36 protein-coding genes, 1 tRNA gene, 2 rRNA genes, 1 other RNA gene and 1 pseudogene (2 of these 41 running past the window's edge) are annotated in these 57,671 nt (G+C 70.9%); 29 read left to right on the top strand and 12 right to left on the bottom strand.

The window, feature by feature from the left end:
* Positions 1 to 2,743 carry the 5' portion of a pyruvate dehydrogenase (acetyl-transferring), homodimeric type gene (gene aceE, locus UA74_RS25500; RefSeq protein WP_075742499.1) on the bottom strand. It extends 50 nt beyond the left edge of the window, so 2,743 of the gene's 2,793 nt are visible here — the first part of the coding sequence; it begins with the start codon at positions 2,741 to 2,743; its stop codon lies beyond the left edge, outside the window.
* 305 nt (positions 2,744 to 3,048) lie between these two features.
* Here aceE and UA74_RS25495 point away from each other — a divergent pair, with 305 nt between their 5' ends.
* The 3 genes from UA74_RS25495 to UA74_RS25485 all read left to right on the top strand — a co-directional run bounded on the left by UA74_RS25495 (position 3,049) and on the right by UA74_RS25485 (position 4,151).
* Positions 3,049 to 3,480, top strand: coding sequence for a DUF3052 domain-containing protein (locus UA74_RS25495; RefSeq protein WP_075742498.1), 432 nt, complete (start codon positions 3,049 to 3,051; stop codon positions 3,478 to 3,480).
* Positions 3,481 to 3,569: 89 nt separating this feature from the next.
* Positions 3,570 to 4,034, top strand: a complete 465-nt coding sequence (locus UA74_RS25490) for a peroxiredoxin (protein WP_075742497.1) — start codon at positions 3,570 to 3,572, stop codon at positions 4,032 to 4,034.
* Positions 4,035 to 4,076: 42 nt separating this feature from the next.
* A tRNA-Val gene (locus UA74_RS25485) sits at positions 4,077 to 4,151 on the top strand.
* A gap of 287 nt (positions 4,152 to 4,438) precedes the next feature.
* On the opposite strand, the gene UA74_RS25480 is transcribed toward UA74_RS25485, so the two are convergent.
* The 7 genes from UA74_RS25480 to UA74_RS25450 form a co-directional block, all read right to left on the bottom strand.
* Positions 4,439 to 5,359, bottom strand: coding sequence for a helix-turn-helix transcriptional regulator (locus UA74_RS25480; RefSeq protein WP_075744225.1), 921 nt, complete (start codon positions 5,357 to 5,359; stop codon positions 4,439 to 4,441).
* 163 nt (positions 5,360 to 5,522) lie between these two features.
* On the bottom strand, positions 5,523 to 6,569 hold the full coding sequence (locus UA74_RS25475; RefSeq protein ID WP_075742496.1) for an NAD(P)-dependent alcohol dehydrogenase: 1,047 nt from the start codon (positions 6,567 to 6,569) through the stop codon (positions 5,523 to 5,525).
* 419 nt (positions 6,570 to 6,988) lie between these two features.
* Positions 6,989 to 7,798, bottom strand: a complete 810-nt coding sequence (locus UA74_RS25470) for a GNAT family N-acetyltransferase (RefSeq protein WP_075765624.1) — start codon at positions 7,796 to 7,798, stop codon at positions 6,989 to 6,991.
* A 98-nt stretch (positions 7,799 to 7,896) separates the two neighbouring features.
* The gene (locus UA74_RS31180; protein WP_083683628.1) at positions 7,897 to 8,769 is read right to left on the bottom strand and encodes a DUF3152 domain-containing protein; all 873 of its coding nucleotides are present in this window, start codon (positions 8,767 to 8,769) and stop codon (positions 7,897 to 7,899) included.
* Between the two features lie 712 nt (positions 8,770 to 9,481).
* Positions 9,482 to 13,687 carry a TIGR02680 family protein gene (locus UA74_RS25460; RefSeq protein ID WP_075765622.1) on the bottom strand — a complete coding sequence of 1,402 codons (4,206 nt, stop codon included), beginning with the start codon at positions 13,685 to 13,687 and terminating at the stop codon, positions 9,482 to 9,484.
* Positions 13,684 to 14,940, bottom strand: coding sequence for a TIGR02678 family protein (locus UA74_RS25455; protein ID WP_075765620.1), 1,257 nt, complete (start codon positions 14,938 to 14,940; stop codon positions 13,684 to 13,686). The genes UA74_RS25460 and UA74_RS25455 overlap by 4 nt, the downstream gene beginning before the upstream one ends.
* On the bottom strand, positions 14,937 to 17,126 hold the full coding sequence (locus tag UA74_RS25450) for a DUF2397 domain-containing protein (protein ID WP_232237452.1): 2,190 nt from the start codon (positions 17,124 to 17,126) through the stop codon (positions 14,937 to 14,939). The genes UA74_RS25455 and UA74_RS25450 overlap by 4 nt, the downstream gene beginning before the upstream one ends.
* 1,183 nt (positions 17,127 to 18,309) lie before the next feature.
* Here UA74_RS25450 and UA74_RS25440 point away from each other — a divergent pair.
* Complete coding sequence (locus UA74_RS25440) at positions 18,310 to 19,302, top strand: cobalamin biosynthesis protein (protein ID WP_075766336.1); 993 nt, start codon at positions 18,310 to 18,312, stop codon at positions 19,300 to 19,302.
* On the opposite strand, the gene UA74_RS25435 is transcribed toward UA74_RS25440, so the two are convergent.
* Positions 19,213 to 20,097: an SURF1 family cytochrome oxidase biogenesis protein gene (locus UA74_RS25435; RefSeq protein ID WP_083684156.1), complete on the bottom strand. Its 885-nt coding sequence runs from the start codon at positions 20,095 to 20,097 to the stop codon at positions 19,213 to 19,215. The genes UA74_RS25440 and UA74_RS25435 overlap by 90 nt on opposite strands.
* Before the next feature lie 161 nt (positions 20,098 to 20,258).
* Here UA74_RS25435 and UA74_RS25430 point away from each other — a divergent pair, with 161 nt between their 5' ends.
* The 16 genes from UA74_RS25430 (at position 20,259) to UA74_RS25355 (ending at position 36,350) form a co-directional block, all read left to right on the top strand.
* The gene (locus tag UA74_RS25430; RefSeq protein ID WP_075742491.1) at positions 20,259 to 20,840 is read left to right on the top strand and encodes an NADAR family protein; all 582 of its coding nucleotides are present in this window, start codon (positions 20,259 to 20,261) and stop codon (positions 20,838 to 20,840) included.
* A gap of 358 nt (positions 20,841 to 21,198) precedes the next feature.
* A complete protein-coding gene (gene cobC, locus UA74_RS25425; protein ID WP_083683627.1) occupies positions 21,199 to 22,425 on the top strand; it encodes an Rv2231c family pyridoxal phosphate-dependent protein CobC in 1,227 nt (408 codons plus the stop codon).
* Positions 22,426 to 22,438: 13 nt separating this feature from the next.
* Positions 22,439 to 23,296 (top strand): Nif3-like dinuclear metal center hexameric protein, encoded by an 858-nt coding sequence (locus UA74_RS25420; protein WP_075765616.1) that lies wholly within the window; start codon positions 22,439 to 22,441, stop codon positions 23,294 to 23,296.
* Positions 23,297 to 23,332: 36 nt separating this feature from the next.
* Complete coding sequence (locus UA74_RS25415; protein ID WP_075742489.1) at positions 23,333 to 24,070, top strand: zinc ribbon domain-containing protein; 738 nt, start codon at positions 23,333 to 23,335, stop codon at positions 24,068 to 24,070.
* A complete protein-coding gene (locus tag UA74_RS25410) occupies positions 24,067 to 25,260 on the top strand; it encodes a bifunctional RNase H/acid phosphatase (RefSeq protein WP_075742488.1) in 1,194 nt (397 codons plus the stop codon). The genes UA74_RS25415 and UA74_RS25410 overlap by 4 nt, the downstream gene beginning before the upstream one ends.
* 78 nt (positions 25,261 to 25,338) lie before the next feature.
* An RNA gene (rnpB, locus tag UA74_RS25405) (RNase P RNA component class A) lies at positions 25,339 to 25,743 on the top strand.
* Between the two features lie 541 nt (positions 25,744 to 26,284).
* Entirely contained in the window at positions 26,285 to 26,581 is a 297-nt protein-coding gene (locus UA74_RS25400; RefSeq protein WP_075742487.1) for a hypothetical protein, read from the top strand.
* 621 nt (positions 26,582 to 27,202) lie between these two features.
* Complete coding sequence (locus tag UA74_RS25395) at positions 27,203 to 27,448, top strand: DUF2630 family protein (RefSeq protein WP_075742486.1); 246 nt, start codon at positions 27,203 to 27,205, stop codon at positions 27,446 to 27,448.
* A gap of 540 nt (positions 27,449 to 27,988) precedes the next feature.
* On the top strand, positions 27,989 to 28,252 hold the full coding sequence (locus tag UA74_RS25390) for a hypothetical protein (protein ID WP_075742485.1): 264 nt from the start codon (positions 27,989 to 27,991) through the stop codon (positions 28,250 to 28,252).
* A gap of 6 nt (positions 28,253 to 28,258) precedes the next feature.
* Positions 28,259 to 28,732, top strand: coding sequence for a hypothetical protein (locus UA74_RS25385; RefSeq protein ID WP_075742484.1), 474 nt, complete (start codon positions 28,259 to 28,261; stop codon positions 28,730 to 28,732).
* Entirely contained in the window at positions 28,710 to 31,685 is a 2,976-nt protein-coding gene (locus UA74_RS25380; protein WP_083683624.1) for an ATP-binding protein, read from the top strand. Before UA74_RS25385 ends, UA74_RS25380 begins: the two co-directional genes overlap by 23 nt.
* Positions 31,682 to 33,703, top strand: a complete 2,022-nt coding sequence (locus UA74_RS25375; protein ID WP_083683622.1) for a hypothetical protein — start codon at positions 31,682 to 31,684, stop codon at positions 33,701 to 33,703. Before UA74_RS25380 ends, UA74_RS25375 begins: the two co-directional genes overlap by 4 nt.
* Positions 33,704 to 33,720: 17 nt before the next feature.
* Complete coding sequence (locus UA74_RS25370) at positions 33,721 to 34,365, top strand: hypothetical protein (protein WP_075742483.1); 645 nt, start codon at positions 33,721 to 33,723, stop codon at positions 34,363 to 34,365.
* Entirely contained in the window at positions 34,365 to 35,354 is a 990-nt protein-coding gene (locus tag UA74_RS25365) for a C40 family peptidase (protein WP_075742482.1), read from the top strand. The genes UA74_RS25370 and UA74_RS25365 overlap by 1 nt, the downstream gene beginning before the upstream one ends.
* A 25-nt stretch (positions 35,355 to 35,379) precedes the next feature.
* On the top strand, positions 35,380 to 35,826 hold the full coding sequence (locus UA74_RS25360) for a hypothetical protein (RefSeq protein ID WP_075742481.1): 447 nt from the start codon (positions 35,380 to 35,382) through the stop codon (positions 35,824 to 35,826).
* Positions 35,827 to 36,149: 323 nt separating this feature from the next.
* Entirely contained in the window at positions 36,150 to 36,350 is a 201-nt protein-coding gene (locus UA74_RS25355; protein WP_075742480.1) for a hypothetical protein, read from the top strand.
* A gap of 124 nt (positions 36,351 to 36,474) precedes the next feature.
* Here UA74_RS25355 and UA74_RS31175 read toward each other — a convergent pair whose 3' ends face one another.
* Positions 36,475 to 38,379 (bottom strand): M48 family metalloprotease, encoded by a 1,905-nt coding sequence (locus UA74_RS31175; protein WP_083683619.1) that lies wholly within the window; start codon positions 38,377 to 38,379, stop codon positions 36,475 to 36,477.
* Positions 38,380 to 38,521: 142 nt separating this feature from the next.
* On the opposite strand from UA74_RS31175, the pseudogene UA74_RS25345 reads away from it, so the two are divergent.
* The 3 genes and pseudogenes from UA74_RS25345 to UA74_RS25335 form a co-directional block, all read left to right on the top strand.
* Positions 38,522 to 39,925: pseudogene (locus UA74_RS25345) on the top strand (RNB domain-containing ribonuclease); the annotation flags it as partial.
* A 260-nt stretch (positions 39,926 to 40,185) separates the two neighbouring features.
* Positions 40,186 to 41,070: a helical backbone metal receptor gene (locus UA74_RS25340; protein WP_075765614.1), complete on the top strand. Its 885-nt coding sequence runs from the start codon at positions 40,186 to 40,188 to the stop codon at positions 41,068 to 41,070.
* 10 nt (positions 41,071 to 41,080) lie between these two features.
* Complete coding sequence (locus UA74_RS25335; RefSeq protein ID WP_075742477.1) at positions 41,081 to 42,064, top strand: glutathione S-transferase family protein; 984 nt, start codon at positions 41,081 to 41,083, stop codon at positions 42,062 to 42,064.
* Between the two features lie 939 nt (positions 42,065 to 43,003).
* Here UA74_RS25335 and panB read toward each other — a convergent pair.
* Complete coding sequence (panB, locus tag UA74_RS25325) at positions 43,004 to 43,867, bottom strand: 3-methyl-2-oxobutanoate hydroxymethyltransferase (RefSeq protein ID WP_075742475.1); 864 nt, start codon at positions 43,865 to 43,867, stop codon at positions 43,004 to 43,006.
* A 294-nt stretch (positions 43,868 to 44,161) separates the two neighbouring features.
* On the opposite strand from panB, the gene UA74_RS25320 reads away from it, so the two are divergent.
* Positions 44,162 to 44,680 (top strand): DinB family protein, encoded by a 519-nt coding sequence (locus tag UA74_RS25320; RefSeq protein WP_075742474.1) that lies wholly within the window; start codon positions 44,162 to 44,164, stop codon positions 44,678 to 44,680.
* Positions 44,681 to 44,965: 285 nt separating this feature from the next.
* Here the strand turns inward: UA74_RS25320 and UA74_RS25315 are convergent, their stop codons facing one another.
* A complete protein-coding gene (locus UA74_RS25315; RefSeq protein WP_075742473.1) occupies positions 44,966 to 46,723 on the bottom strand; it encodes an NAD+ synthase in 1,758 nt (585 codons plus the stop codon).
* Positions 46,724 to 46,801: 78 nt separating this feature from the next.
* On the opposite strand from UA74_RS25315, the gene UA74_RS25310 reads away from it, so the two are divergent.
* The 5 genes from UA74_RS25310 to UA74_RS25290 all read left to right on the top strand — a co-directional run.
* Positions 46,802 to 48,391: an alpha/beta hydrolase gene (locus UA74_RS25310; RefSeq protein ID WP_232237450.1), complete on the top strand. Its 1,590-nt coding sequence runs from the start codon at positions 46,802 to 46,804 to the stop codon at positions 48,389 to 48,391.
* Between the two features lie 129 nt (positions 48,392 to 48,520).
* Positions 48,521 to 49,864, top strand: a complete 1,344-nt coding sequence (locus tag UA74_RS25305; protein ID WP_075742472.1) for a glutamine synthetase family protein — start codon at positions 48,521 to 48,523, stop codon at positions 49,862 to 49,864.
* Positions 49,865 to 49,952: 88 nt separating this feature from the next.
* Positions 49,953 to 53,906 (top strand): FkbM family methyltransferase, encoded by a 3,954-nt coding sequence (locus UA74_RS25300; protein ID WP_083690909.1) that lies wholly within the window; start codon positions 49,953 to 49,955, stop codon positions 53,904 to 53,906.
* Positions 53,907 to 54,937: 1,031 nt separating this feature from the next.
* A 16S ribosomal RNA gene (locus tag UA74_RS25295) occupies positions 54,938 to 56,453 on the top strand.
* A 405-nt stretch (positions 56,454 to 56,858) separates the two neighbouring features.
* A 23S ribosomal RNA gene (locus UA74_RS25290) occupies positions 56,859 to 57,671 on the top strand (it continues 2,299 nt past the right edge of the window).
* The 16S and 23S rRNA genes sit together here, the layout of an rRNA operon.

Here is a 57,671-nt window from a genome sequence, read left to right as displayed (position 1 = left end):
CGATCCGGTAGGTCCGCGCCGCCTGCTCGGCCACCGAGTGGTCGATGTCGCCGCGTCGGGCCAACGCCAGCAGCGTGCCCACCACGATCGACTCCGCGTCGACGAGGAACTTCCGCCGGGCCGCAGGCCTGGTGTCCGAGAAGCCGAAGCCGTCCGTGCCGAGGGTGAGCATGTCGGTGGGCACCCACGGCCGGATGAGGTCCGGCACCGCGCGCATCCAGTCCGACACCGCCACGACCGGGCCGCCGGTGCCCTCCAACGCACGGGTCACGTGCGGCACCTCACGCCTCGACCCCGGCCGGAGCAGGTTGTCCTGCTCGGTCCGCACCGCCTCGCGGCGCAGCTCCGCCCAGGACGTCGCCGACCAGACCGCCGCCTGCACGCCGTGGTGCTCGGCCAGCAGCTCCTGCGCCCGCAACGCCCAGGGCATCGACACCCCGGAGGCGAGGATCTGTGCCGTCGGGCCGTCGCCCGCAGGAGCCTTCGCGTACCGGTACAGCCCGCGCAGCAGCCCGTCGACGTCGAGATCATCGGGCTCGGCAGGCTGCCGGTAGGGGTCGTTGTAGACGGTGAGGTAGAACATGACGTCCTCGCCGTGCGGGAACTCCTCGGACTCCCCGTACATGCGGCGCAGACCGTCTTTGACGATGTGCGCGACCTCGAAGGACCACGCCGGGTCGTAGGAGACGACCGCGGGGTTGGTCGCCGCCAGCAGCAGTGAGTGTCCGTCGTTGTGCTGGAGGCCCTCGCCGGTGAGCGTGGTCCGGCCCGCCGTGGCGCCGAGGACGAATCCGCGCGCCATCTGGTCGGCCGCCGCCCACAGGCCGTCGCCGGTGCGCTGGAACCCGAACATCGAATAGAAGATGTAGACCGGGATCATGTGCTCGCCGTGCGTGGCGTAGGAGGTCGCCGCCGCCGTGAACGAGGCGGTTGAGCCGCCCTCGTTGATGCCCTCGTGCAGGATCTGACCCTGCTCGCTCTCCTTGTAGGCGAGCATGAGCTGGGCGTCCACCGACGTGTAGAGCTGGCCGCTGGGGTTGTAGATCTTCTGCGTCGGGAACATCGAGTCCATCCCGAACGTGCGTGCCTCGTCCGGGATGATCGGCACCAGCCTCGGCCCGATCTCGGGGTCCTTGGCCAGGTCGCGGATCAGCCGCACGAAGGCCATCGTCGTGGCGACGTCCTGCTTGCCGGAGCCGCGTTTGACGACGTCGTAGACCTTGTCACCCGGCAGCACCAGCGGCTTGGCCTTCACCCGGCGCTCCGGCACGAAACCGCCGAGCCTGCGGCGTCGATCCAGCAGGTACTGGATCTCCGGGGCGTCGTTCCCGGGGTGGTAGTACGGCGGCAGGTACGGGTCGGCCTCCAACTGCGCGTCCGTGATCGGCACCCGCGTGCTGTCTCGGAACAGCTTGAGGTCGTTGAGGGTCATCTTCTTCATCTGGTGCGTGGCGTTGCGACCGGCGAACGTCGGACCGAGGCCGTAGCCCTTGATGGTCTTGGCGAGGATCACCGTGGGCTGGCCGTGGTGCGAGGTCGCCGCCTGGTACGCGGCGTAGACCTTGCGGTAGTCGTGGCCGCCGCGCTTGAGGTTCCAGATCTGCTGGTCGGTGTACTCGGTGACCAGTTCCTTGGTACGCGGGTCGCGGCCGAAGAAGTGCTCACGCACGTAGGCGCCGTCGTTGGCCTTGTACGTCTGGTAGTCGCCGTCCGGCGTGGTGTTCATCAGGTTGATCAGCGCGCCGTCGCGGTCGCCGTGCAGCAGCGAGTCCCACTCGCGGCCCCAGACGACCTTGATGACGTTCCAGCCCGCGCCCCGGAAGTAGGACTCCAGCTCCTGGATGATCTTCCCGTTGCCTCGGACCGGCCCGTCGAGCCGCTGGAGGTTGCAGTTGATCACGAAGGTGAGGTTGTCCAGGCCCTCGTTCGCGGCGACGTGGATCAGACCGCGTGACTCCGGCTCGTCCATCTCGCCGTCGCCGAGGAACGCCCACACGTGCTGATCCGAGGTGTCCTTGATACCCCGGTTGTGCAGATAGCGGTTGAACCGTGCCTGGTAGATGGCGTTCATCGGGCCGAGGCCCATCGACACCGTCGGGAACTCCCAGAAATGCGGCATCAGCCGGGGGTGCGGGTACGAGGGCAGCCCACCGCCCGGTCCCGCGTGGGAGTACTCCTGCCGGAAGCCGTCGAGCTGCGACTCGGTGAGCCTGCCTTCCAGGAAGGCCCTGGCGTAGATGCCGGGGGAGCCGTGTCCCTGAATGAAGACCTGGTCGCCGCCGCCGGGGTGGTCCTTGCCTCGGAAGAACCAGTTGAAGCCGACCTCGTAGAGCGTCGCGGACGAGGCGTAGGTGGAGATGTGGCCGCCGACCCCGATGCCCGGCCGCTGCGCGCGGTGCACGGTCATGGCGGCGTTCCAGCGGATCCACGCCCGGTAGCGGCGTTCGGTCTCCTCGTCACCGGGGAACCAGGGCTCCACATCGGTGGGGATCGAGTTGACGTAGTCGGTGGAGGTCAGGGAGGGCAGGCCGACGCCGCTCTCCCTGGCGCGCTCGAGAAGTCGGAGCATCACGTATCGGGCGCGCTGCCTGCCGGTGGCGGACAGGATCGAGTCGAAGCTCTCCAGCCACTCGGCTGTCTCCTCCGGGTCGATGTCCGGAAGGTGCGCGGCAAGGCCGTCCCGGATCACACGCACCCGCTGCGGGGCGTTGTCGGCGGCGTTGCCGTTGTTCTGCGGGGCCAAGGGATCTCCTCGCCAACGTCGAGGTGTCGTCAAGCTGGGCTTCGCCCAACGCTGCCATCCTTCACCATCGTCGTCTCGGACCGCTGGTGCCGTCATCTGTACCGGTCAGTAACTTTTCGCAGGCACGAGTACCCTGACCGGTGGTGATTGGATCTCCTGCGGCGTGTCCACCTGCCAGCGGTTGCGCTGGGGGGTGCGATCGGTGTTCGCTAGCCGGAATCGGTCGCAGTAGATCGGACAGAGCAACTGTGTGCGAGGGCCGTTCGAGGCCCTGGCACCTCCACTGTAGGAGGAGTGAGTAAGCCGTGGTCGCCGCGGGAGACGCCGGAAAGGTCGGCGTCGCCGACAGGCTCGGGATCGAGCCGGATATGGTGGTCCAGGAGATCGGCTGGGACGAGGACGTCGATGACGAACTTCGTGCAGCGGTCCAGGAGCGTTGCGGCAGTGAGCTGCGCGACGAGGAAGTCGACGAAGTCGTGGACGTCGTCCTGCTGTGGTGGCGGGATGACGACGGTGATCTGGTGGACACGCTCGTCGACGCGATCTCTCCGCTGGCCGACAACGGCGTGATCTGGGTCTTCACGCCGAAGACCGGCAGAGACGGCTACGTCGAGCCCAGCGAGATCGCCGAGGCCGCGCCGACAGCCGGACTGTCTCGGACATCCAGCGTCAGCGTCGCGGAGGACTGGTCCGCGACGCGGCTGGTCTCGCCGAAGGCGGCCAAGTCGAAACGCTGACCCACCAGCTCCCGAACACGCTGTCCCGGCCTGCGCTGACGCGGTCGGGACGGCGCCTATCAGAGCTTCCAGCAGAAGGGTTCGCGGTAATGACACTTGAGGTCGGTACTCAGGCCCCGGACTTCACGCTCAACGACTACGACAAGCAGTCGGTGACGCTCTCGTCGTTCCAGGGGAAGAGCAACGTGCTGCTCGTCTTCTACCCCTTCGCCTTCAGCGGGACCTGCACCGGTGAGCTGTGCCAGGTTCGCGACGAGCTCGCCGACTACCAGGGTGCCGACGTGACCGTGCTCGGCGTGTCGGTCGACACGACGTTCAGCCTGAAGAAGTGGGCGGGCCAGGAGGGATACACCTTCCCGCTGCTGTCCGACTTCTGGCCGCACGGTGCCGTCGCGCAGACCTACGGCGTGTTCAACGAGGCAGCCGGGTTCGCGAATCGCGGCACCTTCCTGATCGACAAGCAGGGTGTCATCCGCTTCGCCGAGCGCAACGGGGCAGGCGAGGCGCGCGACCAGTCGGCCTGGAAGAAGGCGATCGCCGAACTGGCGGCCTGACTCGACCGTGTCGGGGAGCCGGGTAGGCTTCCCGACACGATCGGGCGCATAGCTCAGCGGGAGAGCACTCGGTTTACACCCGAGCGGTCGCAGGTTCGAATCCTGCTGCGCCCACCATGTCCGTCGACGTGCCCGCCGCGAGGTCCGGTGCAGGCGGAGCGTCATCACGGGCAGGCTGCCTCGCCCAGTCGGCGAGTGCGGCGCCCGGTGCGGCGCCTCGCGATGCAGGCCGCCGGTCGTCACGGTGTGACGCGCTGCCGTCGCGAGCCCACGCAGGCTCCTTCGGCACGGTTCGGCAGGACGGGCTTCCATCCCCTCGGGACGCGCCCGGGTCGGGGGCGTGTCCGGGGTCGGCCTGCGACGCACGGTGTGTGGGCCGGACGGCTGCGACGTGGGTCTGTCGATCAGTCGTTCCCGGCCCTCGGCGGCATCGCCTCCTCATCGTCCTGCGCCGTCGCGGACTTCGCCCGACGGTGTGCCTCGGGCAGGCGGGTCGCGGCCCAGGCCGTCAAGCGGGCGAACTTGTCTGCGGAGTCGCTGCCGGGCGGGGCACTGTAGGTGACGATCTGCAGACCCGACTCGCCCACCTGCTCGAACACGTCGAAGGCGACCTCGATCAGGCCGACCTCCGGATGGCGGAACGACTTGACGCCCGTGCGATGCGAGTGCACGTCGTGGCCTGCCCAATCCTGCCGGAAGTGCGGGCTGCGGGCGGACAGCTCGCCGATGAGCGCGGTCAGGTCCCTGTTCAGCGGATCGCGGCCTGCTTCCAGCCGCATCACCGCCGCCGCCGTCCGGCGGGCCTGCGGCCAGTAGAGGTAGTAGTCCCGAGCGCGGGGGTCGAGGAAGATGAACCGAGCGATGTTCGGCACGCCCTCGGTGTCGAAATGCGGTGCATAGAGCGCCCGGCCGGGGAGGTTGGCCGCGATGAGGTCCTGACTCGCGTTGTGCACGATCGCGGGGACCGTCAGGTTGTCCAGCACACGCTGCACCGACGTCCGCACCGACCGGACGACGGGCCGGGTGCGGACTGCGGCTGCCGACGGCGCAGCGCGGGCGAGATCGAACAGGTACTCCCGTTCGGCCTCGTCGAGCTGCAAGGCGCGGGCGATCGCGTTGAGCACGCTGTCCGAGGCCCGCCGGATGTCTCCGCGTTCCAGCCTCGTGTAGTAGTCCAGGCTGACGCCTGCCAGCATCGCGACCTCTTCACGCCGCAGGCCGGGCACGCGCCGCCCGCCGCCGAAGTCGGGAATGCCTGCCTGCTCGGGGGTGACGTTCGCGCGACGGGAGACGACGAACTCCCGAACCTCGTCCCTGGTGCTCATGAATCCGATGGTAGAGCGGCCACGAGCAGCGGAGAGCGGTCGGATCGACCCCCGCCGCTGCTCGACGCCGACGCTGTCGTCTGCGACGTCCGAGCCCGCCGGGGCGCGCGAAAGAGCAGCCACGCTCTCGTCTGACGCCGCCGCCCCGGCGATCCCGGCCTGCTCAGGAGGCCAGGGTGGAGATGTCGATGACGAATCGGTAGCGGACGTCCGAGGCCAGGACGCGCTCCCAGGCGGTGTTGATCTGGTCGGCGCGAATGATCTCGACCTCCGGGGCGATGCCGTGCTCGGCGCAGAAGTCGAGCATCTCCTGGGTCTCGGCGATCCCGCCGATCTTCGACCCGGCGAAGGACCGCTGGTTCTCGAAGAGCGTGAACAGGGTCACCGGGACCGGCTCCGGCGGGGCGCCGACGTTCACGAGCGTGCCGTGCAGCGTGAGCAGTCCCAGATAGGCGTCCAGATTCAGCGGGGCGCTGACGGTGTTCACGATCAGGTCGAAGGTGTTCGCCAGCTCCTCGAACGTCGCCGGGTCGCTGGTCGCGTGATAGTGGTCCGCGCCGAGGCGCAGACCGTCGTCCTTCTTGCGGAGGCTCTGCGAGAGGACGGTGACCTCGGCGCCGAGGGCATGGGCGAGCTGGACGGCCATGTGTCCGAGGCCGCCGAGGCCGACGACGGCGACCTTCTTGCCGGGGCCCGCGTTCCAGCGTCGCAGCGGCGAGTAGGTGGTGATCCCCGCGCACAGCAGCGGGGCGGCCTTCTCGAACGGGATCGCCTCGGGGATGCGCAGCGTGAAGTGCTCGTCGACGACGATGTGCGAGGAGTAACCGCCCTGGGTGATGGAGCCGTCGGGTTCGGTGCCGTTATAGGTGTCGGTGAACCCGGCGAGGCAGTACTGCTCCTGGCCTGCCAGGCAGTTCGTGCATTCTCGGCACGATTCGACCATGCAGCCGACGCCGACGCGGTCGCCGATCTGGTGGCGGGTGACCTCGGCGCCGACCTGGGTGACGGTCCCGGCGATCTCGTGCCCGACGGTGAGCGGGTAGGGCACGTCGCCCCAGTCGCCCCGGACGGTGTGGATGTCGGAGTGACACACGCCTGCCCAGGCGATCTCGATCAGCACGTCCCGAGGACCGACCTCCCGGCGGGAGATCATCCCGGGCGTGAGCGGGTCGGTGGCCGAGACGGCGGTGTAGGCGGGTACGAGGGTCATCGAAGTCCTTCGTGATGTTCGGGGGTGCGACAAGGCGCGTCCGTGCTCGTCCGGCGGGGTCGGGCCGCAGGCGGCTCGAGCGCCGCAGCGGACGTGGGACGCCTTCACCACGGAACCATCGCGCCGCCCCGGGCGGGAGGTTCTCTCAGAACCCCTCTCCGCCGGGGGCGGCGGTGACGTGCGTCGCAGGGGCTCGGCCTGGCGGGTGAGCGCCTTCGGAGCGATCTCGACGCTGGCGCAGGCCCGGTTTGGCGATCGCTCGGGTCCTGGTCGCTCGACCTGAGCAGGAGCGACGGGCCTGCGCTGGGCGCAGGCGGACCGGCCGGACGTCGTCCGTCGGCTTCGCCGCCGATCGTGCTGTGTCGGTGCTGCCCTGGTCGACGCGGACCGGACGCCCCGCCGAGGCACCTCCCGGTCGGTCAGGACTCGGTCTGTGGTGCAGGCCGACTGTAGGACCAGGTCACGAGGGTCGGGCGGAATCCCAGCCTGGCGTAGAGGTGTTTGGGATGGTCGTCCGGATCGGCGGCGATCAGCAGCTCGCGTGCGCCTCGTCGCCTGGCCTGTGCCACGGCCGCGACGATCAGGGCGGTCGCGATGCCCTGGCGGCGGTGGTCGGATCGGACGAAGACGTCCTCGACGATCCCGAGACCGCCTTCCCCCGCCGCGGAGACCACGAAACCGACGACCGTCTCGCCTGCGGCGGCCACCTGGAAGTCCGCGTGGCGGCTCAGCTCCCGCCGCAGCCCGACGGCGGCGTCCGTCACCTCGTGGGGGCGCGTCTGCACGCCCGCCGCCCGGTCCTCTTCCTCGTGGTCGAGCCGGAACAGCCGGGCCACGGCAGGCCAGTCGGCCTCGCGCAGTGGTCGGACCTCGAGGCCGGGGACGTCGACCTCAGACGCGGCGCCGTCGGGAACGGTGAGCGGTCCGTCGCACACGAGTTGGAGTTCCGAGTCTCCCTGCCAGCCCTCGATGATCAGCCGAGGCTCGACGTCGAGCCGCCCGGCGGGGTGCAGCCGAACCGTCGAACAGACCCGGCCGGTCCGGCGTTCGGCGGCCGCCAGCACCTCGGGCAGCCGATCGGCGCCGGTCTCGGCCGAGAGCTGGAGGAAGTCGCCCAGTGGGTGGGGCGCGATCCCCGGATGGGAGACCACCGTGCCGCCGTCGACCGCGGATCGGCTGCCCCCGAGAGCCCAGTAGGCCGTGATCGTGTCGACGACTCGCTGCGCCATGCCGTGACGTTACCGCGACCCGATCAGTCGTCCGCGAGCGCTGATCACTCAGGCGACCGCAGGCTCGTCGATCAACCGGCCCGGCTAGGGCCCGGTTCTCACGGGAACGGCCAGCCGTTGCGCTCGCAGCCCTGCAGGCCGTAGGTCTGCTGCTGCATCACCGGGGCGAGGGCACCGGGGGCGGGGCAGTTGACGTGTCCGAAGCCCAGGGCGTGCCCGACCTCGTGATTGATCACGTAGATCCGGTAGCTCTCCAGATCGCCGTCGAAGTGCGGAACACCGCTGACCCAGCGGTTCTGATTGATCACCGATCGGGTGCCGTTGAAGCAGGAGACCTCGCCGTTCGTACTCAGCGGCGCGCACAGCTCGTCGGTGAACTCCGGAGAGGCCAGCGTCACGCGGAAGTCGACCGGTTCGGCATCGACCCGTTGGAAGGACATGGCGCCCTCGTTGCTCCAGCTCCGTTCGTCGCCCAGGGTGCGCTCGACGTCCTCGGCGAACGCCCTCGGATAGCCGGGCAGTCCGTCCTCCACCTCCACGAGATAGCGGCGCAGCGGGCCGTCGCCGTACACCCGGCCCTCGCCGGGGACGACCGTCAGCGTCCGATCCGCGCTCCACACCTCCGTCTCGCGAGCGAAACCCACCTCGGGAGGGGGTGCCGAGACGCCCGGCGACGCGCCAGGACGCGCCGAACGTGCCTCCGGCGCGCCGGGAACGTCGGCCGGGGTCGTGAGCGGCTCGCTCACCTCCTCCTGAGCCGTGTCCGTCGGCGGCGTCTCCCGCTCGCGCAGGCCGCCCGCCGTGTCCACGGCCCACAGCAACGCCACCGGAATGGTGATCAACAAGATCAGTCTCCTGACCCGGCGAACGGTCTCCCGCCTGCCTGCCTTCCGGCTGGTCTTCGCAGGTGAAGGACCCTCCGCAGACTCTGCCGGAGTGTCGTCCCGTCGCTTGCCCTCGCCCGTGCTCATCGAGGGGAGAGCGTAGTCCGCCCGCGTGGACGCGGCGCGACGTCGGTCCCCGTCCGGGGGGATGCTCGGCTCGGCTCGGCCTGCGGACCGCCCGAGCGCGCCACGGGGCCGACGCGCCTACGGGGCTGTCCGACACGCCGAGCGGGGCGGCCGACACGCCGGGCGGCTCCCGGGGGCGTCGAGCGGGCGGGCCGGCTGTTCGGCGAAGGGTGCGCGGCAGACTTGCTCCACGCCCCGGACTCGGATGGCGTGTTCGGGCCGCCGAGCACGGGACCGGCGGTCTCCGGGCGGTGAAGTCGGCCGGTCGGCCTGCCTGGTGTGCCCGGGACGGGCAGGCAGGACGGCTCGATCGGACAGCGGTTCGGGGCAGCAGCCCGGCGAGGCACTCGCCCGATCACAGCTGCCTCATCCGAATGCGCACGCGGTGACCGGTTCGTCCCGTGGTCGACGAGGTGATCACACCGCTCTCGGGAGCGGGCGGCGGCGACGCGACGCGGGTCGCGAAACGGGCCCCGTGCTCGGCCTGCCTGCCCGCCCCCGGCGGTAGACCCGACGACAATGTCGTCACCCACCGGGTCCGACGACGCGGCGGAGACCCCCATCACCACCGTGCCGAGGGTCAGCTTGCCGTACGTCGCTAAACGTTTCCTACATTCGCGTGATTCTCAAGCGAATGGTTGACCTTTCGCGATTGGAGGCGTACTCAGCGTGATCATCTGTCCTGTCCGGTCAGGTCTCGGCCGTCCCAGGTGGTGTGCGTGCAGGCCAGTCCGCCGCCGCTCTTCGGCCGCAGCACGTCGTAGATGTGCATCCGGGGAATCTTCGGAGACACCCCCCAGCCGCTCGGCCAGGTGATCAGCCAGTCCATGTCGACGTCGACCAGCAGCCCCAGCATCCGGGCGATGGTCGGATCGTCCAGCCGTTCGAAGGCCTCGTCCAGCAGTACCAGCCGCAGCGGCTCCACCGTCGTCTCCTCGGTGCCCGCCGCCCCGACCGCGTCGTAGAACGAGGCCGCCGCCGCGAACAACGTCACGTAGGACACCAGCCGGGTCTCGCCGGAGGACAGCTGACGCAGCCTGCGCACCCGGGGCCTGCCGTCCGGTCCGTCGTCGCGGACCCGCACGGTGAAGGCGTGCCAGCCTCGATAGTCCAAGGCCCTGGTGAGGATCTCCGCATAGCCGCCGGTCCTGGTGTCGCGCTCGGCCTCAATCCGCTCGGTCAACGCTCGCCGCAGCGCCTCGTCCTGCCCGCCGTCGCGGTCGGCGAAGGGCGTGCGGACGAGTTCCAGGGCCTGCCTCGTCGGCTCGTCCAGCGCGGCGGACGGGCGCCACTCCAGCTGGACGTGCACCCCTTGACTCGATCGGGCCCGATCCAGCACGTCGTTCATCCGTCGGCACAGGTCCTCGGCCACCGCGATCTGACCCCGCAGGCGCTCCGCGAGGTCCCTGATCAGGTAGTCGGAGAAGATCGTCTGGTATCGCTCGCCGAGGAAGCCGCGCTGCCTGCCGAGCTGCTCCGCGACGCGACTCGCCGCCTCGGCCACCGGCCGGGGCCCGTCGGCACTGCTCACCGTCACGCACAGCACGCCTGCCTGCTCGGTGGCCTGGATGTCGTGGGTGCCTGCCAGCGCGGCCTGGAGCGCTTGGAGCCTGCCGATCACCGACGCCTCCGAGACGGCCGCGCCCGCCCGGCCTTCGCCGAGCAGCCGCAGCGCCTCGGCCGGGTCGGCGGGCGGAGTTCGCGGGACGTCCTGCCCGGCCTCGGCCACCGCAGCAGCCCACAGGCCGGGGGTGCGCAGCGACTCGCGGAACGCCGCCGTCGCCCGCTCTTCCTGCGCCGCCCGACCGTCGAGCTGCGCCTGCCGGGTCTCGGTCAGCGTCGCGACCTTCGCGGCCCGCTCCCGCAGCGCGGCGACCCGCTCCCTGGCGGCGGGCAGCTCCGCGCGGCAGTCGACGCGCCGCTGCTCCAATGCGGCCAGCAGGTCCGCCACCTCGCCTGCCTCGCGGCCGACCGCGTCGGTCAGCTCCGCCAGTGCCGCGGCCTGCTCGGCATGGGAGGAACAGGCCTGCTCGGCCTGTCGTTCCGCCTCGACACGATCCTGTTCGGCGGCGTGCAGATGACGCAGGCCCTCGGCCAGGTCTGCCACGGTGCGCACCGCCCGCTGGCTGAGCGACTCGGCGAGCCGCTCGATGGTCTCCCTGGCCTGCTCGGCGGCCTGCCGGGCGGCGGCCAGCTCGGCGCTGTCCGAGGACAGCCCCGCCGAGGCGCCCGCCCTGGCCAGCTCCGCCGCCACCGCCTGTTCGCGCTGCTCCGTGAGCCGATGGCGGGCCCGCAGCGACTCGGCTCGGGTCGCAGCCTCGTCCGCGACGCCCCGCGCGCTGCTTGCCGAGGCGTGCGCCGCGATCAACTCCCCGTCGTCCGGGAAGGACTCCACCCGCGCCACCAGCTCGGCCTCGGCGTCGACCGCCTCGGTGAGGGCCCGCTCTGCGGCGGCCTGTTCACCGCGCAGGCCGTCCAGCTCGTCCTCCAGCTCGACGATCCGCCGCATCCGCGCGGCCTTGCGGGCGCCCGCGCCGACGTACTCGGCGGCGTCCTTGTGCCAGGCGCCCCGCAGCACCCCCGCCGACCAGCGGCCCGAGGTCGAGACGGTGAGGCTCGTCGACGGCTCCGCACCCGAACCAGGCGTGTCGACGCTCACCGTCCGCAGCAGCGCCTCGACCACCTCGGCCGCCACGGGCGAATCGCCGTCGTCGGCCGGGATCAGCAGCTCCGCCAGGGTCCGGCCGGGCGGGAGCGTGGTTCCGTCGGAGACCGCCAGCAGCTCGGCCGAGGCGGGCAGGCGGGCGGCGCCCGCGGCGTCGACCCACGCCGTGAGCAGACCCGATGCGGTCAAGGCCGCCTCGAGCCCTGCCTGGTCCGCAGGCTCGACCTCGGGCCGGAAGTCCACCAGTCGGTAGAACGGGGCGCCCCGCGTCGCATCCTGGTCGTGCTCGACCCAGCCCGCCGTCGGCGGGCGGTGCCGCTCACCGGACCGCGTGCCCGCCAGCTCTCGGTCCCGCTGCTCGATCGCCCCGCGCACCCTGGACAGCTCGCCCCGCGCCGCCGCCGTCCGCGCAGCGGCCGAGGCGACGCCAGGCGCGCACCAGGCACGGGCGGCGTCGCGCACGGCACGCGGCGCGGCGAGATCCCGTTGCAGGTCGGCCGCCGAGGGCAGCTCCGGCACGGTGTGCAGTGCATCGAACCGCTCGCCCGCAGGCGCGTGCGACGCCGACTCGAACCACGCCCTGGCCCGGTCCCGCCAGCGTTCGGCGGCGTCGCCGAGCCGTTGATCGGCCTCATGACGGCGCCCGGCGGCCTCGGTGGCCGCGACCTGCGCCGCCCGCACGTCCCGATGGGACTGGGCCAGGGCGACACCGGCCCGGTCCGCCTCGGCGGCCTGCTGATGCAGGCTGGAGATCAACGCCACCCGCCGACGGGTCTCCGCCGTCGCCCGCTCTGCGACACCTGCCGCCGCCTGGAGCTGGTCGGTCAGCATCTCCGGGGACAACGCGGGCAGGTGCCTGCGCTCCACCGGCAGCGGCTCCGAACCGGGGTCGGGCTTGGCCAGCACCGGCTCGTGCCGCACCTCGACGTCGACGCTCGGAGCGGGCGGCACGGTCGGACACAGGCTCGGGTCCAGCCCCGCCGCCGCCAGTCGAGCGGCTGCGGCGTCGGCCAGTTCCCGGGCCGCCGAGGCGTCCTGATGCAGCCGTCGCAGCACGCCGAGGACGGCGTCGACGGCGCGATCCTCCTGGCCGCGTTGCCTGCCCGCCGTCTCCAACGCCGTCTGCGCGGAGGCCCGGCCCGCCGCCACCAACGCCTCGCGGTCCTCCAGATCCCGGAGTCCCTGATAGGCGGGCATCGACTTCATGCCGTCGATGCGCACCTCCAGCTCGCTCTCCTCGGTCTCCAGCCGCCGCACCGTGCCCGCCGCCGCCTCGCGTTCGGCGAAGGCCTTGTCACCGCGCCGTTCCAGGTCGGCCAGCTCGGCGCGCAGCGCGGCCAGCTCCTCGGCGGCGGCGCTCATCTGCCTGCCAAGCTTGCGCAGCGAGCCCGCCGCGTACCCCGAGTAGCCCGCCACGAAGGTGCTCAGCGCTCGGTCGGCGGTGCTCAGGCCGATGATGTTCTCCCGAATCGCCTCCAGGTCGTCGAACGAGCCCGCCAGCGACTCGACCAGCGTCGTGTCCAACGGCGGGAGCGCGTCGGAGAGGATCTGTTCGAGCTGGCCCTCCAACACCTTCAGGCCCACGTCCGGGTTGCGCAGCGTCCGCTGCAGATGCAGGAGGTCGCCATAGCGGGCGGCAGGAAGTCGATAGACCAGCTCCGCCACCCTGGCCCGGAAGGTGCTCTCGTCGAGCACGCAGTCCGGCCCGAGCACGTCGCGCAGCCCGGCCGCGCTCAACGGCACTTCGTCGACGCCGACCAGCCGTAGATCGACGCCGATCCGCCGCGTGGTGATGAAGCGCCACGAGTCGGTGATCTGCTGGGAGGTCTTGGAGGCCTTGACCCCGATTCCGCAGGTCAGATACTCGAGTGCGTCCGGGGCGGCGCCGTCCTGGTCCGCTGGGTCCTTCTCGGGCCCGGCGGGTGCGGTCCTGGCCAGCTCGACCCAGGCGTAGCCGATCCGGTTCGGACCACCGGTGTAGTCGTCGAGCATCAGCCTGCGGATGCTCACCGTGTCGAAGCCCTTGGAGCCGAGCTGCCGCAGATCCCCGTCCAGGCACAGCGGAAGCAGCAGCTCCAGCGTGCGGGACTTCCCCGACCCGTTGGTGCCTTGGAAGATGGCCCGGCCGCCGGAGAGATCGAAGGTCTGCTCGGCGTACTGCCAGATGTTGACGATGCCGCCGCGATGCAGCCGCCACCGACCGGACTCGCTCACATCAGACCTTCCGTCTCGTCGAACAGGGACCAGTCGGCCTGCGGGGCCGGACTCGGTTCAGGTGCCTCGGTCGGGCGCCCCGGCGCGTCGTCCGGCTGCGGCAGCCAACGGTGCGCGGCGGGGGAGAGCAGCCAGCCCGCCGGATCGTCCTCGTCCCGTCGGGCCAGCCGCAGCCTGATCAACAAGCGCAGGACCTCGGTGGTCAGGCCGTCGAGATCCTCCGTCGCGCCCCGCGACCAGGCGGCGGGGAACGCCGTGACCAGCTCGTCGCAGGCCTGGCGCACCTCCGCCGTCGTCACCGGACGGCTCCCGTCGGCGCGTGCCTCGTGCAGGTCCGTCAGCACCGGCAGCGCCAGCAGCGCGATGCGCGACACCGTGCTCGCACCGGGAAACGCCACGTCGGTGAGGTACTCCTCGGGGTCGGTGACGGCCACGCCCTCCAGCCGGATCTCGCTGAGCAGCCCGAAGCCGCGGTCCAGCAGCAGCGACTCGCGCCGTTGGTTGCGGCGCAGCCAGGCGGACTCCTCATCGGACAGCTCCGAGTGCAGCACCACCGGGTCCTCGACCAGCCTGCGCCGCACCGAGTGCTCCACGCCGCGCGCGCCGGGACGGGCCGCCAGCCGGATCAGGTCGGCCGGGGTCTCCGCCTCGCCGAGCGGCCCGCTGACCAGCAGCCCGAGCAGATCGGTGTCGATGGTGATCAATGCCTCGGCGGGCCCGTCCTGCTGCCAGGGCGCGACGGTGCCCTCCGTCTCGCTGATCACGCCGAGACTCAGCAGCAGCCGTAGGGCGGCGGTCAGCGCGCGACGATCAGCGATGTCGTCGGTCACCTTGATGCCCGCCTCGGCCGCCGCCCCTCGGAGATCGTCGACCAGTCGCGACAGCAGGACCTGCCGTCCCGCGCCCGTGAGACAGGCCAGCGCGAGCGCGACGTAGGCATGGCCTCGCGGCGAGAGCGTGGGTTCGTCCCGCGTCGCGTCCTGGCCGGGCCCGGTCTTGTAGAGCCGGGCGAAGCGGCGCTCCACCACCAGTCGGTACCCCAGCAGCGTCGTGAACAGATCCACCAGCAGCGTCCGATGCCGGTGGATCAGCGGCAGCAGGTCGCCGTCCGGGCCGCTCGCCCGCAGCAGGGGCCTGCGCAGCAGCACTCTGGCGCACCGGGCGACGTCGGCGGCGTCGATGTCGGACAGTCCGTCCAGCAGGGCGAGCCCGGCCGCGCCGCTGCCCCGACTCCGCGTCGCGCGCCCGCTCATCGCTGTGCCTCGCTGGTCGGCCGGTCCGTCGCGGAACTCGGCGGGTGGGGGCCGTCGACCGTGGAGCGGTACTCGACGGCCGTCGTCGCTGCGGTCGGCCGCTCGGCTGCGGGGTGCGCCTGCTCCGGGGCGGCCGTCGCGGGAGCCGCCGAGGACTCGGCCGGGGTCGTCTCGCCGGGTGCCGCACTGTCGAGCCCGGCCGCCGCAGGACTCGGCTCGTCGGCGGCTGCCGGGTGGTGCCCTGCTTTGTCGAACGCTGCTTTGTCGACCGCTGCTTCGTCAGCCCCCGCCTCGCTGACCCCTGCCGCAGCCTGCGCCGCCGACGGGACGGCCGGCCTGGTCGGTGCGCCGACCGTCGAGACGGGTCGCGCCGATCGCGGCCGCCCGCCGGTACCCGCTCGGCCTGCCGCGTCTCGATTCCCGTCCTCGCCTGCGGCCAGCGTGACGATCGTGTCGTGCAGGGTCAGCCTGCCGCTCGTGCCGGTCAGCGTGGTGTGTCGCCCCGGCTGCGGTGTCACGGTCAACCGCAGTCCGTGCACCGGATCGGCCACCGAACTCGCGTCCTGTCTGCTGTCCCGGCTCGCCATCGCGAGCGTCAGCAGATCGCAGACCACCCGCAGCGCCTGCGGCGAGAGCGTCGCGTCGGCCAGGTTCGGTGCGGCGGCGGCCAGTTCGTCCACCGCCGCCTGATGCGCTCGCGCGTCCTGGCGGGCCTGAGCGAGCAGGGTCTGCTCGGTGATCGGATCGAACACGACCCGCGAGGTGCGGCCTCGGGCGCCTCGGTCCGCACGGGATCGGACGCTGACCGAGACGTCGATCACCGGGCCGTCTCGCCAGGCGGTGTGCTCGTCGTCGCCGTCGTGCTCCGGCGGCGGGAGCAGATTGCGCGCGGAGTACAGGCCGAACGCCGCCGCGTAGAGCCGCGCCGACTGCTCGCGGTCGCTCGCGTCGAACCAGGAGGCCAGCCGGAGCAGCTCGGCTCGCCTGCCGGGCAGCGTGCCCGCGCCCGCAGTGGCTCGCTTGACGCCCGCCAGCAGCGTGCCGATCGCGCGGGCCGTGGCCTCCCGCAAGGCCGTCACCTGGCTCGGCCGACCGGCGCGGTCGACGAACCAGTCGGTCAGCTCCCGCCAGTCCGAGGCCGACCGGCCCCTGGACCGCTCCAGCCCGGCGTCCCAGCCCTCGGTCGGTCCGAGCAGCCGCAGCAGCTCGCCGCGCGAGCGGGCCAGCCTGGCCAGCAGCCCGCCGATGTTCGGGGTGTGCCGGAGCACGTCCTCCACGACCATCTGGATGTAGTCGACGAGCAGGTCGCGGAAGCCCGACAGCTCCTCGGAGTCGAGCTGATGGCGGGTGACCACCTGCCCGAGGTAGGCATAGAAGTCGCGGACGGTGGCCGCCAGCTCGGCATGCTGGAGGAACAGCGTGGTCACCTGCTCGGCGAGCAGCTCGCGCCTGCTCAGCAGGCGTCGCGATCCGGCGTCGCCGTGCTCGGCGGTCAGCGCCTCGCTCAGGGTGGCACCCAGACCGCGCAGCCCCCGTTCGATCGCGGGCAGCAGCTCGCGGGAGACCTCGCGGGCGCCCTCCGGGACGGCGAGCAGCTCGTCGACGTCCCGCTGCACCCGGACCGCGAGCTTGCTCACCTGGTATCGGACGCTGCCGTGTTGGAACTCCGCGATGCTCGCGGCGACGGTCTCCCGCCTGCCGTGCACGAGATTCCCCCACTCCACGAGCTGGCGGAGGCGCGAGATCACGGTGTCCACGTGATGCTCGCCGGGGTCGATCAGGCCCGCCCGCTCCACACCGGCCAGGGCGCCTGCGACCTCGCCTGCGGACAGGTCGGCGAGCAGGGTGCCCGCGAACAGCCGCATGATCGCCAGATAGGTACGTCGATAGTCACGTGCACCGAGGTAGGCGAAGAGCTGGAGTCGACCGGCGGGATCGACGTCCGAGGTCTCGGCCTGCCGCTCGCTCGGCAGGCCCGCCCTCGTCGATCCGGGGTCCGCCGGGCCCGTGCTCGGCCCGTCCGTCGCCGCGCCGTTCCGAGGACGCTCGTCTGCTGTGCGGCCGGACCCCGGCCTGCCGTCGCGATGCGCGCCGGTGGGGCTCGTCGTGTCCCGCGGGGTCGCCTCGGATTCCGTCGAGCCACCGGGGATCGGGGCTCGCGACGGCGGCGGCTCGACTTCGGTCACGGCAGGTCACGATAGAGGCAGCTCACCCCGCACAATCGGGTCGGGTCGGCAGGCCGCCACCCCCTACCGCGAGTGAGCGGACCCGGCATGGTGCCGAACGCGCCAGGCCCCTCGCCTGCCCTTCTTCGCCGCGCCGATCGGTGCGGGGAGGCGCGAAGAATGCAGGCGCAGGCGCCTGCCGCCGGTGATCCGCGTGCGGCGGATCACACGTCGTCGGGCCCCGACCGCGACGACGGCGACCCTCGCGGCTCCCGGGGCCTGCGGTGCGTGGCGGGACGTCCCCGCCGAGTCGGCAGGCAGCGGCGTGGCGTCCGTCGGGGCGCCGTGGTGGGCGGGATGGTCGCCGTCCCCTGTGGACGAGGGTCTGTCTGCCGGGCCTCGCCTGCGTCGTGGGCGTCCCGCGTGGACGTCCGGGCCGCAGTACGGGGCGGGGCGTCGACCTGCGGACCTCGCTCGGTGGTCGGCGGGCGGCGCGGCGGCGACTCGCCGACGGCCGGGTCGGCCGACCAGGGCTCGCCGGCGCCGGGAATGATCGACCCGGCTGCCCGCGTTGTGACCGGTCGCGGCTTCGGCGCGACGGGGCGACCACGGCGGGCCGTGCAGTGGAGTGAGTGGCGGGCCGTGCAGTGGAGTGAGTGGCGGGCCGTGCAGTGGAGTGAGTGGCGGGCCGTGCAGTGGAGTGAGTGGCGGGCCGTGCAGTGGAGTGAGTGGCGGGCCGCGCAGTGGAGTGAGTGGCGGGCCGCGCGGACGAACGGCGGTCCGCTCGAGAAGAACCGGTCTGCCTGCGGGGCTGCGGTGCATGGCGACCCCGCCGAGGAGACGTCGGTGCGCCGTGTCGGAGACTCTGGACGGGAGTCGCCGGGACAGGTCGGCGTCGACTGTTTCGCCCGATCGATGACGGGGCCACCGGCCGGTCTGGGACCCTGTACGGGCGAGGTCGAGCAGTCGCGCCGACCGGGCTGGACCCCGCAGACGGGTGGCACCGTCGACCGCCGCCCGAGGGGGCACGATGATCATCGTTGATCCGGGCGGACGGCCGCACGGAGGTCGACCGCTCGATCACAAGAACGGGCGTCCCCGATTCGGGGGCTTCCGGACTGGCGGCGGCACAGCGTGATCAGCGATCGAGCGGAGTCGTCGACGGCATGACGAGGCAGTGGACGAGACGAACGAGGGGGCAACAGTGAACGCGGGTCGCGCGGTCGGTCTGCTGTTGGGCGTGGCTGCGGACGCGGCCTTCGGTGACCCACGACGAGGACATCCGGTGGCGGGCTTCGGCCGGGTCGCAGGCGCGCTGGAGCGTCGGATCTATCGCGATCGACGGTCGTCCGGCGTGGTCTTCACCGGCGTGCTCGTCGGCGGGGGCGTGGCCGTCGGCCTGGCCGCCCGACGGCTGGGCAGGCTGAGTCCGGTGGCCGAGGCCGCCACCACCGCGCTGGCCACCTGGGCGGTCCTCGGCGGCGCCTCGCTCGCGGAGGAGGGCACCACGATGGCACGCGCGCTGGACTCCGGTGAGCTGGCCGAGGCCCGTGAGTCGCTGCCGAGGCTCTGCGGCAGGCATCCCGGTTCGCTGGACGGCCCCGGCCTGGCCAGGGCCTCGGTGGAGTCCATCGCGGAGAACACCTCCGACGCCGTGGTGGCCCCGCTGTTCTGGGGTGCCGTCGCGGGAGTGCCCGGCCTGCTGGGCTACCGCGCGATCAACACCCTCGACGCCATGGTGGGCCACCGATCACCGCGCTACCGCCAGTTCGGCTGGGCCTCGGCGCGGCTCGACGACCTGGCCAACCTGGTGCCCTCCCGGGCCACCGCGATGCTGACCAGCCTCTGCGCTCCGGTCGTCGGGGGTTCGGCGCAGGGCGCGTGGCGCACCTGGCGTCGGGACGCGACCGCGCATCCCAGCCCCAACGCGGGCCAGGTGGAGGCCGCCTTCGCCGGGGCACTCGAAGTACGGCTGGGCGGTCGGACCGTCTATCACCACGGCGCCGAGGAACGTCCCATGCTCGGCGACGGCCGGACGCCCGACGCGGGCGACGTCACGCGGGGCGTGGAGCTGTCCCGGGTGATCGGCGCCGTCGCGGGCGTGCTGTCAGCGGCGACCGCCGTAGCGGTCGGCCAGGGTCTCCGTCGTCGTCCGCGTCGCCGAGGGGCGCTCCGACGCGGCGGCACGCAGCGCTGACCGGGTCGATGTCCGGCTTCCCTCGGGCGGCTCCGCCGTCTCGTCGGTGGTCGCCGATCCCGCCTCCGGCTTGGGATGGGCCTCCCGCCAGATGAAGAAGATCAGCGCGCCGAGGGCCATCGCACCGAACGCGACCCACTGAAGTCCGTAGGCGAGGTTGAGCCCGGAGTTCAGCCTCGGCAGCGGCAGCGCGCCGAGGCCGCCGGGCTGGTCGGCGGTCAGCTGGAGGTAACCGGCCCGCAGCGGGATGTCGACCGCCTCGGAGACGGTGCCGGAGTTGACCGCGTAGACGTGCAGCCTGCCGTCCTCCTCGAAGGCCGCCCGCCTGCGAGTGTCGTTCTCGTCCAGCCGCACGCGGGCGGTCAGGCTGGTGGACTCGGTGGGCGCCCCGGGGACGTCGGGCACTCGGCCTTCGTCATCGGGACGGACGAAGCCTCGGTTGATCAGGACCGTGGTGCCGTCGGTCAGCGCGAACGGCGTCAACACCTCGTAGGCGGGCTCGCCGTGCACCGAGCGGAGCCGGGCCACCGTCTCCCCTTCGGGGAGATACCGGCCCTCGACGGCGACCTGCTGCCACACCGCGTCCTCGCCGGGCGCGGCGTCGGGCGGCACGATCGTGTCGAGCGGCACGGCCTCGCTGCTCTGGGATCGCTCGATCGCCTCGTTCTGGGCCAGCTTGTCGTCGTGACGACCGAGTTGCCATGGCGAGAGCATGAAGACGGAGATGGCTGCGAACACCAGGACGGCGACGGTCATGGTGATCCATCCCGGCTGCAGCAGGAACCGGTAGCGCACGGACTCACGGTACGTCACGGCGTTGCTGGCACCGCGAGGCTCCCGGCGCCCGCCACGTCGCCCGGCGGTGGTCGCGGCGGGTGCGGGCCGCAACCGCCCCCGGCGGAGGCCGGTCGAAATCGCTCGCGGCCGATGCCCCGCGTGTCCTAGCGTCGTCGATCATGACCGAGGCACGACCCGCGCGAGTGGACCCGAGGATCGCCGAGCTGCGTCGGCGGGAGTCGGCAGACGAGAATCTGCGGTTCGTCTTCTTTTGGAACGGCCTCCGACGGGCGGACGGCGACGTGCGAGCGGAGTGCCTCAGCCAGTGGTGGTTCGGCGACTTCGCCGCCGACGGGCGCCGCTATCCGACGGCCGAGCACTACATGATGGAACGTAAGGCACGGCTGTTCGGCGATGACGTCGTCGCCGAGCAGATCATGGCCGCGGGTCATCCCGGCGAGGCCAAACGGCTCGGACGCCAGGTCCGGGCCTTCGACGCCGAGCAGTGGGACGCCCACCGCGAGCAGATCGTCGTCGCAGGCAACCTCGCGAAGTTCACCGCCCAGCAGCAGGCCGCCGTGTTCCTGCGCTCCACCGGCAGCCGGATTCTCGTGGAGGCGAGCCCGCTCGACGCCGTGTGGGGCATCGGCCTGGCCGCGCAGGACGACGCGGCCACCCGGCCGTCGCGGTGGCCGGGGCTCAATCTGCTCGGCTTCGCGCTGATGGAGGTACGAGCCCGTCTCGTGGCGGATCGGCGGTGAGCCCGTGTCCGCCCCGATCACCGTGAGCGCGTTCCCGGTTCTCGGGCGCGGGCAGGCGACTCGGTCCCGCGCTGCCCATCGCCGTCGATCCATCGCTGTTCCGCACGGGTGCCTGCACTGCACAGGCAGCGCCGGGCCGTCCCGCCGCAAGACCGCACAGCGGCGGCGTCGGACCGCCCCTCGAGACGGCCTGAACGGCTCGCGGCATCGGGCCGCTCCTCCGGTCTGCGCGGGCGACGTGCCGAGCCGCGCCGTCGAGCCCCCGGCTCTCCTGCGCCGCGCCACCCCGGCGTTCTGTCGTGCGCACCACAGCTTCGATGGCGGCACCTCCGGGCGGCGAGTGCCTAGACTCCCGCCGATGAGCAGCGGCGATCGGCACCACGGTCCGGCGGTCGGGCACGGCTTGCCGTCCCCGGCGGCCGCCGCCCGCCCACCGGCGGCCGCCCCGGCCCGCGAGCGCGATCGGGCCGACCACGGCAGCGGGGCGCCATCGGTCGACAGGCCCCTCCCCGTCGGGCACCGGTCCGACCCCGAGCCCGGCCTCGCCGCGCTGCGCCATCACGGCGACGTCGAGGCGACGGCGGGCCTGCTGGACTTCGCCGTCAACGTCCGGCTCGACGCGCCGCCGCGCTGGTTACGGGACCGACTCGCCGCGGGCCTTGCCGACCTCGGCCGCTACCCCTCGCCCGCCGAGGACGCCGCCACCCGGTCCGCCGTCGCCGCGCGACACGGCAGGCCGCCGGAAGAGGTGCTGGTGCTGAACGGCGCCGCCGAGTGCTTCGCACTGCTCCCTGAACTGCGGCCCCGGCACGCCGCCGTCGTGCACCCCTCCTTCACCGAGCCCGAGCTGGCGCTTCGTCAGGCGGGGGTGCCGATCAGCAGGGTCGTGCTCTCCGCCGCCGACGGCTACCGCCTCCGGCCGGAACTCGTCCCGGCCGACGCCGATCTCGTCGTGCTGGGGAATCCGACGAACCCCACCTCGGTGCTGCATCCGGCGGAGGTCGTCCGCTCGCTGGCCCGTCCTGGGCGGACCCTGGTGGTGGACGAGGCCTTCATCGACGTCGTGCCCGGCGAGGCCGAGTCACTCGCAGGCGACGGCGAGGTCCCCGGGCTCGTGGTGGTGCGCAGCCTCACGAAGACCTGGGCGCTGGCCGGGCTGCGGGCGGGCTACGCCCTGGCCGCGCCGGCACTGGTGGCCAGGCTGGCCGCGCGTCGACCGCACTGGCCGGTCGGGAGCCTGGTCCACGTCGCGGTCCAGGCCTGCTGTTCGCCTGCGGCGGTCGCCGAGGCCGAGGCCGCCGCAGGCGATCTCGCCGCCCGTCGCCGGGAGATGATCGAGGAGCTGACCGTCTTCGCCGCGTTACGCGTCCACCAGCCTGCCTCGGCCCCGTTCCTGCTTCTGACGGTGCCCGACGGAGCCGGGGTGCGCCGGGGCCTGCGTCAGCGGGGAGTCGCGGTCCGTCGGTGCGATACCTTTCCCGGACTGACCGAGGATCATCTTCGCGTCGCGGTGCGGTCTGCCGAGCGGACCCGCCTGCTGTGCGCGGCCCTGTCCGATCTGCTGCGCGACACGCGAATGTCGTGAAGGGGGACCGTCCGTGAGCGCCACCGTCGCCGACGTCATCACCGCGCTGGAGCGGGCGTACCCGCCCGAGTACGCCGAGGACTGGGACGCGATCGGCCTGGTCTGCGGTGATCCGACCTCCGCCGTGGACCGGGTGCTGCTCTGCGTCGACCCCACCGAGGACACCGTCTCCGAAGCGCTGGAACGCGGTGTCGGGCTCATCGTCGCCCACCACCCGCTGCTGCTGCGCGGCGTTCACGGAGTGCCTGCCGACCAGCCGAAGGGGCGGTTGATCCATCGGATGCTCCTCGGCGGCGTGGCACTGTACTGCGCCCACACCAACGCCGACACCGCCGTGCCCGGAGTGTCCGACGCCCTCGCCGAGGCGATCGGCCTGCCCGTCACGGCGGCGCTGCGCCCGCACCGGAGCGCGACCGCCGAGACACCGCTGCTCGGCCTCGGCCGGGTCGGCGAGCTGGCGGAGCCCGAGCCCTTCGCCCGCTTCGTCCGCCGGGTCGCCGACGCGCTGCCGACCACGTCCTGGGGAGTGCGTGCCTCGGGGGACCCCGATCGTCCGATCCGCCGCGTGGCGGTGTCCGGCGGCGCGGGCGACGGGTTCTTGAGCACCGCCGCCGCTCTGGGCGTCGACGCCTACGTGACCAGCGATCTCCGACACCATCCGGCCGGGGAGCACGCCGCCATGGCGACGGTTCCCGGTGGGGCGGCTCCCGCTCTGGTGGACGTGGCGCACTGGGCGGGGGAGTGGCCATGGTGCGCGCAGGCGGCCCGGGTCATCCGCGCGGCGACGCAGAGTACCGTCGAAGTCCACGTCTCGCAGCGTCGAACCGACCCGTGGAATCTCCACGAGCCCGGCGATCGCTCGCGACCCTGAACCGTCAGCGCGCCCGCACACCTGGAGGACGCCCGCGTGAAAGCCGATCCCGCCACGCAGCGCAGGCTGCTCGACCTGGCCGATGTCGATACCGAATTGAACAGGGTCGCCTACAGCCGCACCAACCTGCCTGAGCACGCCGAGATCGATGAGTCCGAGGACACGGTGCGGACCAGGCAGGACGCTCAGGTGGTTGCCGAGACGGCGCTGAGCGACCTTCGGCGGGAGCTGGCCAGGCAGGAGAAGGAGATCGACCAGGTCCGGGCCAGGGGCAAACGGGACCGGGAGCTGCTGGACGCCGGGACGGTGGGCGCTCGGCAGGTCGTCGACCTCCAGCACGAACTCGACACGCTGACCCGCCGCCAGGGCGTGCTGGAGGACGAACTCCTCGAGGTGATGGAGCGGGCCGAGGCCGCCGAGACCGACGTGCGCTTCGCCGAGGACCGGCTCGCCGAGAGCCGGGAGGCGTTGGCGGTGGTGACCCGCCGCCGTGACGAGCTCCTCGCTGACCTCGGCACCCAGGAGAGCAGGCACGCCGAGCGCCGGGCGACGTTGACCAACGGCCTGCCTGCCGATCTGCTCGCCCTGTACGAGCGGATTCGTGCGCAGAAGGGCAACGGCGCCGCGCTGCTGCGGGCTCGGCGCTGCGGCGCGTGCAGGCTGGAGCTGGACCGGGTGGCCGTCAGCAAGTTGAAGGCCGCGGATCCCAGCGAGGTCGTGCGGTGCGACGAGTGCGGCGTGATCCTGGTCCGTACGGTGGAGTCCGGCCTGTGAGCAGTGCCGACGTCATCGTCGAGGCCGACGGCGGCTCACGCGGCAACCCCGGCCCGGCGGGCTTCGGCGCGGTCGTCAAGGATCGCGTCAGCGGCGAGGTCCTCGCCGAGCGCGCAGGCGGCCTCGGCATCGCCACCAACAACGTGGCCGAGTACCGGGGGCTGATCGAGGGCCTGCGGGCGGCGTCGGAACTGGGCGTGTCGACCGTCGCGGTGCGGATGGACTCGAAGCTCGTGGTGGAGCAGATGTCGGGGCGATGGAAGATCAAGCACCCGCAGCTCGCGCCGTTGGCGCGTGAGGCCCGGGATCTCGCGGGTGCCTTCTCCACGGTGCGGTACGAGTGGATTCCTCGGGCGAGCAATGCCCACGCCGACCGCCTGGCCAACCGGGCGATGGACGAGCAGGCCAACGGTGCGGGCCGGGGACGCGGCGGTGCACCTGCCGACGGCGCGGGTGCGGCGACCCCGGCGGCGCGTTCCGTCTCGGCAGGCGCGGGCAGCGCCGCAGGGACGACGGCGACCGGCGCGGCCAGGTCGCGGCCCTCGGGGTGGAACGGCGCGAGCGGCACGCCGACCAAGCTGCTGCTGGTCCGGCACGGGCAGACCAGCCTCTCGGTGGACCGGCGCTACTCTGGTCGAGGCGACGTCGACCTCACCGAGTTCGGTGCGAGCCAGGCGGCGGCGGTGGCGCGGCGGCTCGCGGGGCTGGACGGCGTGGACGCGAACACGGCGGTGGTGACGTCGCCGCTGGCGAGGACTCGGCAGACCGCATCGGCGATCGCCGCAGCCCTGGGGACGGCCGAGCCGGTGACGCATCCCGGCCTGATCGAGACCGACTTCGGCGACTGGGAGCGGCTGACCTTCACCGAGGCGGCCGAGCGTGATCCCGAGGAGCACGCCCGCTGGCTGCGCGATCCCTCGGTGCGGCCGCCCGGCGGCGAGAGCTTCGACGTCGTCCATCGCAGGGTGCGGCGGGCCAGGGACGAGCTGATCAGCACGCACGGCGCGGCGACGGTGATCGTGGTCAGCCATGTGACGCCGATCAAGGCGCTGCTGCGGATGGCTCTGGACGCGGGCCCGTCGCTGCTCTATCGGCTGCACCTCGATCTGGCCTCGCTCTCGATCGCCGAGTTCTACCCGGACGGCAACGCCTCGGTCCGACTCGTCAACGACATCTCCCATCTGAGCTGATCCGACGCTCCGGCGGCGGCGTGATCTCCACTCCCTTGTCGGACAGCCGGGATCGGGGGACTAGAATCGGCCGTTGGACGAGCCGGTCGGGCGGCCGCGACGGGGGTGACCTCGTCGAGGAAAGTCCGGACTCCGCAGGGCAGGGTGGTTGCTAACGGCAACCCGGGGCGATCCGCGGGACAGTGCCACAGAAAACAGACCGCCGGGCCGTGCCTGCAGGCGCGGTCGGGTAAGGGTGAAACGGTGGTGTAAGAGACCACCAGCACCCCGGGTGACCGGGGTGGCTAGGTAAACCCCACCCGGAGCAAGGCCAAGAGGACGTCGGTGACGGCGTCTGCGCGAGCGTTCGAGGGCGGCCCGCCCGATGCTCGCGGGTAGGCTGCTGGAGCCCGTCGGCGACGGCGGGCCTAGATGGATGGTCGCCGGTCGAGTCGCCGCGAGGCGGTTCGACGACAGAATCCGGCTTAGAGACCGGCTCGTCCCCCGCCCGCCCCTCCCGCGCCGTGGGCGGGCGGTTCGCATTCTCTCGACTCGACGTCCCCGCGACGCCCTCGCGGCGCGGTGCGGTGTGGTCCGGCACGGTGCGGTTCGGTCGGGGCCGCCGTGGCGACGACCAGCGACCGCCACGGACCTGATGCATCGGTGGCGCGGCGGCTCCCCCCGACGGGACGCCTGCCTGCTCGGCTCGTCCTCGGACGGTCGCCCGGCGCGTCGACCTGCGGGAGTCTGCCTGGTCGCGCCGACCGGCCGACATCAGGCTCGTCGGGTCCGTGTCCGAGTCCCGCCCCGCTGCGCTCGGGGCAGGATCGAGATTCGCGGATCGCAGGCAACGGAGAGTCCCGCGCCTCGGACCACGGTCGTGCGCAGCCTGCCTGAACTCACGCCCCGTCACACGTTGGGGTGAGACATGCGCATGTGACTATATAGCCAGCTAGCGTTAGGTGTGAGGGACGTCATCGGGTCGACTCCTGCCCGGCCCGACGGCGGCCGCCGCGAACACGAGGACAAGTGAGGTGCGTTCATCATGACTACCGCCCACGTCGAGCACCCCGGCCACCAGCACGAGCACGGGACGGGCTGCGGGCACGTCGCCGTGCCCCACGGCGACCACGTCGACTATGCGCACGACGGACACCTGCACCGGACGCACGACGGGCACTTCGACGAGTGCGATCCCGCGATGCACATCGAGCACTCCGCACACAGCCACCAGCACGGCGAGGGCTGTGGACACGTCTCGGTGCCACACGGTGATCACGTCGACTACGTCCACGACGGGCATCGGCACGCCGTCCACGACGGGCATGTCGACGATCACTGACCTCGACTCCGTTCCGGCGTTTCGGCGCGGTCACGACCGCTCGCCCGGCGCCGGGGCGGGGCAGGCCCGCTCCCTCGTGGGCGCCGCTCGCAGCGCGCCTGCGAGCGGCCGCGCGGACGGCTGCCCCGTTCGCCTTCGATCCGGCGCGAACGGCGGAATGCCGATTCGGCCGTTCACTTCGATCCGTCTCGGTGACCTTCGCCGCCGAATCCCGGCACTCGGTGTGACGAGCACGCCACGAATCCGGATCGATTCATCGAGCTGCGCCGCCGGAGAGGCCGAGCCTGCCGCCGCCCGGCCGCGTCCGGTTGAAGCGATGCCGCCTCGCGCGGTATGGGGATGATCCGCAGCGCACGTAGCTCGTGCCGCACAGGCAATGACCCCCGGAATCGTGAGAGTCGCACGCGAAATCTCCCGAACCTGCCCCGCTGTCCGCCTGCCCGGCGCATCGATGCTGGCCCGCCGGGCACTGCGGCGTCCGCGACCGACGATTCTCCTCGGCTCACGAGTGGCGCGGCGGCCGCCCGGCACTCCTCGACTTGCGGGCGAGGAAGCACGGTGTTGCAGTGCTGATCGAGTCGTGCGGCCTGCCGACCCGAGAACGACCAGAGGGAGCAGAAGATGAAGGAAGAGGAAATCCTGCTGCGAATCCGGGAATTGGTCGACGAGGAACACGCGCTTCGACAAGAACGGGAATCCGGCCGTGTCGGCCGCGCCGACGAGACCGATCGACTGCGTCGCGTGGAATCCGCCCTGGATCAATGTTGGGATCTGCTGCGGCGTCGCCGGGTGCAGGCGGCGACGGGGAGCGGGGCGGACGACGTCGAGCCGCGCGCGGCGGACGAAGTCCAGCGGTACCAACAGTGACCGATGCCCGGCGATTGCGCACAAGATCGCTCTCGGTAGCCTCTGCCCGGCGGCCACGTGGATCGTGCGGTCGTCTCCTCGTCACCCGCCACGTCCGCGAAGGTTCCGCCCTGTCGTCCCTGATCACGTTCTCGCAGTTCAGCGAGGCGCCGCGAATCCCGCGCATCGTCGAGTCGGCTCCGACGCGCGGCCGATCCCCTCGGACCTGCCGTGTGAAGTGAGGGTGTGGAAACGTGCGACGAGGGATTTTCACGGCCGCTAACGATCACTTTGTGTAACCATATTGGGCGCAAGCGGGTGAACCTTCTCGGCAGTTGGGAGAAACAGGGTGCGGCTATTCACGACCCCGGACTTCGCCATGATGATGGGTGGCGCTGGAGAAGGCGAAGCCGAGGACGAAGGGATCGTCTTTGCGTCGAGACCTGGCACCCTTGTCAGTGCACCTTGCCCGCCGGGCATGCTGTACTCGAAGGTGCCCCACGGGGCCGCAGCACCCTGCTTCGGCCCGATGACCACGCTCCTCATCCTCGGGAGTAAGCGATGACCGCGACGGCTGTGTACACCCTGGCGCAGGGCGCCCTCGGCACCGGTGGCATCCAGGACTGGATGCTCGACAACGTCCTGCCCCTGCTTCTGCTGACCGTGGCGATCCTGTTGCTCTGGCTCGGCGCCGGGCGAGGTGACAACGCGGGTGTGATGCGCCGGGTCGGCGGCATCTTCATCGCCTTGGCGGTGATCGGTCTGGCCGTGACGGGCGGCGGCATCAACATCGGCACCTGGCTCGCCAGCCTGTTCGGCGGGTGATCGGACGTGCGAATCCGCACCGATGACGAGGTCTATCGGGTCGATGCAGTCTGGCTCGGTCCGCCCAAGGCGACCTTCCCGTGGCGGGCTCGCTACGTCGCCTGGGGGATCGGGGTCCTCGTCCTGCTGGTCGTGCTCACCGTCGAACGGCAGATGGGCATCGGCTTCGACTTCTTCTCCACCGCGTGGGCCGTCGTCATCACCGTCGCCCTCACCACCTTCATCTGCTCGCGGATCAGCCACGAGCGGCCGTTCGCCTCGGTACTGGCGATGTGGGTGCGCGAGCTGACCGCACCCCGACAGACCAACTCGGCCAGGGGCGGCGCCGTGAGCGCCGACCGGATCCGGGTGCACCCTCAGCGACCTCGGCCGAGGCGGTCCGGCAGGTCCGGCAGGCGACCTGCGGGCCGAGGTCCGTCCCGCGGCTCTGCTCGCAAGAAGAACAAGGAGGTCCGCCGTGTCCGGGCGCCGAGGCGATAGGGAGCCGGAGCCCCGGAAACGCTCCCGGGGCAGCAAGTCCGGACGGGGCTCCGCCGCGTCTCGCCGCTACACTGAGCCGTACGCAGGCGAGCCTCGCGGCGGCAAGGCGGCCAAGAAGCGGCGGGATCGCAGGCTCCCCGGCGAGCAGTCGATCCCCACCTACACCCCGTCGATCCTGGCGCGCAGCATCGACGGACACCTGCTGCGCACCAGCCAGGACGTCTACGCCTGGTACCGACTGGCGCCGCAGCGCTGGTCCTTCCGCTCCGACGCCCAGCGCCAAGACCTGATCCACGCGATCGGGGGTCAGTACGCCGAACTCCAGGGCCGTTGGCTGCACCTGCGGGCCACCACCCGGCCGTATCCGATCCGGATGTGGGCCGAGGCGCACGTGCACAACGCCGTGCGCAGGCTGCCCGACACCCAGGGCGCCATGACCTTCGACGACTACATGGTCGGCGAGCAGCAGCAGCTCATGGGCCGTTCGATGGCGGAGAAGGAGGTCTATCTCGGCGTCCAGGTCCAGACCCGCAACGTGATGGACCGGGCCGTGGAACGCGCCGCGCCCCTGCTGCGCCGCATCTTCCCCGAGGCCGTTGACGCCGAGCTGCTCGCGCTCGACAGCGAGATCGAGCACCTGGACCAGGTGATGGGCTCGGCCGGGCTCGAGGGCAGGCCGGTCACCGCCGACGAGATGTCCTGGTTGATGCACCGGTCGTGCTCGCTGGGGCTGCCCTCCCCGCGCAACATGCCCGCCGTGCCGTCGGACACCTGGGAACCGGAGGACCTGGCGTCGTTCACCGACGCGGCCGACCTCCACCAGGACCCGTACGCCCCGACCGTCACCGTCCGAGGCCGCACGGGCTCCAACGCGGGCATGACCCGACACGTCGCGGTGCTGACCGTCGGCATGATGCACGGACTGCGCATCCCCGAGGTCGACGACCCGTGGATGCAGCGTGCCGACCGCCTGCCCGCCCCGGTGGAGTGGTCGGCGCGGATCTACGTGCGCAGACCGGAAGAGGTCGCGGGCGAGCTGCAACGTCAGATGAACAAGGTGCGTTCGCAGGTCCGGCACTACACCGACGAGCACGAGCTGGAGCCGCCGCAGTCGCTGTCCAGGCAGGCCTCCAGGGTGCTGGAGATCGACGACGAGATGACCACCGGCTTCACCGCGCTGGCCACGCGCGTGCGGTCCTGGTGGCGGCTGGCCGTGGCCGGTTCCACCGAGCGCGAGGCGCTGCGCCTGGCCCAGCAGATGCTGGAGCTGTACAAGCCGAAGGTCGCCATCGAGCACCCCGAGGCCCAGTACGGCATGGCTCGCGAGTTCATCCCCGGCGAGCCGCTGGCCTCCGGGGCGTATCAGCGTCGGGGCTCGGTCGTCTGGGCCGCCTCCTCGGTGCCCGCCGCCACCGCCGACGTCGGCGACCGGCGCGGCATCCTGCTCGGCGAGACCTGCACCGCCACTCGGCGACCGGTGGCCTGGGACCCCTGGATGGCCCAGGAGGTCCGCGACGCCTCCGGACTGACGGCGATGGTGGCCGGGCTGGGCGGCGGAAAGTCGTTCCTGGGCGGCGGCATCGTCTACAAGACGCTGCGGGCCGGGGCGAACTGGACGCTGCTCGACCCGTCCGGTCCGCTCGCGTCCCTCTGCGAGCTGCCGGAGCTGCGGCCCTATGCCCGGCCGATCAACCTGCTCAACGCCGAGCCGGGCATCCTCAATCCGTACCGGGTGGTGGCCGAGCCGCAGCTCGAGCACTTCATGGACGAGGAGGACCCGGAACGGGCCTGGCGGCGCGAGCGTGCCCTGTCGGCGGCCACCCGGCGGCGGCTGGTGCTGGACGTCCTCACCGGACTCCTGCCCTACGAGGTGTCCCGGCTGGCGCAGACCCGCATCGTCCTGCTGCGCGCGGTCCGCACCATCGGTGGCAGGCCCGACGCCCATCCCGGTCTCGTGTTCGAGGCGCTGCGCCGCGATGCCAGCGAGCATCGCGAGCACGCCGTGGTCGTCGCCGACTTCCTCGACGAACTCCGCGAGCGCATGTCGCTGCTCATCCCGGAGGACGACGCCGACCCGTACTCACATCAGCGAGACGACCGTCTCACGGTGCTCACGATGGCGGGTCTGACCATGCCCAAGGACGGGATCGGGCGGGAGCACTGGACCGACGCCGAGTCGCTGGGCGTCGAGCTGCTCAATCTCGCGGCCTGGTTGACCCAGCGGTCGATCTACGAACGGCCCAAGGACGAGCGCAAGGGCGTCTGGATCGACGAGGCGTTCTTCCTCTCCGAGGTGCCCACCGGTCGCGTCCTGATGAACCGGTTCGCCCGTGACTCCCGGAAGTGGAACGTCCGAGTCCTGCTCTCCAGCCAGGTTCCCGGCGACTTCCTCAAGATGCAGGGCTTCGTGTCGCTGCTGGACTCGGTCTTCATCGGCCGGGTGGACGACGAGGACGCCCAGGCCGACGCGCTGCGGCTGCTCAAGGTCCCGGTCGGCGCGGGCTACGAGCAGGTCGTGGCCAGCCTCGGGCGCAGGCCCACCGGCCACCGCGCCTCGACCGAGCGGGACATGGCGCCCCGCCAGTTCATCTTCGGGGACGGAGCGGGCGGAGTGGAACGCATCCGCATCGACTTCTCCGGCCCGCATCTCGGCCACCTGCGCTCCGCGCTGGACACCACCCCCACCGGGGCGGCCGACCCGAGGTCGACCGCACGGGGCGGCGTGCCGAGGGAACGGCCGACCGATCGTGCCGAGGGGCGCGACGAGGTCGCCCTCGACCCGATCCTGGACGCCGACCTCGATCCGAGGGAGATCGATCCCAGGGAGATCGACGCCAGGGAGATCGACGCCAGGGAGAGCGAGCCGAGGGAGCTCGACGAGGTGGGAGTGAACGGCATGGCCCGCGGCGGCGCGGACCGCAGCCGTGACCCAGGCAGGGACGACTCGGCATGATCACGACGCTGCTGCTGGTCGGGGTCCTGCTGCTCCTGGCGGCAGGATTCCGAGCGCTGCGGCGACGTGCCGCCCGCCGAAGGGCCGAGTCGGGCCTCACCCGGCCTGCCGGGCGGGCTCGTCGTCGCGCACTGGCCGTGGTGGTCGCGGTGCTGGGCGCCCAGATCATCCTCGGCGCACCTGCGAACGCGCAGAACGACGGGTGTCGCGTGGCGCCCAACCCCGAACGGCCCGGTGCGGGCATGGTCGGCGCCTTCGACCCGGCCCCGATGGGCACCGGCCAGCCGGGCAGCGTCTACGACGAGGTCGGCTATGCGGGGCTGGTGTGGCACACCTACGACCTCGGCTGCGGGCCGGAGGGCATGCGCAACCCGAACGCCCTGATCGACACCTGGGCGGGGAACCAGCTGTTCAACGTCGGCAAGAACCTGGTCAGCGCCACCAACGGCCTGCACTACGCGCTGCTCGACGGCGACCTGATGGGCCCGTTGGACGGTCTGATCACCACCGGGACCAACGCCCTCTACGACACCGTGTACACCCCGCTCTTCGGCATCCTCGCCATCGTCCTCGGCATCCTGATGTTCCGGCAGATCTGGCGCGGCGACCTGGCCGGGATCAGCAGACGAGGCATGTGGGCGTTGGCGGCGATCTGGCTGGCCGCAGCCACCTATCTGACGCCGTTGATCTATACGAACCTGCTCGACGACATCCTCATCACCGGAACCTCGGCCGTGCAGGCGGGCTTCCTGGAGGAGGTCGACGTCGACGAGCGCAACGCGCTACCCGAACTGCTGCACGAACGGGTCGTCTACGACAACTGGCTGCGCGGCGAGTTCGGCGCCACCGACGCGCCGCAGGCCGAGGCACTCGGCCGAGACCTGGTGCTCGCGCAGGCCTGGACGAAGGAGGAGGTCGCGGCGGGGCTCGACGCCGAGGCCCCCGACGAGAAGCAGGCCGCGTTCCACGCCATCGCCGACCAGATGGGCAGCTCCTACGGCTACTTCCAGGGCGTCGACGGCAGCCGGATGGGCGCGGGCTTCCTCGCGATGATCCAGGGCTTCGCCTACGCGTTGTTCCAGCTCCTCGCCAAGGCGGCGATCCTGCTGGCCCAGGTGCTGCTGCGGGTGCTGATCCTGGCCGGTCCGATCATCGGCCTGATCGCGATGATCCAGCACGAGGTGCTGCGGCGAGTGGGCCGCGCGGTGGGTGCCGCACTGCTCAACGTCGTGGTGGTCTCGGCGCTGGCCGGTGTGCACACGCTGATCCTGACCTGGCTGTTCAACTCGGCCAGCGGGCTCTCGCTGCTGGCGCAGATGCTGCTGGCCATCCTGATCACCGTCGTGCTCTTCATGATCGTCAAACCCTTCCGTCGCATGTGGCAGATGGTCGAGCTCTCGGCGGGTGCCGTGGGCGGCAGTCTGCCCAAGGGGCCGCCGGGGCTCTTCCGCAAGCGCGGCGAGAAGCAGCGCACCCCGCAGGACGAGTTCTGGGATCAGGTCCGTGAGTCCGATGAGGACGATTCGACCGCCCCCACCCGAGGCAGGCAGCGCATCCGGCCGGAGGCGGCGAACCCGGCCACCGTGACCGCTGAGCGGATGGACCGGACCACCGTGACGGCGAACACCGGCATCGGATCGGCCTCGGCGGAGGCACTGCCCGCAGGCAGATCCGACGGGGCACCGGCGTTGCCGCCGGGCGTCGGCGGCGCGGCGCCCTATGCCGCAGGCGGCTCTCCGCCTCGTGCCTCGACCGCCGACCGTGCGGCGGCGGGCGGGATGCCGCCCCGCAGCAGCCGGGTGGTGGACACCTCGCCGGTCAGCGGCGGATGGGACCGCAGGGAGGAGGACGCCGTCGTGCTGCCCTCGCGGATGTCGTCCGAGCCGGGCGTGCCCGGTCGCGGTCCCGTCGCCTCGCCGCGTCGGGCGGAGATGGAGGTCGTCCAGGGCAGACCCGTGTTCGTGGTGTATCGGCCTTCTCGCGGCCTGGAGGTCCGAGAAGGCGGCGATGTCCGGTGAGTCAGTGAGGAGCGACCGTGCCGATCCGCACCAATCGAGGCAGGGCTGCGGTGTATCGCAGGCTCTGGGGCTGGCCGATGCGTTCGCCCCGGCATCTGGTCTTCACCATCGTCCTGTTGGCCCTGCTGGTCACCGGCATGGGCATCCTGCTTCCCGAGCAGCCCCAGGCCGAGTCGCCGCGGGCCGGTGATCCGGCGTCGACCCCGGTGAGTCGGGACACCGACGGGACGGACGCGACGATCGGCGACGGCCAGCCGGGCCTCGGCGACTCGACGGCGACCCCCACGACGGAGTGGGAGGACGCCGCTCCGCCCTCGATCGACCTCACCGAGCCCGCCCTGCCGCCCCCGCCGGAGGAGCAGGGCATCGAGGTGGCGCGCGAATGGGGCGCCGCCTGGCTGAGCCACGAGGAGGCGGCCGACACCGAGGAGTGGCTGGCCCGGCTCGCCCCGTTCACGACGGAGGAACGGCTGGCGGTGATGAGTTCCGTCGACCCGAGGAACATTCCCTTCGACGAGATCATCGGCGACCCCGAGCTGCTGGACGCCGGCGACTCGACCCTGACCGTCCTGTTGCCGACCAACACCGAGCCGCTTGAGCTGACCCTGATCGTCCGCGAAGAGCAGTGGCGTGTGTCGGCCTACAACCAGGTGAGTGCCTGATGCGCAAACTGATGCTCTTCGGCTTCCTCGGGGCGACGGCCTTCATCGCCTTCCTCGTCTACGGCGGCGTCAGCACGGTCGTGACCGGCGGGACGGCCTATGCCGACACCTACAGCTACTGCGTGCCGCAGCACGGCCTGTGGGGCGGTGAGGACGCCGATCTCGGGGAGCGCGACGCCGCCACGCTCGACGACGAGTCGCTGGAGATCACCGGGCAGATCATCGGCATCGGACAGGAACGCGAGGAGTCGCCCAGGGCCTGGCAGATCGCCATTCAGGCGGGCAAGACGGAGTCGAACCTGCACAACCTGGACTACGGCGACCGGGACTCGCTGGGGATCTTCCAGATGCGGCCCTCGATGGGCTGGGGCACGCCTGCGCAGTTGCAGGACCCCGTCTATCAGATCAACAAGTTCTACGACGTCCTGCTCAGCGTGCCGGGCTGGGAGGAGATGCGGCCGGGCGACGCCGCGCAGGCGGTGGAGCGGTCGGCCTTCCCCGACCGGTACCACCGCTGGGAGTCGATGGCTGTCTTCCTGATCTCCGAACTCGGCGGAGTCACCGACATCAACGACTGTCAAGACCTGCCGCCCGCCGACGAGCGGGCCGCGCTGGCCATCGACTTCGCGCTGGATCAGATCGGCAAGCCCTACGTCTGGGGCGCGACCGGGCCGGGCACCTTCGACTGCTCGGGGCTGACGCTGCGGGCCTGGGAGGCGGCAGGCGTCACGATCCCGCGAGTATCCCAGGACCAGTTCCTCGGAGCGGGCACGCCGGTGCCTCTTGACGAGGCGCTCCCAGGTGATTTGATCTTCTGGGGGGCCGGACGCAGTCCGCGAGCGGTCGACCACGTCGCGTTGTACCTCGGCAACAACGAGGTGGTGCATGCCCCTCAGCCGGGTGACGTGGTCCAACGAGCGCCGCTCTGGGACGGCGGCAAGTTGATTCCGACCGCGATCCGCCCAGGGCCCGCCACCCAGCTGACCTGACTGACAGCACGACCCGAGGAGGAGCATGTTCTCGCCAGAGCCGATCCCCAGACACGCAGGTCCTCCCGCGTCGAGTTCCCCGTTGCGGGACTACCTGTCGGGCGCACAGGCCCATGGTCGGGCGGGCGTGGACGCGACGTACGCGGTGCTGCCTCGAAACCTGGTGGAGTCGATGCCGCTTCCCTGGCAGCAGCAGCTCGTCCACCTGCTCGCGGAGTTCCATCAGGCCCACGGTCACCTGCCGTGGCCGGTGTACCGGGTGGTGCCCTCGCGCAGTGAACGACTGATCGACCTCGACGAGGAGCAACTGGCCGAGGTCGGCTGCCTGGTGGAGATCGACACTAAGGGCGAACTGGTCTATCGGGAGCGCAACGGCAGACGGATCGAGGACCCGGAGGACCGGACGGTCCTGGTGTCCTGTCTGGACCCGCTCGTCCGACAGCCTGCGGCGAAGGCCAACGGCTCCGCGTGACGCCCGTCCGGCTGGCTCGAAGCCGGGTACGCGGCGGGTTGTTCGCCGGGCCGGGTGCTCCCGAGCGGCTGTGCAGCTCGCCCTGCTCCTCGTCCGGTCGGGACCTCCCGGTATGCGCGCCGCAGCGACTCCGGCCGAGTCGGTTCGGCAGCTCGGGGCATGGCATCGAGGGCGGACGCTCTCGCGACCGGTGTGGGTCGGCCTCGGTCCGTCGACGCTCCTGTGCTCCGGGGCCGCCCGTGCGAGGTCGACCGGGCGGCCGGGGCCGGGGCGCGTGCGCCCACGCGGATGACAGCGGCGGTCGGACGTGCCACGCTCGGGGAGTGGTCGATCCCGCTGGTTGGTACTACTGCCTGAAGCACGGCAAGGTCGAGCACGGTTCGGGGTGTCGATCCCTGGACCGGCTCGGTCCCTACCCCGATGCCACGACGGCCTCGAATGCCCTGGCCATCGCGAAAGCCCGGACCGAGGAGGCCGACGAGCAGGACCGGGCCTGGCGTGACGAGGACGACGACGAGGACTGACCGTCCGCACCGCCGCGATGCGGGTGACGTCCTTCTCCTCGGCTGTCGTCTCCGGTGCCGTCGCGTGCCCCGTGGGCGGGCCGACCGACATGCCGCCCACGCCGGACGGCCCGCAGCTCGGTGATCAGCGGGCCGGACCTCGCCCGAGATAGTCCTCCAGCTTCCGAATTCGTCGACTGTGTGAGGGATGTGAGGCGAAGAGCCTGGCCCGCAGGCCGGGCGGGGTGCGATTGGCCGCATGGCCGTCGCGCATCCACCGGGTCAGCACCTCGATCAGCGCGGGGCCGTAGCCGAGCTGCGCGGCCATCCGGTCGGCACGGATCTCGCTCAGCCGGCTCGCGGCGGCAAGCAGCACCGAGGCCACCGGCACCAGCAGCAGAATCGGACTGAGGTAGACCGCGAACGCGAGGCCCGCGACGAGCGCGATCAGGCCGATCGCCATGCCCACCGCGCTGCCGGTCCTGGTGATCGCGTTGCCGATCGCGCCGACCAGCCGGGCCAGCGCCACGGTCAGACCGAGAAACAGCCGGATCGGAATCGAGTACCAGCCGTGCAGGCGCAGGACCAGCGAGTGGCCGCCGAGGTGGTGACCGAGCTCATGGGCCAGCACGGCGGCGAGGGTGTGCGGCGGCAGCTGCAGCGCCCCCTTGGTGACGATGACGATCCGCCCGCCCGCCGCGGCGGCGTTCAACTCCGGCACGTCCTGAACCCACAGCTGGAAGCGGCGCGGATCGGCCACCACGTCGTCCAGGACCGAATCCCAGACCGGCTCGAGGATGCGGCGCTCGCCCTCGGTCGGCGGCCGGGAGTTCAAGGAGACCCGGGCCAGCAGGCTCTCACAGCCGGGCAGGAAGATCACCGAGGCGGAGAGCAGCCACACCACCGGAGTGAGCCAGCTCAGCGGCGCCCACACGTGATCGCCGAGCAGCGAGCCGATGACCAGCAGCAGACCGAGGCTGCTCAGCGTCCACGGCAGACTCAACAGCGCGCCGAGCCAGGCGCTCAGATCGACGCGGCTTCGCGGGACCGAGGCGCTGCCGCCGGTCGGCAGCGGCGGCGGCAGCGGGCGACGAGACTCGGACGAGCCTGCGGACGTCGACGGGCCGCCCACGCGGGGTTCCCGACGAGTGGCGGGGCGCTGGGCGGCGATGTCGTCGGTCGTCTCCCCGGCAGCCCGGCGATCGGCGGTCCGGTGCTCGGCGGCTCGGTCGGCTGCGGCTCGGCCGTCGGGGCGCTGGGCCTGCCCGCTTGCGGCGGTCCTGGCTGCGGCCGCCTCGCTGACGGAGTCGGGGCGGCCGACGGGCGGGGCGTCGGGACCGCTCTCGGGCCGGGCCTGCCTCGCGGTGGTCGTGGTCTCGTCGGCGGCGGAGGTCGCGGTGCCTGCCGTGGCGGTGCCGGTCCCGGCTCCGGTCCCGACGCCTGCGGCTTCGGGTGCCGAGGTTGTCGGTGTCGGCGCGGGTGTCGATGTCGAGTCTGATGCGGATGCGGATGGGGATGCGGATGTCGGAGTGGTCGCGGATTCGGCGCCACCGACGGTGATCCTGGTTCCCACGCTGTCGGGCTCCGTCGCGACGGCGGTCCCGGTCGAGTCGACGATCGCGGGGGCGGGGGCCGTTGCGGCTGCGGACGGCCCGGCGGGCGTGCTTCGGCGCCCGCCATCGGCGCTCACCGTGTCGATGGTCATAGATTCGGGGATTGCGGCGTCGGTGACCACGCCCGCGACCACCGGGCCTGCGATCACGGGGCCGCGCCCCGGCGTGTCACCGCCTCGGATGTCGACGGCGGGGCGTCCTGGCGTGGCACTGCCTGCGCCGGGATTCCCGGCCGGAGTCTCGGCACGGGCGTCGGCCCGGTCCGCCCGGCGGGCGGCCTCGGTGGCGAGCACGTCGTCGTCCCGGTCGGGATCGGCGGGGCCTGCGGCGCGGCGTGGGGCGGCCGCTTCGCGGGACGAAGGCATCGGGGCGGGCTGGGCCGGGTCGTGAGTCGGGTTGACGGCGTCATCGGACGGCGGGCCGAGGGGGGTGTGCACCGGAGGCTCCTCGCGGCAGAGGGATGTCCATTGCGTGATCAACCGTGACTAGCGGTGACTACCCTTGATGATTCCATCACGGTGCGAAGTCAGGGAAGAACCTGGTGTGTTCAGCGGCGAATTCCCAGTAGGGTCGAAGACCGTGCCCGCCAGGACGAGCCGCAGCACAGCCGCAGGCCAGGACTTCACCCAGGTGCGTGCCGAGTTCGGCCTGCCTTCGGGGTTTCCAGCCGGCGTGCTCGTCGAAGCCGAACAGGCGGTCGGCCGGGATCTGGCCGTCGGTCCGCGCCGCGACGCCACCGACCTCCCGCTGGCCTCCATCGATCCGCCCGGCGCCAAGGACCTCGACCAGATCATGTACATCGAGCGGCGGCGGCGTGGTTATCGGGTGCATTACGCGATCGCCGACCTCGGCGCGTTCGTCGTGCCCGACGGACTGCTCGATGCCGAGGTCCGCCGACGCGGACAGACCCTCTACCTGCCCGACGGCGTGATCCCCATGCATCCGCCGGTGCTGTCGGAGGACGTCGCCAGCCTGCTGCCCGACCGGGTCCGACCCGCCGTGCTGTGGACGATGGACCTCGATGCCGAAGGCGAGGTCGAAACGGCCTCGGTCTGCCGGGCGCTGGTGCGTTCGGTGGCCTGCCTCGACTTCGACACCGTGGCCGCCTCACTGGCGGCAGGCACGCCGCACCCCTCGATCGCCCTGCTCCCGGAACTGGGCAGGCTGCGCCGTGCCCTCGCGCTGCGGCGAGGCGCCATCGAGCTGGAACTGCCCGATCAACAGGTCGTCTCCGACGGCGCAGGCGGCTGGCGTCCCGCCATTCGACGGCGTTCCGAGATCGACGACTTCAACGCCGAGATATCGCTGCTCACCGGCATGGTCGCGGCGGAGATGATGTTGGAAGCGGGGATCGGTGTGCTGCGAACCCTGCCCGATCCCGACGCCCCGGCCGTGGACCGGCTGCGCGCCGGCGCGCGGGCGCTGGGTGTGGCGTGGCCCGCCGACACCGGGCCCGCCCAGCTGCTGGCCGGGCTCGACCCCACCAGACCCGAGTCCATGGCGTTGTACATGGACGCGACCCGGTTGCTGCGTGGTGCGGGCTATACGGCCTTCGACTCCGGTGCCCCGGCGAACAACGGTCACGCAGGCATCGGCGCTCCCTACGCCCACGTGACCGCGCCGCTGCGGCGGCTGGTGGACCGCTTCGGCACCGAGATCTGTCTCGCGGCTCAAGCCGGAGTCGAACCCGCCGAGTGGGCGCTTGCCGCGCTGCCGAGGCTGCCATCGCTGATGGGCGCCTCGGACCAGCTCGCGGGCCGGGTGGAACGGGCCTGCGTGAGCCAGAGTGAGGCCTGGGTGCTGGCCTCGCGGGTCGGTCAGGAGTTCGAGGCGACGGTGGTGCGCTCCGGGGACACCGGCAGTGAGCTCTTCATCACGGACCCGCCCGTGCTGGCCCGGTATGAGGTCGGCCTGCCACCGGGCGGACGGCTCCGGGTGCGGCTGGCCGCCGCCGACCCGACGACCCGGCAGGTTCGTTTCGAGGCTGTGGAGGCCGGTTCGCAGAGTTCGCCCGGGGCCGCCGAGGGACCGGCCGTGGCGGGCTCGACCGAGGCGGCCCGGCGGGGTTCGGCGGACGCCGCATCGTCCGGGAGCTCTGTGGACGGAGCGGGCAGGCGCGGCGGCCCGATGCGCGGGCTGGTCATCGCCGCCGCGGGTTCGACGGGCGACGATTCCCATGACACTGAGCAGTTGGCGAGTCCCGACCTGTCGGGGAATGCCTGCGTGCGGGGGAGCGCCGAGTCGTGATCCGCCGCGACGATCTCGGTGCCGCGGTCTCGGTGCCCAGCGCGCCGAGGCGAGTGGTCTCGCTGGTCCCGTCGCTGACCGAGACGGTGGCCTCCGTCGCACCCGACGCCCTGATCGGCGCCACCGACTACTGCGTGCACCCGGCGGACTTGGACGTGGTCCGGGTGGGCGGCTCGAAGTACCCGGTCGTGGCCCAGGTGATCGAGCTGGCGCCGGACCTGGTGCTGGCCAACGGCGAGGAGAGCAGGCCGCAGGACGTCGCGGAACTGCGGGCGCGGGGCATCCCGGTGTGGGTGACGGCGGCGCCTGCGACCGTGCCCGAGGCACTGGACTCCCTGCGTCGACTGCTCGTCGAGGTGTTCGACGTCACACTGCCTGCCTGGTGGCGGCAGGCGGCGTCGGACTGGGAGCAGGTGCCCCCGGTCCGGGCCAGGGTGGTGGTGCCGGTGTGGCGCAGGCCGTGGGTGGTCCTCGGCCGCGACACGTTCGCGGGCGACCTGCTGCGCAGACTGGGCCTGGCCAACGCCTGCGACCCCGGCGACACCCTCACGGGCCCGCCCGCCGACGCCGAGCGGTATCCGAGACCGAGTCTCGCCGAACTGCGCGGATTGTTCGAAGACGGCGCGGCCGATCTGCTGGTGTTGCCCGACGAGCCCTACGCCTTTCACCCGGGGGACGGCCCGGAGGCCTTTCCCGGCGTGCCGGTGGCGTTGATCTCCGGCAGGCACCTCACCTGGCACGGTCCCTCCCTCGCCGAGGCAGCGGCCGTGCTGGGCCGGGCACTCGATCCGGTGCTCGACCGGCTCGCAGGCTCCGCCGAGGCACGGTCGACCCGCGCCGCCGACCGCGACAGTCCGCCGAGGCCCGGCTCCCCGGCCTAGGCTTGCCGACATGTCTGGTGCGCAGTTCACGGCGGAGACCTCGGCCAAGGGCGAGTTCGTCCGACAGGCGAACCGCTTCACCGATCGGATCACCGCGTCCGGCTCGGCGGGCCACGCGGTGGAGCCGGATCGCTATCGACTGGTGGTGTCGACGGCCTGTCCGTGGGCGCATCGATCGATCATCGTGCGGCGACTGCTGGGCCTGGAGGACGTGCTGTCCCTCGGCGTCGTCGATCCGATCCGCGACGATCGGGGTTGGCGGTTCACCCTCGATCCCGGCGGTCGCGATCCGGTGCTGGACATCGAGTTCCTGGCCGAGGCCTATCTCGCCCGCGACCCCGAGTTCAAGGGCCGGGTGACCGTGCCCAGTCTGGTGGACACCCGGACCGGGCAGGTCGTGACCAACGACTATCCGCAGATCTCGCTGGACCTGTCGACCGAATGGGCCGACTTCCACCGTCCCGGCGCCCCGGACCTGTATCCGGCGGCGGCCCGTGCGGAGATCGACGAGGTGGTCGAGCCGATCTTCCGCAATGTCAACAACGGCGTCTACCGGGCAGGCTTCGCCACCTCGCAGGAGGCCTACGAGGCGGCGTTCGCGGATCTGTTCGGCGAACTCGACAGGTTGTCGGACCGGCTGGCCGGACGTCGCTACCTGGTGGGGGAGTCGATCAGTGAGGCCGACGTCCGGCTCTTCACCACCCTGGTGCGGTTCGACGCGGTCTACCACGGCCACTTCAAGTGCAACCGGAACAAGCTGACCGAACTGCCGGTGTTGTGGGCCTATGCCAGGGACCTGTTCCAGACACCCGGCTTCGGGGACACCGTGAACTTCGACCACATCAAGCGGCACTACTACCAGACCCACGAGCGGATCAACCCGAGTCGGATCGTGCCGGCGGGACCTGATCTCGCGGGCTGGCACTCGCCGCACGGCAGGGCGGCGCTCGGCGGCAGCCCGTTCGGGGACGGCACCCCGCCGCCTGCCGTCTGACACCGGCGGGACGCCGTCTGTTCCCGTCGGCGGGGCGGGGAAAGCCGATCCGGGCAGGCCGCGGGGCCGGGCAGGCCGGCGCTGCGCTCGTCCGCCGTCGAAAGCCTTGCCCGGGCGTCCGTGCGTGGTCGATGGACGCGGGGCCCGGTGATCGGGGGCGCCGACCGGCAGACAGGCGCACTGCCGAGCCGGGGCCGTCCTCGGCTGACGATGTGGGCAGCCTGCCGCGCCGCAGGGGTACGACAGCGCGCCCGTCTGGTTTCCGTCCATGCACTCACGGTAGTCGCGCGTCGACGGCGACGCTGCCGGACGAGCGTGGTTCATGACAGTTGTCATGAAGATCGGTGTCAACTGTCATGGAAAACTCATGACAGTTGACACTACCTGCGGTGATTCTCGTCCGAGATGATCTGCGGCATGACCTCGCATCCTGTCCTGCCGTCGCAGTCTCCGTCCCTGAGGCCCCTATCGCCTGCCGCGTCGTCGCTGTCGTCGATCGCGACTATCGACACGTTCCGTGTCCATGCGCGCCCCGCAGCGTCCAGCCGCGGCCCCGCCGAGGTCTGGAGCCGCCGGGGCCGGTCGGGTCTGATCAGAACTGGTCGAGATCCGAACCGCTCGAGCCCGGTCGAGCCGGGGCCGGGACGAATGGGAGCCAGATCGGAATCAGCCCGGCCGGAGTCGGCCCAGCCGGGGCGGCAGGCGGAGCCGATGGGGACGGTCGGCAGCGACCGTCCGCCACCAGCCCTCTCGGCCCGGCGGAATCGCCGTTCCGCCTGCCGTGCGTGCCGAGGCCCGTGTGAACACCGGAACCTGAGAGAACACCGGAACCCGAGAGAACACCGAGGCGTGCACGACCATCGGGCCAGGCAGCCCCAACGCGCTCGAGCCGTGGCGTTCCAGGCCGCGCGCCGGGGCACTCGGCGTCTCGTCGACCCCTCAGTGGAAGGAGTGCTCCTCGGCGGGGAAGCTCCCGCCGCGCACGTCGGCGGCGAACTCGCTCGCCGCCTGCGACAGCACGCCTGCGACGTCGGCATAGCGCTTGACGAAACGCGGCGACCGCCCCTGGTTGAGGCCTGCCATGTCCTGCCACACCAAGACCTGCGCGTCGCAGTCCGGCCCCGCTCCGATGCCGACGGTGGGGATCGCGAGTTCCGCCGTCACGCGCTTGGCGACCTCGGCGGGCACCATCTCCAACACCACCGCGAAGGCCCCGGCCGCCTCCAACGCCAGCGCGTCGGCCACCAGCGCGTCGGCGCTCGCGCCGCGCCCCTGGACCCGATAACCGCCCAGGCCGTGCTCGCTCTGCGGGGTGAAGCCGATGTGTCCCATCACCGGGATGCCCGCCGAGGTCAACGCCTCGACCTGGGGGGCGAAGCGGCTCCCGCCCTCCAGCTTGACCGCATGGGCGCGGCCTTCCTTCATCATCCGCACGGCCGTGGTCAACGCCTGCTCCGGCGAAGCCTGGTAGCTGCCGAAGGGCAGATCTGCGACCACCAGCGCGCGGCTCGCCGACCGGGTGACCGCCCGGACGAGCGGCAGCATCTCCTCGGTGCTCACCGGCAGCGAGCTCTCGTAGCCGTACACGTTGTTGGCCGCCGAGTCGCCGACCAGCAGCACGGGAATGCCCGCCTGATCGAAGATCTTCGCGGTGTACATGTCATACGCGGTGAGCATCGGCCAGGCCTCGCCGCGCTCCTTCATCTCCCGCAGGTGATGTACCCGGACTCGCCGGGCGGGTTTGGTCGTGGCAGCCCCGGTGCCGTACGGCGCGGGCTGCTCGTCCTCACGAACCGTGGTCATCGTCGACCGTCCTCCCTCAAGGCCTGCGAGCAGGTCCCTGGGTCATCGTGAATGGTCCTGACATCGAGCGTGTCACGAACGGGGGCGGTGAGGCAGCCGGGTGGGATCGGCTTCACAGCTCGACGCGGGGGGATGCTGCTCACGTCGGCGGGCGTTTGCTGCGTCTGAGCAGGCCCCGGCCGCAGGAACGGTGCTGCGCGGCCCGAGCGCGGAGCGGCCTGCCCGGCCGCCCGCCGTAGGCGAAGGTGAGGAAAACCAGGTGCACCGGCCACGAGCAGCCGACATCATGCCTCGATGACCGATGACAGGCGTGACCCGCCGAATCAGGGCACCGAGCTCGAAGTGCTGATGGGCTTCCTCGACTACCACCGGCAGACGCTGGCGATGAAATGCGCCGACCTGACGCCGCAACAGCTCACGACCCGATCCGTCGAGCCGTCGACACTGTCTCTACTGGGGCTCGTCCGGCACCTCGCGGAGGTGGAGCGGGGCTGGTTCCGCAACTCCCTGATGGGCGAGGGCGTCCCCCCGCTGTTCTACAGCGACGCCAGCCCCGACGGCGACTTCGACGACGTCGATCCCGCGACGGTCACGCAGGCCGACGTCGACCAGGCGTTCGACGCCTGGCGCGCGGAGATCGCCAACGGCGACGCCCTCGTCGCAGGGGCGGAGTCCGTCGAGGTGATCGGGCTGGGCGGCCGGGAGAAGCGCTCGCTGCGCTGGATCCTCGTCCACCTGATCGAGGAGTACTGCAGGCACAACGGTCACGCCGACCTGCTCCGCGAACGCGTCGACGGCCGAACCGGCGAATAGGCCGCCCTGGGCAGGGCCGCCCTGGGCGGAGCCGTCCTGCGCAGGGCCGTCCGGCCTGCCCCGCAGCCCCGGTGGGGGCCGCCGCCCGCCGCCCGCCGCTCGCAGCCGACGAGGCGGAGCCGTGTCCCCGGCCGAGGAGCGGCCGACGCCGACGGCAGGCCAGCGGCCGACGGCAGGCCGAGTCGGCAGGCCGAGTGGCTGTCGGCTGTCGGCAGGCGGCAGGCGTTGCTGAGCCTGCCTGGCGGCGACAGCCGGACTCGCTGCCCTGCCCTCAGAGTCCTGCCCTCAGACCTGAGCCTGCGCCGGCGTCGGCTTGTGCTCCCGCCACCGGTTGGTGATGGGCAGTCGCCGGTCCCGACCGAAGGCACGCAGGGTGATCTTGGTGCCCGGCGGGTACTGCCTGCGCTTGTACTCGGCGGCGTCGACCATCCGGACGATCCGCTCCACCAGTTCCGCGTCGAAGCCCGCCGCCACCAGGTCCGCGTAACCCTGGTCGCCCTCCACATAGGCGTCGAGCACCGCGTCCAGCACCGGGTAGTCGGGCAGGCTGTCGGAGTCCATCTGATCGGGCCGCAACTCCGCCGACGGCGGCTTGGTGATGGAGTTCGGCGGGATGGGCAGCGTCTCGCCGCGCCGCTGCGCCTCGGCGTTGCGCCACTCGGCCAGTCGCCAGACGAAGGTCTTGGGCACGTCCTTGATCGGCGCGAATCCGCCGACCGCGTCGCCGTAGATCGTCGAGTACCCCACCGCGAGCTCGGTCTTGTTGCCGGTGGCCAGCACCAGATGTCCGTCCTGGTTGGACAGTCCCATCAGCGTCACCGCCCGGCAGCGGGCCTGGACGTTCTCCTCAGCCAGGCCCGAGAGTCCGAGCTGATCGACGAACACTCGGACCATGTCCACGATCGGCTGGACCTGGTAGCGCAGCCCGGTGCGCTGCGCGAGGTCGGCGGCGTCGGACTTCGAGTGCTCCGAGGAATAGGACGAGGGCATCGACACGCCGTGCACCCGATCGGCCCCGACGGCGTCCACGCACAGCGCGGCGACCACCGCCGAGTCGATGCCGCCGGACAGCCCCAGCAGCACCGTCCGGAAGCCGTTCTTCGCGACGTAGTCTCGCAGCCCGGTGACCAGCGCCGACCACACCTCCGCCTCCTCCGACAGCGGCGGCGGCTCGGCGGGGCTCGGCTGCGGGGTGCCTGCCGCGGCGGGCGGCACGGACTCGGAGATCGTGGTGCGCACGATCTCCGAGGTTCCACGGGCGGCGTGCTCCTCGGCTCGCTGTTCGCCGCGCGGGGGAAGGTCTAGATCCAGCACGAGCAGGTCCTCGACGAACTGCGGCGACCGGGCGAGGCAGGCTCCGCTGCCGTCGACGATCATCGAATCGCCGTCGAACACCAGCTCGTCCTGGGCACCGACCAGGTTCACGTACGCCATCGGCGCACCCAGCTCCCTGGCTCGCCTGGCCACCAGCTCGCCCCGCGTGTCGTCCTTGGCCCGCTCGTAGGGCGAACCGTTCAGACAGAGCACCAGGTCGACCCCCGCCGCCGCCAGCTCCGACGTCGGCCCCTCCTCGCGCCAGATGTCCTCGCAGATCACCACGCCGATGTCCACACCACCGAAGCGGACGATCGGCAGTCGCCTGCCGGGCACGAAGTAGCGGAACTCGTCGAAGACGCCGTAGTTGGGCAGATGCTGCTTGGCGTAGCGCTCGACCACCCGGCCCTCGTGGACCAGCGCGGCGGCGTTGCGCGGCCCCTCCTCGTCGTGATCGAGGTAGCCGATCACCACCAGGGCGCCGCCGCAGCCCGCTTCCGCGAGCCGCCGCGCCACGACGTCCATCTCCGCGCGCGCCGCCGTCGCGAAGGAACGCCGCAGCGCGAGATCCTCGATCGGATAGCCGGTCAGCACCATCTCGGGGAACGCCACCACCTGGGCGCCCTCCTCGACCGCCTGCCGTGCGCGGTCCACGATCATCGTCGCGTTGCCGCTCAAGTCGCCGACCGTCGCGTCCACCTGAGCCAGTGCCATCCGGAGCTGCGCCATGCGCACATCTTCGTACGGCGACACCGCGCGGTCACAGCAGGTCCGGCCCGCGTCACACCGCACTGGCAGGATTACCCCGTGCGACGTCTGAGCCGAGCCTCCCTGACCGCGGCATCTCTGCTGGCCTTGTTGTCCGTCTCCGCAGCCTGCACCGTCTCCGTCGACGGGGCCGCCGAACCCGCGATCTCCGTCGAGCAGCGGGGGCCTGCGGGCGAGGTGCCCGAGGGGCTCGACGAGCTGTACGGCCAGTCGCTGCAGTGGGGCCCCTGCGACGACTTCGTCCTGACTGAGGAGGAGCGGCCGCTGCTGGGCCGCACCGGCCTGGAGTGCGCCAGGGCCGTGGCCCCGTTGGACTACGACGACCCCGACGGGGAGACGATCAGTCTCGGTCTGCTCCGCAGGCCTGCCGCCGATCAGGAGTCCCGGATCGGATCACTGCTGGTCAACCCCGGCGGACCCGGCGGGTCCGGCGTCGTCGCCGCTGCGGGCCTCGTGCCCCAGATCGCGGGCGGCGAGCTGGGCGAGCGTTTCGACCTCGTCGGCTTCGATCCGCGCGGCGTCGGCACCAGCGAGCCTCAGATTCGGTGCTCGACCGACGACGAGGCCGACGCGGACCGGCTGATCAACGAGGTCGACACCTCGCCGGAGGGCGTCGCCGCCGCCGAAGAGCGGCTTCAGGAGTACGTCGCCCGCTGCGTGGAACGCTCCGGGGAGGAACTGCTCGCCCATGTCGGCACCGTGGACGCCGTCCGTGACATCGACCTGCTGCGCTCCGTCCTCGGCGACGAGCAGCTGACCTTCCTCGGCTTCTCCTACGGCACCTCGCTCGGCAGCACCTACGCGGACGCGTTCCCGGACAACGTCCGGGCGCTCGTCCTGGACGGCGCCGTCGACCCCGATCAGAACGCCGTCGACGAGCTGGTGGCTCAGGGCGCCGGGTTCCAGCAGGCCTTCGACGCGTTCGCCGCGTGGTGCGCGCCCCGCGAGACCTGTGCGCTCGGCGGCGACCCCGCCCAGGCGCTGCCCGTGTTCCGCGCCCTCGTCGAGCCGCTGATCGACGCGCCCGCTCCCACCGAGGACGGCAGGGAGCTGTCCTACGACGACGCCGTCACCGGCGTCATCCAGGCCCTGTACACCCAGGAGCTGTGGGAGCTGCTCGACATAGGCCTCACCATGCTCGCGGTCGGGGAAGGCGACATGTTGATGTTCGTCGCCGACCTCTACCACGGTCGCGACACCGAGGGGCGCTACTCGAACATGACGGACGCCTTCAACGCGATCCGCTGTGTCGACGAGACCGAGCGCATGGACGAGGCGACGGCCCAGGAGGCCGAGCGGCGTTACCGCGAGGCCGCGCCGTTCCTCGACGACGGCCGCGAGCCGGGGGGCGTGCGCGACGTCTGCTCCTTCTGGCCGGTGCCCGCCACCGCCGAGGATCTCGAACTGGACCCGGCGACCCTGCCGGACACCCTGGTGATCTCCACCACAGGCGACCCGGCCACCCCCTACCAGGCGGGCGTGGACCTCGCCGAGGCCATGGGCGCGGGCCTGTTGACCTTCGAGGGCAATCAGCACGGCGTGTTCCTTCAGGGAGTGACCTGCGTGGACGACATCGGCATCCGCTATCTGGTCGATCTCGAGGTCCCCGCCGACGACGTCACCTGCTGATCTCCGGCGGCGTCGACGGTCGCCGGACGGTCGTCGACGCCGCGGCGTGGCGGGACTCGGGTCGTCGTCTGCGGCGATCGACGGCGAGGCGTAGCACGCCGTTCATCGGCGTTGCCTACGCTGCGGCTCATGGATCGCCAGCAGGAGTTCGTCCTTCGCACGCTCGAAGAGCGGGACATCCGCTTCGTTCGGCTGTGGTTCACCGACGTGCTCGGGTTCCTCAAATCGGTCGCGGTGCCGCCCGCCGAGCTGGAGGGCGCCTTCGCCGAGGGCATCGGCTTCGACGGTTCCGCGATCGAGGGCTTCGCGCGCGCCTACGAGTCCGACATGGTGGCCAGGCCGGACCCGGCCACCTTCCAGGTGCTGCCCTGGGAGACCCCGGACGGCGAGCACTACTCGGCGCGCATGTACTGCGACATCGCGATGCCGGACGGCTCGCCGTGCTGGGCTGACCCCCGGCACGTGCTGCGTCGCACGCTGTCCAAGGCGACCGAGGCGGGCTTCACCTGTTACGTGCACCCGGAGATCGAGTTCTACCTGCTGCGCAACCTGCCGGACGACGGGACCGAGCCCATCCCGGCCGACTCCGGCGGATACTTCGACCAGGCGAGCCACAACACGGCCCCGCACTTCCGCCGCCGGGCCATCGAGACCCTGGAGGCGATGGGCATCTCGGTGGAGTTCAGCCACCATGAGGCCGCGCCCGGCCAGCAGGAGATCGACCTGCGCTACGCCGACGCCCTCACCATGGCCGACAACGTGATGACCTTCCGCTACGTGGTGAAGGAGGTCGCCATCCAGCAGGGCGTCAACGCCTCCTTCATGCCGAAGCCCTTCACCGGCCAGGCGGGCTCCGGGATGCACACCCACGTCAGCCTGTTCGAGGGCGACCGCAACGCCTTCTACGACGCCGAGGACCCGCACGAACTGTCGGAGACCGGCAAGGCCTTCGTCGCAGGACTGCTGCGGCACGCCAGAGAGATCTCCGCGGTGACCAACCAGTGGGTCAACTCCTACAAGCGGCTGGTCACCGGCGGAGAGGCCCCGAGCGCGGTCTGCTGGGGACGATCCAACCGTTCGGCCCTGGTACGGGTGCCGATGTACTCGCCGGGCAAGGCCTCCTCCCGCCGGGTGGAGATCCGCAGTCTCGACTCGGCGTGCAATCCCTACCTCGCCTATGCGCTGATCATCGCCGCCGGACTCAAGGGCGTCGAGCAGGGTTACGAGCTGCCGCCCGCCGCCGAGGACGACGTCTGGTCGTTGAGCGATCGCGAGCGGCGCGCGGCGGGCTATGCCAGCCTCCCGCAGAACCTGATCGAGGCGCTCGAGGTCATGGAGTCCTCTGAGCTGGTCGCCGAGACCCTCGGCGAGCACGTCTTCGACTTCTTCCTGCGCAACAAGCGGGCCGAGTGGGACGCCTACCGCAGTCATGTCACTCCGTACGAGCTGCGCACCCTGATGCCGATGCTCTGATCTCCGACGGCATCGCCCGCCCAGCCGGTGACCTTCTGACGGGATCGATGGGACGGGTGATTCAGTGGAGGCGATAGGTTCGGTAACCGTGACGGATGTGCCAGCAGACGGCGAGCGCATCGCCAACCTCGCCGCTCCAGACCAGCCTGCTGTTTCCGACCTCGCCGCCGAGCCGGACGCCGGCCCGCCGGAGGACGATCTGGAGGCGCGGTGGCCGGAGGAGACCCCTGAGCTCGACGGCGCGGCCTCGGACCTCCCAGGGGCCGGCCTCCCCGGAGTCGCCGAGCCGCGGGCCGAGCGGTCCGACGTCGTCCGCAACGCCGACGACGACGGGCCGACCGCCTGGGCGATCACGGTGTGCTCGATCGTCTTGGCGGGCGAGGCGGCCGCCGCGACGGTGCTCCGCAGATCACTGCGAGCTCAGCACCCCGACACCCGTTTCATCCTGCTGACGGTGGACGAGCCTCGCCGGGACGGCGCGGGCGCCGACGGCGGGGCAGACCGGGACGGCGAGGTGCTGCGGCCCGTCGACATCGGCGTGTCCGACGCCGAGCTGAACCGGCTGGCCACGGCGTGCACCGGCGAGGAGCTCCGCGCCGCGCTGCGGCCTCGACTGCTGGTCCACCTGCTGCGGCTGGGCTATCCGGTCCTGTATCTCGACCCCTGGGTCTACGTGGTCGGCTCGCTGCTCGACCGGGTGGTCCCCGCCGTGCACGAGCGCCCGCTCGTGCTGGCGCCCCGAGTCCTGGAACCGCTGCCTCGGGACGGACTCCGGCCCGCCGCCGAGGAGTTGGCCGTCGGCGGCACCTTCGACACCGGACTGGTCGCCGTGGCACCCGGCGCGGAGCGCTTCCTGCACTCCTGGGCGCAGCAGGTCCGCATGGCCCCGGACGGAACGGGTTTCCTGGACGGCGCACCGGCCCTGGTCGACCACCGAGTGCTCCGTGACGCTGGGGTCGGGCTGTCGAGTTGGAACGCCGCTCAGCGTGAGCTGTGGCGGGACGAGGACGGCCTGCTGATGATCGCCGACGGCACGCCGTTGCGGACCGTCCATTTCGACGGTTTCGACCCGCAGCGTCCGTGGCTGCTGTCCACTAGGGTCAGCGACCGGCCCAGGGTGCTGTTGTCGGAGCATCCTGAACTCGCCGGACTGTGCGCCGCCTACCTGAAGGAACTGGCGAAGGCGGGCGAGCCGGGCGCTCGGCCGCAGTCGCCGCGCTTCGACGTCCTGCCCGACGGGGTGGCGCTCCCGGTGGAGCTGCGCCGGGAGTTCCACGACGGCTGGATGGCGGCCGAGCGGACCGGTGCCCCGCCGCCGCCGCCCGCGTTCGCGGTGACCGACGACGACGGAGTCCCGCAGGCACAGGCCTTCCTCGGGTGGGCGGCCGACCCGGCCGACGCCATGCAGCGGCGCGCGGGCGGCAACCGCTGGGTCGCGGCGGTGTGGCGTGGTGACGAGGCGCTGCGCGGGGAGTTCCCGGACCCCTTCGGCGTCGATGCGGAGGGATTCCGTGCCTGGTGCGCGGGGCCCGGCCTCGCCGCAGGCCGGGTGCATCCCGAGACGGTCCCCTCGGTACCGGAGTACGCGGGTGTGGAGCTGCTCGACCAGCTCGGCGTCTCCGTCCTCGGTGATCATCCGGTGGCCGACCTGCTGCGCTCGGCGGTGGAGCAGTCCGGGCTGCCCACCGCGACGGAACCGAGTTATCCGGTGGTGCTGGACTGCACCGGCCATGCGCTGACGATGCCGGAACGCCATCTCGTACAGGTGTGTGTGAACGGCGTCGCCGTCTCGCCGCAGGCCGCCGAACTGTGGGTCCTCTCCGAGACGACGCGGTCCAGGATGCAGCGGGCGGGGCGTCCGGTCCGGGTGGTGTCCCTGCCGGTGCCCGACCCCGGCCTGCTCGACCTGCCCGCGCGGAAGGCGGCCAGGGCGCGGCTCGGACTCGACGACGGCATGGTGTTCGCCGCCTCGATCGATCACGCCGACGAGCGACGGGACAACGCGCTCGGCCTGGTCGGCACCTTCCTCGCGGCCTTCCCGGATCGAGCCGACGTGCGGCTGGTGCTGCTCGTCGCCGGGGCGCGGGAACACCAGGAGAGCGCCGAGCGGCTGCGGCTGGCGACGGCGGCGGATCGTCGCGTCACGCTGCTGGACTCGACGAGGGTCACCGAGCACGAACTGATCGACGCGGCGGACTGCATCGTGTCGCTGCATCGCGACGCGGAGCTGGTGACCGGCGGCGACGACATCGCCCTGCGGCTGCTGACGGCGGTGGCCAGGGGCGTGCCGGTGCTGACCAGCGATCACGGCTCGACCGCCGACCTGCTCGGCGGGGACCTCGCGGCCCTGGTGCCGTGCTTCGAGGGCCGTAGCGAACCGGACATGCGGTCGGCTGCCGAGCTGCTGCGTCGCTTCGCCGACGCGCCTGACGCGGTCGCAGGCCTCGGCTCGGCCGCGCGCGACCACCTGCTGGCGGCACGCGACGTCCACTGGGCTGCACAGCAGGTGCGCGGGATGGTCGAGGTGGCCTATCGGAGCTGGCGGCAGTCCCGCGCCCAGCAGCGGGCCGTCGACGACGACCCGCTCAAGCCGCTCGTCGCCGCCCGGCACGCCCTGCATCGCGCCCCCGAGGTCGACACCCAGGGCAGCCGGATGCTGGCTCCGGCCTTGCAGCGGGCGATGCTCAAGGCGCTCAGCCATTACGACGGGCACCTTCGCGAGGTGATGCGCTCCCTCATCGACGGCGTCGAGCGCACCGCAGGCGAGCTGCTGCGCAGACAGGACGAGATCGCGAGCGGCGTCGAGCCGGTGGAACTGGAGGCCCTGCGCGCCGAGATCGCCAGGATCGACCGGCAACGCGGCCAGCTCGCCGAGCACCTGGTGGGCACCGACGATGCGGTGGTCCGGGCCCGATCCGACCTCGCGGGCCATCAGCAGCGGCTGCGCGCGGTGGAGGAGGCGGCCACGACCGAGTCGAGCACTCGGCATCGCCAGGTCGATCTGGTCGCCGAGCGACTGGACCGCCTGACGGCCGCACTGGACAAGACCTTGGACCGGATCGACTCCCTGGAGTCCAGGGTGGCCGATGCGCTCCGGGAACGCGACGGCGACCTGGCCTCACGGCTGCACGACGTGGAGCGCACCGCCCGTACCGCCGATGCGCTCCGACGGGTCGTCGTCCGGGAGCACGAGCGGCAGGTCGGCGTGCCGGACGGACCGCCGAGTTCGCTGGTCCTGTCCGACGCGGGCCTCATCCGGCTGCCTGCCGAGGACGGGGTGATGCTGCCCTGGCTGTCGACCCACGGGGTCTGGGAGCCGGAGTTCTCCACGCTGATCGACGCGCTGCTCGAACCGGACGGCGTCTTCGTCGACATCGGTGCGCACGTCGGCTACCAGACCGTGCGGGTGTTGAGCAGGCTCGGCCCGCGAGGGGCGGTCGTCGCCGTCGAACCCTGTGAGAAGACGGCGGCGCTGCTGCGGCGCAACGTGGCGGTCAATGTGAGTCCGACAGCGGCGGCCCGGCTGACGGTCGTCTCCGCGGCGGCCTGGGACGAGCCGGGCAGGTTGACGGCGGAGCCTGCGCCCGGCGGCGGGCTGCGGCTGAATCCGCAGCCCGCCGTGGACCTGTTCTCCGATTCGGCTCCCGCCGACGCGGAGGCAGGCGAGACCGTCGAGCCGCAGTACGTCGACGCGGTGCGGCTGGACCGGCATCTCGACGGGCTGGCCGAGCTGCGCGGGCTGCGGCTGTCCGTGGTGCGGGTGGACACCCCCGGGTGCACCCAGCGCGCCCTCGGCGGACTGGTTCGGCTGCTGCGCCGGGATCGGCCGCACGTGGTCTGCACGTTCTCGCCGACCGCGACGCGGCGGGACGGTGCCGAGCCCGCTGCCGTGCTGCGGGAGTTCCAGTCCTGGGGTTACGAGCTCGCCCTGGCCGACTCGGGAGATCCGGTGTCGGCCGCCGACGTGGTGCATTCGGCCCCGGCCGGCGGCGCGAGGCTGTGGCTGCGGCCCGGTGTCGGGACTGCGGATCAGGCCGAGTAGCACGTCGTCGGCGTGATGACCAGCGGATTTGACTCCGTGCGGCGCGGTGCGTACTTTTCCCCGTGCCGCACGGAGCACCGGCCGAAACGGGATCTCGAGAGTCTTCGAGAGCCTGGTGGGGCCGGGTGATGAGCGGTTCGCCTCGGTGGTAATGTTCTCCGAGTCGGACAAGTTCCACCGGGTCGAGCAACTTGACGTTGCGAGTCGAACCGGGTACGATCTTGCGGCACCCCAGTTGACTTAGGCGGCTTGAGGCAGCATGTCTCCGGTCGTCGGTTCGTTGGTGCAGATCCTACGCTGGACTCACGCAGAGTCGCAGTACCGTGGTCTGTCCCGGTGGCCTTGCTGGGTTTTGACAAACACATATCGGCACGGTCATCGAATAAGTGTCGAATGGGCTGCGAGTATTTCTGCGGAGCCGATTTGACATGGTGATCAGCGCCGGTCTAGGGTTTTGACAAATACACGGCCGAGATTGATTGTCGGCGCGCGGGCAGGGGATTTCGCCTCCGGGTGGAAGTACCAGGTCAGCGCACTGCGGTCCGGCTTTTGACAAACCAATAACGCAGCCCTCATAAGTCGAAGAAATCCCAATCGGGTCGATTTGACAGAGTGATCAGCGGCGGGATACGGTTTGACTTGATAAAATGAATACGGTTCGGTGGTGGTCGGATGCCTTCGGGTGTTGGTCGTCAGGTGGTGAATCGGGTGTTCGGCTTCGGTTGCTCCCCGATTTGACAGACTGAAAATCGACTTGCTAAGGTTTCACCACAACGAGCCGAGAGAAACACCGAGGATTGCCCGGCAGGGTGGTCGCGGGGTGGCTCTGATAAGCTTGATAATGTGTAAGACAATATGGCGTGGATCGCTGAAGCCTCCGTGGGGGGTGTGGGTGGTGGTGCGCGTGTTCTTTGAGAACTCAACAGTGTGTCGAGATAATAGCCAGCAGATGCTTGTTTGGTTGTATGAAAATCCTCCGTGTGAGGATTCCTTTGAGATAAAGATCAGTCATGGTCGATTCTCATCATTCATTGATGGAGAGTTTGATCCTGGCTCAGGACGAACGCTGGCGGCGTGCTTAACACATGCAAGTCGAGCGGTAAGGCCCTTCGGGGTACACGAGCGGCGAACGGGTGAGTAACACGTGGGTAACCTGCCCTGCACTTTGGGATAACCTCGGGAAACCGGGGCTAATACCGGATATGACATGCCATCGCATGGTGGTGTGTGGAAAGTTCCGGCGGTGTGGGATGGGCCCGCGGCCTATCAGCTTGTTGGTGGGGTGATGGCCTACCAAGGCGACGACGGGTAGCCGGCCTGAGAGGGCGACCGGCCACACTGGGACTGAGACACGGCCCAGACTCCTACGGGAGGCAGCAGTGGGGAATATTGCGCAATGGGCGAAAGCCTGACGCAGCGACGCCGCGTGAGGGATGACTGCCTTCGGGTTGTAAACCTCTTTCAGCGCCGAAGAAGCGAAAGTGACGGTAGGCGCAGAAGAAGCACCGGCTAACTACGTGCCAGCAGCCGCGGTAATACGTAGGGTGCGAGCGTTGTCCGGAATTATTGGGCGTAAAGAGCTCGTAGGCGGTTTGTCGCGTCGGCTGTGAAAACCTGGGGCTTAACCCCGGGCGTGCAGTCGATACGGGCAGACTTGAGTTCGGCAGGGGAGACTGGAATTCCTGGTGTAGCGGTGAAATGCGCAGATATCAGGAGGAACACCGGTGGCGAAGGCGGGTCTCTGGGCCGATACTGACGCTGAGGAGCGAAAGCGTGGGGAGCGAACAGGATTAGATACCCTGGTAGTCCACGCCGTAAACGGTGGGCGCTAGGTGTGGGGGATTTCCACGTCCTCCGTGCCGTAGCTAACGCATTAAGCGCCCCGCCTGGGGAGTACGGCCGCAAGGCTAAAACTCAAAGGAATTGACGGGGGCCCGCACAAGCGGCGGAGCATGTGGATTAATTCGATGCAACGCGAAGAACCTTACCTGGGTTTGACATGCACCGGACAGCCTCAGAGATGGGGTTTCCGCAAGGTCGGTGTACAGGTGGTGCATGGCTGTCGTCAGCTCGTGTCGTGAGATGTTGGGTTAAGTCCCGCAACGAGCGCAACCCTTATTCCATGTTGCCAGCACGTAATGGTGGGGACTCATGGGAGACTGCCGGGGTCAACTCGGAGGAAGGTGGGGACGACGTCAAGTCATCATGCCCCTTATGTCCAGGGCTTCACACATGCTACAATGGCCGGTACAAAGGGCTGCTAAGCCGTGAGGTGGAGCGAATCCCAGAAAGCCGGTCTCAGTTCGGATCGGGGTCTGCAACTCGACCCCGTGAAGTCGGAGTCGCTAGTAATCGCAGATCAGCAACGCTGCGGTGAATACGTTCCCGGGCCTTGTACACACCGCCCGTCACGTCACGAAAGTCGGTAACACCCGAAGCCCATGGCCCAACCCGTGAGGGGGGGAGTGGTCGAAGGTGGGACTGGCGATTGGGACGAAGTCGTAACAAGGTAGCCGTACCGGAAGGTGCGGCTGGATCACCTCCTTTCTAAGGAGCATGACTCTCGCCGACCGGTCCATGAACGTCGAGTTTGTGGGTGGTGGGTGGGGTTGGGTCGTCGGACTGCCCGTTCGTGGTGGTGGCGGCCTGCTCAGTGGATGTGGACTGTTGGTTATCTCGGGATGGTCGTCTGGTTGTTCGGGTGAGTACTGTCTGCTGCTTCGGTGGTGGGCGTGGAAAGTTCGGGTGGCGGGGTGAGGGTTCCGGGTCGGCACGCTGTTGGGTCCTGAGGGAACACGCCGTGTGGTGTGTTGTCTTGGATGTGTGAACGGATGGACTGTTCGTCGCGATCAAACTGCTGTCGGGGATGTGAGTTCCTGGGGGTGTGTGGTGGCGGGTGGCGGGTGGTCTGGTTGTTCTTTGAGAACTACACAGTGGACGCGAGCATCTTTGTGGCAAGTTAGTAAGGGCATACGGTGGATGCCTAGGCATCAGGAGCCGATGAAGGACGTAGGAGACTGCGATAATCCTCGGGGAGCTGTCAACCGAGCTATGATCCGAGGGTGTCCGAATGGGGAAACCCGGCATCCGTCATGGGGTGTCACCCGCATCTGAATATATAGGGTGTGTGGAGGGAACGCGGGGAAGTGAAACATCTCAGTACCCGTAGGAAGAGAAAACAACCGTGATTCCGTGAGTAGTGGCGAGCGAAAGCGGAAGAGGCTAAACCGTGTACGTGTGATACCTGGCAGGGGTTGCGTATGCGGGGTCGTGGGACCGACTGGTCAGTGCTGCCATGCTGGCAAGGAGTGAGAAAACGTTGTGGTTAGCGGAAGGTGTCTGGAAAGCACCGGCGTAGAGGGTGATACTCCCGTACGCGAAAACCTGACGTCTCCTGGTCGTGTTCCCAAGTAGCAGCGAGCTCGTGAAATTTGCTGTGAATCTGGCGGGACCACCCGCTAAGCCTAAATACTTCCTGATGACCGATAGCGGACTAGTACCGTGAGGGAAAGGTGAAAAGTACCCCGGGAGGGGAGTGAAATAGTACCTGAACCCGTATGCCTACAAGCCGTCAGAGCCTTTTGGGGTGATGGCGTGCCTTTTGAAGAATGAGCCTGCGAGTTAGTGATGTGTGGCGAGGTTAACCCGGGTGGGGTAGCCGTAGCGAAAGCGAGTCCGAATAGGGCGTTCTGAGTCGCATGTCCTAGACCCGAAGCGGAGTGATCTACCCATGGCCAGGGTGAAGCGCGGGTAAGACCGTGTGGA

Origin of the sequence: Actinoalloteichus fjordicus (assembly GCF_001941625.1) — a bacterium.
Taxonomy (GTDB): domain Bacteria; phylum Actinomycetota; class Actinomycetes; order Mycobacteriales; family Pseudonocardiaceae; genus Actinoalloteichus_A; species Actinoalloteichus_A fjordicus.
This window is presented reverse-complemented; position numbering and strand designations above follow the sequence as displayed.

What these genes read in the sequence shown, in the direction of transcription:
- UA74_RS25490 (WP_075742497.1), top strand. Translation starts at nt 3,570, where the DNA reads ATGACACTTGAGGTCGGTACTCAGGCCCCGGACTTCACGCTCAACGAC.
- UA74_RS25480 (WP_075744225.1), bottom strand. Translation starts at nt 5,359, where the DNA reads ATGAGCACCAGGGACGAGGTTCGGGAGTTCGTCGTCTCCCGTCGCGCG.
- UA74_RS25475 (WP_075742496.1), bottom strand. Translation starts at nt 6,569, where the DNA reads ATGACCCTCGTACCCGCCTACACCGCCGTCTCGGCCACCGACCCGCTC.
- UA74_RS25470 (WP_075765624.1), bottom strand. Translation starts at nt 7,798, where the DNA reads ATGGCGCAGCGAGTCGTCGACACGATCACGGCCTACTGGGCTCTCGGG.
- UA74_RS31180 (WP_083683628.1), bottom strand. Translation starts at nt 8,769, where the DNA reads ATGAGCACGGGCGAGGGCAAGCGACGGGACGACACTCCGGCAGAGTCT.
- UA74_RS25455 (WP_075765620.1), bottom strand. Translation starts at nt 14,940, where the DNA reads ATGAGCGGGCGCGCGACGCGGAGTCGGGGCAGCGGCGCGGCCGGGCTC.
- UA74_RS25430 (WP_075742491.1), top strand. Translation starts at nt 20,259, where the DNA reads ATGACCGAGGCACGACCCGCGCGAGTGGACCCGAGGATCGCCGAGCTG.
- cobC (WP_083683627.1), top strand. Translation starts at nt 21,199, where the DNA reads ATGAGCAGCGGCGATCGGCACCACGGTCCGGCGGTCGGGCACGGCTTG.
- UA74_RS25400 (WP_075742487.1), top strand. Translation starts at nt 26,285, where the DNA reads ATGACTACCGCCCACGTCGAGCACCCCGGCCACCAGCACGAGCACGGG.
- UA74_RS25395 (WP_075742486.1), top strand. Translation starts at nt 27,203, where the DNA reads ATGAAGGAAGAGGAAATCCTGCTGCGAATCCGGGAATTGGTCGACGAG.
- UA74_RS25390 (WP_075742485.1), top strand. Translation starts at nt 27,989, where the DNA reads ATGACCGCGACGGCTGTGTACACCCTGGCGCAGGGCGCCCTCGGCACC.
- UA74_RS25375 (WP_083683622.1), top strand. Translation starts at nt 31,682, where the DNA reads ATGATCACGACGCTGCTGCTGGTCGGGGTCCTGCTGCTCCTGGCGGCA.
- UA74_RS25365 (WP_075742482.1), top strand. Translation starts at nt 34,365, where the DNA reads ATGCGCAAACTGATGCTCTTCGGCTTCCTCGGGGCGACGGCCTTCATC.
- UA74_RS25360 (WP_075742481.1), top strand. Translation starts at nt 35,380, where the DNA reads ATGTTCTCGCCAGAGCCGATCCCCAGACACGCAGGTCCTCCCGCGTCG.
- UA74_RS25335 (WP_075742477.1), top strand. Translation starts at nt 41,081, where the DNA reads ATGTCTGGTGCGCAGTTCACGGCGGAGACCTCGGCCAAGGGCGAGTTC.
- panB (WP_075742475.1), bottom strand. Translation starts at nt 43,867, where the DNA reads ATGACCACGGTTCGTGAGGACGAGCAGCCCGCGCCGTACGGCACCGGG.
- UA74_RS25320 (WP_075742474.1), top strand. Translation starts at nt 44,162, where the DNA reads ATGACCGATGACAGGCGTGACCCGCCGAATCAGGGCACCGAGCTCGAA.
- UA74_RS25315 (WP_075742473.1), bottom strand. Translation starts at nt 46,723, where the DNA reads ATGGCGCAGCTCCGGATGGCACTGGCTCAGGTGGACGCGACGGTCGGC.
- UA74_RS25305 (WP_075742472.1), top strand. Translation starts at nt 48,521, where the DNA reads ATGGATCGCCAGCAGGAGTTCGTCCTTCGCACGCTCGAAGAGCGGGAC.